Here is a 57,671-nt window from a genome sequence, read left to right as displayed (position 1 = left end):
TTTATATGGAATGCCTACCAACAATTTATCATTGCTATCAAAGATGATAGTGGTGAGACTAAAAAATATCCTCTCGAACTTTCATTCCAAAGCACCCCTAAAGGTTTCGCCTTGAATCAGCCTATATCTAAAGAGATATTTGGTATGGTTGATGTACCTGTTGCTAGCCCTGAGGTATTAGTGGCGTTATGGTGCCTGGCTGTCAGTAAGGGATATTCTAAGTCTTATTACGACGCTCAGATGTTCATCAAGCTACAGTTAGCAGACGTTGATAGATGCGCTGCTGTGATTGACAGTCTTCAGGAGAGTGATGCTGATAAAGTATTACGTTCAATTCTCACAGGTAATGCTATGCATGTCGATAAAATAGATATGGATGAAGTACTTATTATGCCGTCTGAACTAATCCAAACTCATGAAGAGATTGAGCGGGCGAAAGCTCATCGCTATAACGCATCACAAGAGCGTCGGCGTCAATTGCACGAAGGGATAAAACAGGTAAAATAATACTATGGTTTGCGCTTTTATTATACTGACGTTATAAGCTGGTGAAATGGGCGAATAATAAAAGCGCTAGTTTAAAGCTACACGTATTTAAGCAGACTGCTCTAATGCATTCTTACAAGCCTCGGCCAAATAAGGATCAACGGTATCTTGTTTCAATAGCCACTTCAAATATCCAGCACCATCCGAGTGAGTCGCTAAATCTGCAATAGCCTCACCCTTGTGCTTACCAAAACTTAAGTGCGTGGGTACACGCGCTATTTCGCTAAATTCATATAAGCTCTCCACATCACTTATCTCATGGCCTTGGCTATTCGCCAAGTCAATCAGACTACCAAGCACCAGCTCAGTGAAGTAAATATCAGCAATGGCAGCATGAGCATCTCTTGCTTGAGCACGGGCTATATCACGGTGAAAGTGGTAGAGGAGGGATACTAGCTTATGGCTTTCAAGCGTAGGAAGCAGGAAGTTAGCCATCGCATTGGTACATATTAATTTAGGCGTATGAGTTACGCCCGCATTTTTAAGAACGGCCATATCAAAATCAATATTGTGACCAATCAAATACTCAACACTGCTAGGTAATTTGAAGTCTGTATGAGGTGGTTCATCTGCAACATCCTCATCACAGATATGTGATATCGCCATAGAGCCCAAGCTGATTTCTTTAAGTGGGTTAAAACGCTTCGCTCTTGGTGCCTGTAATACAGTCACCTTGCCATTAATGATATCAACAATAGAGTAGGCGGCCTCGGTCATGTGCGGATCAACAAGTCCGGTTGTTTCAGTGTCAAGTATGTATGTGGTCATAACTAGCCTTACTTTTTTGAATTCGTTATAAATGGCGACATTATATCAGTCAAACTCTAATGATCTATTAATGAAAAGTCAGGCTATTTTAAATGCCTGACTTTTCTATGGTTAATCCTTTTACGTATTAACTTTATTTGCCTGCTAAAAAGTTAGCTATGGCGTACCAGCATGACCAACTTTAACCTGAGTAGATAGCATACGACCTCTGGTCTCAGCGGTACGTGATGCTTCATCCCAATCAGGTGCTGCACACATGAACAAGGTTTTGCCATCTTGTCCGCCAAGTGCCACTGCAAAAATACCATCAGGTGCGGTATCAACGACTTCTAAAATTTCCCCGCCTTCTTGAATACGAACAGCACGCTGGTTCAAGGTGTAGTGGTCAACTAATTTAGGACAGCTGATAAGAGATTTTTATTAAAGTAACGTCTCTCTTTTTCTGCTGGCGGCAAATAATCATTAAAACTATGCGGTCTCACGGACTGATAATAGCCCCAAATATAATCAATAATGGCAGTCCGAGCTTCAGCAATATTCTCATAACCGCCCTTTGGCATCCATTCTGTTTTAAAGCTCCTGAAGAAGCGCTCAGTTGGCGCGTTGTCCCAACAGTTACCTTTTCGGCTCATACTTTGCGTCCTGCCCTCACAACTTGCCACGGATTCAGCAAACTTCTTGCTAGTGTAATGGGTTCCTTGGTCAGAATGAAACAACACACTACTAGGTTTGAGCCTAGTGTGATACGCCATCTGCAACGCTTTAGCGGTCAGCACGCTGTCAGGGGAGTCTGATACAGCAAAGCCAACAATACGACGGGCATATAAATCTAAAACAACAGCTAGGTAGCACCAGCCGCCTTTGATACGAATATAGGTGACATCACCCGTCCAGACTTGATTGGGCGCTGATGGGCTAAAATTACGGTTCAGTATGTTGTCATGAGCTTTGTGTTCTTCATCAGCATGCTTATATTTATGCGTCTTCAATTGACAGCTTTTAAGCCCCATCTGCGCCATGAGTTTACCTGCTATATAGCGGGTCAGCTTGATGCCGTGTTCATTCATTAGTATAGCGGCAATGCTGCGAGCGCCTGCTGAGCGCTTTGAGTCGTTAAATATTTGGCGTATTAAGGCTTTGGTTTTGACGGTTTCAAGGCTGATGGGCTTGGGCTGCATGCCATAGTAGTAACTGCTTTTCATCACGCTAAATAGCTTACACAGAAGGCTTTTACTGACCCGTTTGTCTTGCTCTGCCAGCTGACTGATTAGCGATAGCCGTTCAGGCTGTCCAAGGCCAGCAGAGCAGAAGCCTCACTCGAGCATAGCTCTCGTCTTGCGTCGGGACGAAGCAGTGCTTCGTTTTATCCCTCCTCATTTAAGATGTCGCGCTCCATAGTCAGCCGCTTAACCTGTTTACGCAGATCTTGGAGCTCGCGCTGTTCATCCGTTAAAGCGTTGCCGGCTTTAGGTGCTTCGCCACTCATTTCTTGACGGTATTGACTCAGCCATTTCTGCAAGGTGGATTTACCTATCCCTAAGGAATTGGCCACGTCAGGTATGGTGCGGTTGTGATCAACAACTAAGCTAATCGCTTCTAATTTAAATTCTCGGGTATATTGATTGCGTTTATTGGTCATACTATTTTCCTTTTTTGGGTTAGTATAAACCTCTTACGTGCTGTCCTAATTTATTATGCCACTACACTTCCATCTCAGCTTCAAGGGCAGTGTCGATAAAGGATTGCATGAGCTGCTTTTGAAAGTCTTTGATGTCATCGAAGCTTTTCATGCTACCAGCCATTTGCTCGGCCAGTTTTTTAAGGTCAGATTGAGTAGTCATTGCTTATTCTCCGGTTATTGGATTATAAGCAGTTACACAGTTTTTAGGAAAGGCTCCTTTTTATAGCTAATTCATTTAATATCAGCGACTTAAGCTATGTTCTTTAACCCCACAACAGATACTAATTAAAAATCAATGTGTCCATAAACTAAGTTAGCTAGCCTTTACAAGTTTCCCATTTTTTATTTTGTAAGACAGTGTAATTTTATCTGTAGGGCAACAAGATGGATCATTATCTCCATAACCATACGAAGTAACGCTAATAACTCCATTTTTTATATTTTTTATCTCAGCAGATATTCCGAGAAAAGCTGATCCTATTTTAGTAAATTGATTTTTTCCAAGACCCTTGAATACAACTAATTCCGCACTTTTGGTTGTTGTATGACAGTTGGTATCTTCGCAGTAGTAAAGAAGTGCTACAGCATCTTGGATACCATCAGAATTAACATCTTTCATAACAATTTTTTGAGTATTAAAAGCATATGTCATAGCTTCGTCTTCTGGATAGTAAGGATCTCTAACAAAATATTTCTTACTTTCTAAGTTGAGAAGGTTGACGCCGCTCGCAACTTCTTTTTTTATGGCTGTGTTGAGAGATTCAGCATAGGATGTTACAGATAAAATAGTAAGTAGGCATGCAGCTGTAATCTTAATTAAATAATTCATATAAATATTTCCAAAATGATATGATTAAAAATGTTTTCAGACTGATAAAATTAAAATCATCATACGCTTATCAGTAGATGGATTGCTTTCTTTGATCACTTATATTTTTTTATTGACAAACTTGTAAGCTAGAATCTAATCTAAATAAAAGTTATGGAATTTCCAAGCTCGCTCACATAGAAATATTTCTTAATTAAGCGCAGATGATACTCTTACGTTTTTTATCAAACTTTAGAATAGTTTCCCACATACCATCGTCTACTGTATAACCTTCACTATTATTTTCGATAACTTGATAACCTTCACTATCAGCTTCATTAATTTTTGGTAGTTTGAATTTTGGACGTAAAGCTGTGAATTTTGTATCTTTAAAATAGAGCTCTAAGCTGCCCCATTCGTAACCTTGCAAGTACTCAATTTTCAGTAGAGGTTGTCCAAACGCTGTGGCATTTTTTAAAGTGTAAGTCGTGATTGTTTCACCATAGCCATCAATTGCATTAGCTTGATCGACCTTTACCTTTTTATTTGCTATAGAGTCTTTGTAGAGTTTTGGCAAATTTTCAGTGGGGTTAGGATAGTTACAACCTGTCATCATCGGTTTTAAATAAGGTGTCCAATCAGTCTCATCACTAAGTATTTGTCCAGTGATCTCTACAGCGTTAGCACCTGTTCCATTATTGTAGTCCTCGTCATTCACAGTATCAGAAGTAACATCACTTACATCTGATGTAGTATCAGTATCCTGCTGTTCACCTAGATTTTGGAATACATCATCGTAGGTTTCACTTGTATCCTCTTCTTCAGCCCAATCTAAATCAGCGACAGATGATTCTGCGACTTTGTTGTTAGATTTTTTATCCTTTGAGTCTAAAGAAAAATTAATTCTTGTGACTTTCCAGCTTAGCCAATCTCTATGCATGATCACATCTAATGATTCATTCGGATCATCAGCATCAATAATCTGAACTTTGAATCGATTAAAGGACAGGTATCCAGCTTTATAATCAATATCCTCGTTTTTTGCTTTAGGCTTATCTTCAGGCGTGTCATTATTTAAATCGAAATCTAGTTTTTGCCCTTGGAGCATTAATGCAACACCATCTGGCGTTACTAAACCATCAATAAGTGGATCTATCATAGCTGCGGCTAACATGGTGCCTAATGCCTCAAACCCATCTTGTTCATCACTTGCAGCAAGCTCCTCAACCATAGCCGCTTTAACTTGATCCTTCATACTTTGCTTAACGCTAGGGAAATCAATATAGCCTGAAAGTTTATCGGCATCTCCTTGTTGAGCAGCATTTTTAATATTATTTAGAACAAGATAGGGGGATGCATAAAGGTAGATTGCAAATATAACCAATAACCCAACTAACCAAGGTAAAAACTTTTTCAAAATATCTCTCCTGAATCCCTAGTAATATTAGGGCTTGATAAAGCAGCATTGGATTATTAATTGGCTTAGATTCTTATAATTGCCGGTATTACTTACGTCAAATTTTGTACTGATTAATACTTACATAGCAGTAATAATCAGTAATGAATATTAACATTACTAAATATGTAAAACAATTTGATAAACTTTTATTTGCAGATCGGCTCGACTCCATAAATATGATTGTTATCTTCGATGAATTGAATCATGGTCTAGTCAGTGGTCGAGCTCCGTCTGGGCGAAAAAAGCGGTAGCCTTACGTATAATCTCTTTGGTTTGCTTGAGCTGTTTTTTCTCACGTTCAAGCATCTTTGATGTGCTCTTTGTTACTTTGCGCTTATACCGATCCAGGAATGATTTGATCGATGTGCTTTTTATGCCACGATCGTAGGGTTTCAGGTGTGCAGCCAATCTTAGGACGATGGCTTGAATAGCTGACCAGTTGGATGGATAGTCGCATGCCGCTTCAATCAACATGCGAACGGCGTGTTCTTTAATTTCGGGAATGTAGTTTCATGTTTTCATTATCGTATTCTCTCAGTTCAAGCTAGTTACCACCAACACTATCCAAAAATTGACTGACATCTTCTGATACACCCGCAAGAAGATTCTCACTAACATCTACTTGTTCCAATACTTTGAGATTGATAATACTATCAGGCAGACTTTGTAGGCCATTATGATAGAGTCCGAGGCTTTTTAGTTTATTCAGATTGCCTATCGAGCTTGGTAGGGTTTTGAGATCAGAAGCACGTATCTCTAGTTTTTCAAGGTTTGTTAAATTTCCAATACTATCAGGCAAAGCTTTCAACGATTCATTGGCATACAGCTCAATACTAGTAAGCTTGCTTAGATTGCCAATAGAGTCTGGTAACTCCTGAACCTGAGTTCCTCTCATATCAAAATGGGTAAGTGAAGATAGATTGCCAAGCTCATTAGGAAGTCTCTCTAAGCTTTTTGAAAAGATGTTAAGCGCTTTAAGATTCTTTAGTTTACACAGCACCTTTGGAAACTCAGTGAAAGCGCAGTCCATATAAACCAGTGTCTCTAAGTTATCTAGTTGAGCAATCTCTTCTGGTAGTTCATTAAAACCTCTTAGCCTAAGGTACTTTAGATTTTTTAAATGGCCGATAGCGCTAGGTAATGGCTCAGTAGACTCACTTTCGCTTTGTAATACTGACTTATTATCAATATAACTATAACTCGTTGATTTTCCATATCCCAAATCCAGTCGCTCTAACTGGCGCAACGCTTCAGGTTCACGAGGGACGGTGCTGTCAGAGCTGCCTGCTATATTATGGTTGTCAATCCAGTCCCATATCTCTATCATCCAGTCTTCAACGTGCGTATCTTGCTTGCTATTAGTGTTGTCATCTTGGTTGGTTTTATCGCTATATGCTGTCATAAGGTTACCTTTTAATGCCTGTTAAATGAGGTGAATGCATTCAAGTCTTTAGTGGGTTTTATTGCGATGTGTCAAACTTAAGAGCAGTTGGGCACAGTAATAAAACCAAGGTAAGCCATATGCTTAACAAAGCTTGGTATCTCAGTGACTGAGACTGATAAAGGTTTATGAAGCTGTTTAGAGGGCTTGCTTAAAAAAGCGGAATAGCAGAAAGCGCTCATAAGACTCAGTCGCTGAGTATGAGAAGAATATTTTAGAAGTATGAATTTTGGAAGTAATTGACTAGAAGTAGTCATAAAGAAATCTCCTGTTGCTCTGTCTGTGTCAAATTGAAACGACACAGTCACCTTACAGAGCGAAAAGGAGGTGTGCGTTTTACCAGTCTTTGTTTTTCATCGCGCTGGAAGTAGCCGTAAACCCACGATGTTTTTTTATCATAACAAGCTGTTTAGCATTTGTCAAAAGTGACATTGAGCTATGCTGAAGGAATTCTAGAGAAGAATGACAATATCTTAGCGACTGCAAAGCAGTTAGGCATAGCCATGCAAACCTTATCTAACTGGCAGAATAAAGCGAATGAAGGCTATTGTATTGTCTCAGCATACTGAGTCTTTGATAGTATTGGGGCAGTCTGTTATAAGTGTTTCCATTAGAGCAGTCTATTTTAAGTGGTCTATTAACAGGTTTAAAGAGTAAAATGACTGGTTCTGTTGAGATATAGATCGCTAAGACCGGTGTGGTTTGATTTTTATCGTCATGCTGCGTAATCAAAATCTCCCAAGTTAATGTCTACGGGATTGACAGCAGGGGTCATAGAGAGTGGGATGAATTTCATAATAGAAAATACATTTACGATTGAACCTATCCAAAACTTAATTACTGCATCTACTGCAGCATTAGGTTGTGGACTACTCATTGGTCTAGAAAGAGAGCGTAGCAAACAACGTGAAAATCAACACAGCTTTGCAGGTATTAGATCTTTTGCAATTTGCTCTTTATTAGGGGCAATTTGCTTTGCTTTCGGTTTATTTATGGGGCTCATAGGAGCATTGATAGTAGGTGGTATAAGTATCATCTCTACTAATAAACAAATTGAAGATCCAGGTGTAACCACTGAACTTGCTTTTATACTCACCTATTTTATAGGCGGACTATGTTTATGGCATATTCCTTATGCAGCGGCACTTACAGTCGTCCTTACTTTCCTTCTAGTGACAAAGCATTCAATGCATGGAGTAGCGGTTAGATGGATTACTGAGCGTGAATTTAAAGATGGTATCTTTTTACTGGCCTTGCTTTTAATTGCACTTCCTTTAACCCCCAATAGGGATCTTTGGGGTTCAGTACTAAATCCTTATATTATTTTAAAATTATTGATATTGATTTTAACCATTCAAGCACTAGCACATATGGCAAAGAGGCTTTTACCATCACGCCACGCCATGTTTTTATCTGCTTTAGCATCAGGATTTATATCCAGTACAGCCACGATTGCAAGCCTTGGAATAGAAGTTCGTCAGGGTCGTGCAGATGCAAAAGAAAATGCTGGAGCTGCCCTTATATCCTGTGTCGCAACAGTGGTACAACTTCTTATTATTGTTGCAGGTGTAAGTTTTAGTTGGCTTAAAATCTTATTATTCCCCTCTATTATTGCCATTATAATGTTAATTATTCCTGGAATATGGTTGATGAGAAAAGCTCGATCCGAAGAGAAAGCTAAGTTAACGGATACACCGATGTTTAGTTTAAAAGAGGCAGGTATCATTGTAGTGACACTTACTATCATTCAAGTACTTGTTTATGGTTTAAGTTTATGGCTGGGTGACGCCGGTCTTATTGCAGGAACCGTACTGAGTTCTATGTTTGAGGTGCATGCAGCAATGGCTGCTGTAGTCATGCAAGGGAACCCAACTAACCCTATTTTATTGCTCGCCTTATTATTAGGTTTAGCGACACATGCAATTTCTAAATCAATTAATGCGGCAATTACGGGTGGTTTTCAATACGCACTTGCTTTTGTTCCAATCCAAATTATTCATATGATTGTTTTAATTATCTTGATATATACTATGACAAATAATTAAAAAAACTCAATGAGTAAGGCTCATTCACCCGCTTTAGAAACCGATTTTCGGTCTTGTTGATGGTATAAAAGAATTCTCTGCACACGACAAAAAAATCATCCCCACCCGATTTTCATAGGTTTAGGGGTTAAAAAGCTAACTAACTGTCGAAATACAGTCTTATCATTGTTAAAGAACACCAAGTGAAGGCCCTCAATCAACACATCCAGGCCAAGCGCAAACAAACTGGCTTGAGGTCGAGCGTTTGACTTTAACTTGCGCTTTAACGGCTTATCTTTGTCTTTATAAATACCGACATGATAAGCCCAACAAAATGCTAAGGCGTTCACTGCGACTAATTTACTGACCCGATCAAGATGGGTTAAGTGGGTATCTTCAAGATTAAAGCCACGGCCCTTTAGACAAGCAAATAAAGTCTCAATCTCCCAACGCTTAGCATAGCTTGTCATCGCATCCACTGTTTCTAGTTGATTGGTGGCCACAATCACTAAACCATAGTCTTTATCATGCTTGGCAAATACTCGAACCAAACAACCATCGACAGTCAGTATTCGTCCATGTCGATATGTTTCTTGATGGCTAACATGGCGTAATAACTCTTTAATCTGTACCAACTTGCCATGATGATTCTTAACTTTACTGTTCTTCTTAATCCGTATGGCAAAGGGTATGTGATTATTGGTGAGCCAGTTAAACCATTTTTCGCCAACAAACTCTCTGTCTGCTACTATCATCTCAAGGTTATCTTTGCCAAATTGTTTGATAAACCGCTCAATAAGTTCACAGCGTTCAAGATGGTTTGTATTACCTCGCTTATCTAGCATGTGCCAGTATAAGGGGATGGCTATCCCTTTATATACCACCCCTAGCATAAAGATGTTGAGGTTACTTTTACCCCATTTCCAGTTGGTGCGGTCAATGGTTAAGGTGACTTTGCCTAGCCCAAATAGTCGATATATCATTAAAGCCAGTTGATCGTAGTCTATCCTCGCTTCGGCAAAAAATCGCTGTAGTCTGCGATAGTGACTGTCGGTCTTGCCACCCTTAGGAAGGTGTCTTGCTATTTTTTTTAAGATTACTGCTTTGAGCAGTAATCAGGGCTATTATCATTAGGCTCAAACAATTGATTCTTGCCTTGTTCATGCTCAGGTTTTGGGTTAAAGTTTCACTAAGTCTGTTAAAGTTTGGCATGGTCTGATTCGTCTTAAAAATTACTATTATGCCTTTGCTTTAACAGACTTTTTTGTTTTTTTGTCGTGTGCAGAGACATATTATATAAGTTTAAGAGTGCTCTAAGTTTTTATAAGGATAATAGAATGCTTCAAGGCGCTCCAAAAGATTTTTTCGATAATCCTGAGAAAAAGAATGAGTTAATAGGGAAAATTGATCGTTTAATCGGCTTTAATGATGAGATGCACCGATATTTTATTAACTCCCTTAAGCACAGTAGAAATCCCATCTCCTTTTTTGATTGTCTAAATGACTCCGTACAAACTTGGAATGACTTAGACTTAGCTGACGATATTTATAATGCTTTAAAAGAAAGCTTTAGTTTAAGCTTTTTAGATATCTACTTTAACCATCCTATCAATGACTCATTGGATGATCTAATTAGCGATGAGTTTTTAAATGAGACTGTCATAGGTAAATCAGGTTTACATGGCATAGATTCTAGTGAACCTCTAGTGGAGTCTAGGATTTCAAACCGAGCCAGCCGTCCTGTAAAGCTTGAAAATCAGCTTGATTTATTTGCTGATACTGAAGCTGCTAATCAATATCCTAATAATCAGATCGATGATACCGATGAAAGTGTCTTAAGAATAGAGCTTTGTCCTGTAGAGGATGAGCTTGATGGTAATGTAGATACTGAAGTGAGTTTTGATAACTCTGAGATAGATAGTGACTTTCAAGCAATACTAGACAACTTGGGAACACCAGTTACTACTAAAAAAATTGATGGTGTTAATGTCGCTTATAAACAAAGTACTGTTAAAAAAGATGACGGTTCTAACGATAATCAAGCTAGCCTAAGTGACAGCCCTGATACTGAACCTACCAAGGCAGAAACAGTTGAGACAGAGTGTGAGATTGATGAATTACATCTTGAAGTCAATGATGATGTAAAGCCAAATATATTTGACTTTGATAGTGATGAAGAGGCCGATAGTGAGCTTCTTGATTTCATTAGTAAGGACACTGATGACGACGATGATGCTTTTGTTGAAGTAGATTACTTGGATGACAGCAACATTGAAAACGAATATGAGTTTTTAGGCAGCGTCGATAATGATGAAGCAGATAGCTTCGTTGATGCTGAAGAGCTGGGCTACCTCTTTGAAGACGATAGTGATTATGACATCAGTGTTGAGTCAGAGTACTTTAAAGATGTTGTTACCTTAGAAGAAAGAGCGAGGCAAAAAGCTATTGAGTTTGTTCAACAGGTGGATTGGTGTCCTAAACAAGATTTAGAGATGGTTACGAATGTGTTCATAGACTATGGGTGGGGTCCAACCCGGTTAGCTCTGAAGAGGCTGATATCCTATGGTTTAGAGCCAGAAGAATTACGCGTTGTTTATGAGATTAAGAAAGTTTGGCAAAGAAATGATTACTTCTGGGTTTCATTTAATAAAAATTGTGAAGACTTTGCATTGAGTCATCATGTGATGTCTTGGAACGTTGCTTTTCGTATAAGCAGAGCATTCAAAAGTTATCCAGATGCTGAAGAGGTAGAGGGAGTTCTAGAACGTCTTTATGAGTTCTGGATGTCTAAGTTTCATTTAAAACTTTCATACAGAACTTTCTTAAAGTTTATTTGGACATGGGCTTTTGAGCCAAAACGGGTATTATCCTCAGAATACACCTATGTTTTTGAACTTAATGAAATGACACCTGATGAGTGGCACGACTCTACAGATGTCTTAGATATAAGCTTGCAACAAGATGTAGTGCATTATGGTCTTTATGAAGCAGAAGCAGGCAGCCCCTATGAATACTGGACAGAGGAGCGAGCCTGGGAGCGTTTTCAAGAACTTAACGGTGACTAAATCTAAGTATAAATACAATTAATTAAGCAGATTTATGGATGATTGAGCTATGACAGATGATTTGATTCCAGTACCCGGTTGTTTGGTGAAGTATAAATTAAATGACTCTTATCGATTTGGAGGGGTTAGAAGTAATAGAAATAATGAGGTATTAGTAAATTGGCAGGGTAATACACAAACAACGGTTGACCCAAAAACACCTGAACTAAGCTCAGGGTTTAAAGTGGGGCATGTTGTCTTAGATAGGACGCCTGATATAGGTCACCAGCCTTTAGGTCAAGGGACCGTTATCCAACAACGAGTGTTGGCTGGTTTTGAACAGCTCTTAGTAGATTTTAAGTCAATCAATCGTAAGGTATGGATGCCATACCAACACTTGGTCTTGGCAAAAGATGCAAAAACAAGATACAGATTTGGAGATATTAGTCGATCTGATACGGACGCAGAGAAATTAAGGTTAAAAACCTTAGCGCATGCGATTGAGTTATGGAACGAAAATACAGGATCCCTGTCACATCTGGATATAGACCCACTACCACATCAAATTAACTTAGTACATCACATCCTATCTTCAGGCAACTTAAACTGGTTAATTGCTGATGATGTGGGCTTGGGTAAAACAATTGAGACTGGCATGATTATTCATGCTCTCAGACAACGTAATGTGGCAAAAAGAATATTGCTAATCACCCCTGCAGGTCTAGTGAGACAGTGGCAAGAAGAGCTATATCACAAGTTTAATCTAGATGGTTTCGAGATATATGGTGAGGATTTTAAGGTAACCTCAGACCAGCTACGTAAGTGGAAGCTTCATGACTGCGTGATTGGTTCAATAGATAGACTTAAAAGTGAAAATCATATCGACATCCTATTGGCTGCTGAGCCTTGGGATTTAATTATATTCGATGAAGGGCACCGCTTAAGTCGCAAACAAGATGGGCTAAAGTTTAAAGCATCAGAAAGGTTCACATTAGCAAAAAAACTTAGGCACAAAACTAAGTCAATGATTTTGCTCAGTGCGACGCCCCACCAAGGTGAGCAAGACAAGTTTATAGCACTATTAGAGCTGTTAAGACCTGAAAGACGAGCTCAGTTGATGTCATTAAGCATTAACCCTGAGATTATTCGAGATATGGTCTTTAGAAACCACAAGGCTGATGTGACAGACCTTGAAGGCAATTTTATATTCCAAGGTAAAACAGTTAATGCAGTCAGTGTTCCTGGCTCTCCAGCTTTTAAAACCTTTGAAAAGCAGCTAGCAGAGTATTTTAAATTAGGATACTCAGCGAGTACAGAGGGCGAGAATCAGCAGGCAAGAGCCATTGGTTTTGTGATGACGACTTATCGAAAACTTGCTGCTTCAAGTGTCAAAGCGATCCGAGCGGCGCTGCTAAGACGTATTGCAAAAATAGAAAACCGTAGGGATGAGCTACATGCCATAGTGGACTCATTAATGGAGTTAGAGGCTGATGAGCGATTCTCAGGTGAAAACGAAGAGCTGCTGATCACCACGCATAACCCAGATAGAGAATTCTTTGATGGAGAGTTAGCACTACTACAAGAGCTGATCATCTCTAGTAATGAGCTGCTAAATAATGATAAGAAGTTTGAGTACTTTAAATCGGAAGTGATTGACAAGATATTAACCAATAACCCGAAAGAAAAGGTTCTCATATTTAGTGAGTATCGAAACACGCAGGACTATATCAAAGATAATCTTGTGAGAGTATTTGGAGACTCTTCAGTGAGCCTCATCAATGGCTCTATGAAGCATGATGAAAGAAGAAAGGCGATTGAACACTTTGAATCAGAAGGGTCTTTTTTAATCTCTACAGAGGCAGGTGGTGAGGGTATTAACCTTCAACGAGCCTGCCACATTATGGTCAATTATGACCTGCCATGGAACCCAATGCGGCTGGTGCAAAGAATTGGTCGTTTGTATCGCTATGGGCAAAAAAAGAGAGTCGCTATATTTAACTTATTCCAACCTGATAGCTTGGATCAAAAGTTGATTGTCTCGATGTATGACAGAATAGACCAGATCGTAAATGACTTATCGACCTTGCATAAGGGTGAGTTTAATGAAGGTTTGAAAGATGAGATTTTGGGTGAAGTCGCCAATCAAATAGATGTTGAGGATGTCTTATCAAATCTAAACAAACTTGGCATCAGCCGCACAGAGCAACGTGTGAGTGAAGCACTAGATAACGCAAAATCTTCAGTGATAAAGCAGCGAGAAATATTAGACTATGCGGCAACCAGTAGCTCTGATGAACTGCAGTTTGAAGTGACTGTATCACCAAATCATATACATAATTTCTTGATAGGTATGCTCGAAATAAACGGTATTGAATACATCAATCATCCAGAGAAAAAAACAATAAGAATTAAGTTTAACGATGACTATCAGGCTAAGTTCAAATCTATTTTGGGGCAAGCCTCTATTCTTGAAGCGACCACTGATAGAATGGTTGCCAGTAATAGAAGCAGTACACATTTACTAGACTTATCTTCGCCTATTACTCAATATTTTATTGGTCAGGCGACAGACTATGATTTTGGTGGGTTGTCTGCTGTAGTCAATAGTGCCCAAAGCACTGATCATACAGAGATAAATACCTCAATAATGAAGTGGCAGGACCTTCAAGGAAATATTATTAAAAAGCAGCTGTGTATTTGCTGTCGTTCTGAGGATGGTGTAAGGGTTAACCCTAAAGGCGCTTTAGATGTTTTCTTACAAAAGTCGCTAGCCGTAGATCCGTCTTTGCCATCGCCTAATAGAGAGCACTGCAAGCAAGTGGTAGCAGAGATAGACTTAGGGTTGTCAGAGTATATGGCTATCAACTCAAATCGTTATCTTATGCCTTCAGATATAAACTGGGTAAATATAGCAACAGTTACCTAAACAGAAGCTTGATTATAATCGCCCTAAGTTAAAAATAATATACTAATAATATTTTGAAAACTATAATCAAGTTAGTCTAGCAGTACTAGCTGGATAAAATAAGATAGATTCGTCTATAGACCAAGTATTACATAATGAAAGGCTTAGCCGTATAAGTCTGGAATACAGTGAGTTAATTAATCGCATCTCTAAAGGTTTTATAGTGCCAACATCAGAATTCCAGCTTAACTTTCTAAGACGTATCCAATGGTTGCTGGAGTCTAGCTCTTATACCTCGACTTATAAATTTGCTTTATTAATGGCGATTACAAACCTTTCTATAGAATCAGCTATTAATGATAATAGTGAGTGCAGTATGTCCTATGAAGAGTTAGCTGAGCAGTTTTTTCAGCTTTATTGGACACAAACACTACCGTTTTCACATCAAGATGATGACTCTGTATTAAAACAGAGTAATGTAGGGAAACAAGCTAAGGTTGTTACTAACATACTGAAATTGCAACAAGAGACTAAAAATACCAGCATACGTATAGCTCGGACGCGTGATATTAAAAAGTGGCAGTCAACGATTAAAGAGGTTGCTCAGACTATTAAGAACAACCCGGCAAAGTATTTACAAAGTGCACAAGATAAGGTCAGTCGCGAATTTCTATATGTTTATAATCCTAAAGCAAACGCGATAGTACTGATGCCTGGAATCGCATATTGCTTTACCCGTTTCAGTCGGATAATTCATAAGCTTTGCCAACAATACTGGACTGAGTTTGTGCGTAAAAACCGTCACAATCAACCTTACTTTAGCGATGATATTGACCTACAACAATTTCTATTTCATCAATCAAGACAAAGCTTAAAGGTCTTAGAGTCTATATTAATTGATACCCAACAAGGGCAATGCTTCTATTGTCATAAAGCTTTAAAAAATAATATCGAGGTCGATCATTTCATTCCTTGGTCGAAATATCCCATTGATACCACTCACAACTTCGTACTTACTGATCATCGCTGTAACAACAGCAAACGTGACTATCTTGCTGAAGAGCTGTTTTATGAGAAGTGGTTAGAGCGCAATCAGCAATATGGTCATACGATTGAACGGCAAGCAAAAACCATAGGTTTTATAACCAACCAGCAACGCTCAGAGACGATTAGCCAGTGGGCCTATCAAATAGCGGTGGAACATGAGGATTTGGTCTGGTCACCAGAACCAAGTATAAAGCTCCGTACTATTAACCCTAGCTTGCTACCACAGCTTAGAGCCTGATAAATAGATATGTCACCTTATGACCAAACAATCATTCAAAAGCACCCTTAACTATTATGATGAAAATGCCGTTGAGTTTGCTTGTCAAACGTTAAGCATAGATATGCATGATTTATCCGAGCTATTTATTAATCAGCTGAGCTACGCTGACAAAACCGTACAAGTAAACTTGGTAAACTAAGCGTATTAATCGGAGTTTATCATGACCAAGAAAGTAAGAACCTACAGTGACGAATTTAAAGCAGAGGCCGTCAAGAAGATATCAGACAATAATGGCAATATCTCAGCCACTGCAAAGCAGCTTGGCATTTCCATGCAAACGCTATCAAATTGGCATAACAAAGCCAATCAAGGCAAGCTTGTCGGCACAGAGCAATATGATCCTGATCTTATGAGTGCTCTTCAAGAAATAAAGCAGCTCAAGCGGCAGCTTAAAGTGGCTGAAGAGGAACGCGAGATCTTAAAAAAGGCGACGGCGTACTTTGCCAAGCACAGTTAGTCAGGTACGCCTTTATCAAAGACAACAAGCACTTCTTTAGCATCACCACTATGTGCCGTGTGTTAAGGGTTAAGCCATCAAGCTATTACGACTGGCTAAGTCGTGATCTCAGCGACCAACAGATACATCGCAACCAGTCTGAATTACTGGTTAAAGCGGCTCACAATGAAACGAAAGAACGTTATGGCGTAGATCGACTGCATGCTCATCTAAGCGAGCAAGGCCATAACATTAGCCTGTATATGGTAAGAAGCATCAAAGAGTAACACGGCATTAAATGTCGTCGTCATAAGCGCTTTAAAGTGACCACCGACTCTAATCACAACAAGCTTGTCTATCCAAACGTGCTGGATCAGCAGTTTGATGCCAGTTGCCCTAATGAGTCTTGGGTGAGCGATATTACTTATATCTGGACAAATGAGGGCTGGCTGTACTTAGCAGGAGTGAAAGATTTATATACCAAAGAGTTGGTCGGTTACGCTATCAACAAACGCATGACTGCTGACTTAGTTTGCAAAGCACTAAATATGGCAATCAAAAACAAACGACCTAATAAAGGATTAATTGTGCACTCAGACAGAGGTAGTCAATACTGTAGCCATGCGTATCATAAAATCATTAAACAGCACCAGTTTATAGGCTCAATGAGTGGCAAAGGTAATTGCTTTGATAACGCACCCATAGAAAGCTTCTGGAGCATATTAAAGAATGAGCTGGTATATCATAAGGATTATAAAACAAGGTTTGCCGCCATTACCGATATCATTAGATACATCGAGCTATATTACAACCAAACTAGGATTCAAAAGGGCTTGAGCTATAAATCGCCAAGACAGGTGTGGTTTGATTACTATCGTCAGGCTGCGTAATTAAAATCTCCCAAGTTTAACTGTACGGATTTGACGGCAGGGGTCATACCTTTAAATATCTTAGAATTGCACTTAAAGAATCAAACACACTATAGCTATGTACTCTTAGTAGCAGAAAAAATTTAAATCTAATAGGTATATATTAATGATTCCATTAATCAATAAAAGTGCAGGCTACAAAGTAATAAAAATTTCAGAATTTTTATCTAAAAAAGAGTATTCAGATAAAAAATTAGTAATACCAGTTTATCAACGACCTTATCGCTGGACAGCAAAAAACATAGTCGATTTACTATCAGACCTATACTACCAGTGTAAAAGAATTGGTCATAGGTTAGACAGTCCTGATAATCCAGATAATTTTTATCGCTTGGGAACTGTTGTTTTACACCAACATGCTAATAAGGGAGGTCATCAGACTAAGGCTGACTTAGTTGATGGTCAGCAACGTACATTAACGTTGCTGTTAATAATGAAATCAGCTATTGATTCAAACAGGTTCACAGAGCAGTTCGATAGTTTTACACCTTTAGAAATAGAGCTCCCTGACTGTAGTGAAACTCAGAAAAACTTAAGTAAAAACTATGAAATCATTAGAAGATATGTAGACAGTCCAGAATTTACTTCTGAAGTTTTAGATTTTCTACTTAATCATTGTGAAGTAGTTCAAGTGACACTTCATGATTTATCAGAAGCTTTTCAATTCTTCGATTCACAGAATGCACGTGGACTTGATTTAAATCCTCATGACCTGCTAAAAGCATTCCATTTACGCGAGTTCCCTGACTCTGAAAATCTTTTAAAACAGAACGTTGTTGAATCTTGGGAGCAGCAAAACACTAAAAGTTTAGAGGTTTTATTTGCTAACTATCTTTACCCTATTCGCCGCTGGAGTCTTGGAAAGCAAGCTGTGCACTTCTCTAAGTCTGAGGTTAATGTATTCAAAGGTATGAAATTAGATAGCGATAGCTATCCTTTTCAAGAAAATTTGAGAATAGTTCACAATACGGTCGACAGCTATAACCATCATTCACATCGATTACTTGATCAACAAGTAATGGTATACCCATTTCAGTTAAATCAAACCTTAATTAATGGACGCCGTTTTTTTGAGTGGGTTGCACATTATCAGAAGATGATCCAACCATTATTGAATAAAACTATAGATATAGATAGCAATTCTCAGGAATGGCTCTATGCCATAACAAGTAGACACCACACTAAAACAGGCACATCTATTAAGGAAATAGCAAAAAGACCAACAGCATTTAATATTTTTTTAGTACTTAACACCGATTCGCCTGAGTATGCTTACAAAGGACGCTCAAGAAGAGGCGACCAATATGTACGGCGTATGTTTGACGCATTGGTTCTATGCTATTACGACCGTTTTGGAGGTAATGATTTACCGCGAGCCATTGAATATATATTTATTTGGGCTTATTCACTACGTTTAGAAAAGAAAAGTGTCTATTTAGAAAGTATTGAAAAGTATATCGGGACAGATAATCTATTCGAGCGTTTACAGCAAGCATTATCTTCTGTAGATTTCTTGAGTAAACCTTTACCGCAGCCTAAAAAGGTAGAAGCAACGAATGTTGAAGGTATTAAAGAGCTATTTGCAAAGCTTGGCTACCTACCAACTTAATAAATAAGGATAAAAAAATGAGTAGCAACGAAGAACATAGCCTGACAATACAAACACTACTCAACGAAGATAATTACAGAGTTCCTGTTTATCAACGTAACTATGACTGGGAAGAGGCTCAAATTAGGCAGCTCATAAATGATATTCAGGACTTTTCTTTAAAAAATAACTCTCAAACATACTATTTAGGTAGTCTAGTAGTACACAAACGAGCAGATTTTTTTGAAATACTAGATGGGCAGCAACGTTTCACAACTCTAAGCTTAATTGCGTGTTATCTAAAATATCGACTTCCCTTAATCTTCCCTAAATATCAGAGACCTAATTTATGTTTTGAAAGTCGACCAAAATCAGATTTAGCCATAAACAGACTTTTTAAAGTTTTTAATAGTCAAACCAGTACTGATAATATATTTTCGAATTTGATTGAGACTAGCTATAGTAAAGAGTTTAACAGCTCAATATTCAATGGTTTTAAAATTATCGAAAGAGTGATTTCAGAAACATTTAAACAGGAGAATGAGTTAGAGGTTTTTGCGAGTTATCTATTAAATGATGTTCAAATTTTTAGAATAACAGTACCAAAAAATACTGATGTTACTCACTACTTTGAAGTGATGAATAATCGTGGTGAACAGTTAGAGAAACATGAGGTAGTTAAAGCTCACCTACTGTCTATTATCCAAGAAAGTGATTTAGATAACAAAGACATAGCTATGGCTACCCTCCAAAAGGTGTGGCTTGCCTGCGCAGATATGAATAGTTATGTGCAAACAGGTTTTTCAGTTGATGAACGAAAAGCGATATTTGGTTCAAGTGCAGAAGATTTTATAATTGATAGCTTTGATAAGATTGCAATTGCCGTTTTAGGTAAAGATTATAAGAATAGTTCTGACGGAGAGAATACTAAAATTGAACCATTATCGTTAGCTGCCTCTATTGATAAAGGTGCAATACATAAGCCAGATAAACAACAAATAACTGATAATCGAGATATTAAACAAGAGCGTTTTGATAGTGTAATAGATTTTCCTAACTTTTTAATGCATGTACTGCGTATTTATCTTGACCCTACATCGAATTCTATTCAAGAACTTCCTGCATTAGATGATAAAATTTTGCTCTCAGCATTTGATAACTTTAAAGATCCACAAGCTATCAAAGTAAAGGAGTTTATCTTCACTTTGCTCAAAACTCGCTATCTTTTTGATCGTTATATTATTAAAAGAGACAATGCTAGTAATAGAGAAAGTTGGTCTTTGAAGCGCTATAAATTGTATGAGAGCAGCTCAAGCAATTATGTAGATAGTTTTAGTGGTGACGAAGATCATCTGAATGATAGTACGTTATCTTGCTTGATGCTTATATCAGCATTTCATGTTTCTTACCCAACTAACTCTCGCAAAAATTGGTTATCTGCAGTGCTGTATTGGTTAAGCCAAGATGAGCACTTGAACTCATTGACTGCAGAAAGTTATTTGAATTTTTTAGAAAATCTCAGTAGAGATTTTATAGTTAATAGATACTTATTAGCTAAACCTAATGATTATCCTAAATTTATGTATGCTAGTAGTGCAGAGCTGAGCATACTACCTTATAAACTTAGTCATTCAGATTATGATTTTGAATGTCATTTGAGATATGACAAGGTTGCTGTTTTTGTTTTTAATTACTTAGATTACTTATTGTGGAAAGACAGTAAAGTTGCTATATCGAAGAAGAAAGAGTTTAGATTTAGTTTTAAAAACTCTAAAGAGCACTTCTCACCTCAGACTTCTAGAATCAATGAAATATTACCTGAAGATAAGTTACATAGTTTTGGCAACCTATGTTTAATGGGTAGCAGTGAGAATTCATCATTAAGTAACGATACTCCTAAACAGAAGACAGAGATACTAAACAGCCAACGTAATAGAATGGCGCCTCTGAGTCTAAAGTTAGAGTTAATGATGCAAACTGCTCAAGAAAACTGGAACATTAAGACTATCGATTCACATAGATATGATATGGTCAAAATCCTGCAGGAAGATATAGAACAAAAATTAAAAGGTATAGCTTGATATGTTTGTTTCATTATTTTTAAATACTCGAAATTTCTTGCTGTTATATAAAAAGTAAATTAAGGAACAGTAATGCTAAAGCTCGAAAGTATTAAAAAAAATGCTCAGATACGTGGTATTCAATCTGACGAAATTGTTCGTATTGTTCAGGTTGAAAGAGTGGGTGAGCATGCTGTTACTGTCTACTATAAAGATAGCCAGGGTAAATTAGGTGAGCAGATGTTGTTTCGTTCTGATGAAGCCCGCTTAGAATTGGCGACAGTAGGCCGAGCATGGGGATTCGACGCTCCAGGAGCAGATTTCCAGTTGGGGTTAGAGGCGTATCGGATTAGCCAAGCAGCTTTATTTGATCCTATGATGGCAGTACATACTTCTAACGTGGAGCCTTTACCGCATCAGATTTCAGCTGTTTATGAAGTGATGCTGCCTAAGCAACCACTGCGTTTTGTGCTGGCTGATGACCCAGGCGCAGGTAAAACTATTATGGCAGGCTTGTTGATTTGTGAATTGTTGATGAGAGCCGATGCAAGGCGAATTCTTATTGTTTCCCCGGGATCACTGACTGAACAATGGCAAGATGAGCTTCTCGAGAAATTTGGTGTTGTATTTGATATTTTTAGTCGTGAAAAACAAGAGCAATGCGCATCTGGTAATTACTTTGATGAGTCCAATCAGCTGATTTGTAGACTCGATCAATTATCTCGAAGCGAAGAGTTGCAAGACAAACTTAGAAATACTGAATGGGATTTAATTATTGTTGATGAGGCACATAAGTTATCTGCGAATTATTTTGGTAATGAAATTAAGAAAACTAAGCGCTTTCTTCTTGGGGAGCTTCTAGGCTCTATAACACGACACTATCTACTAATGACGGCAACGCCGCACAATGGTAAAGAAGAAGACTTTCAAATTTGGCTGTCATTATTGGATGGTGATCGTTTTTATGGAAAGTTCCGTGAAGGTGCTCATAAAGTAGATGTGTCTGACATAATGCGCCGTATGGTGAAAGAAGAGTTACTTAAGTTTGATGGCACACCATTATTTCCTGAGCGCCGTGCCTATACTGCAAACTACCAGCTGTCTGATATGGAAGCGTTGCTTTATGACGAAGTAACGACATATGTTCGTGAAGAAATGAACCGAGCTGATCGTCTTGGTGGTCAAAAGAAAAATAATATTGGTTTTGCCTTAACGATGTTACAGCGTCGTTTGGCTTCAAGCCCTGAGGCAATATACCAATCTTTAAAACGTCGTCGTAAGCGCTTAGAGTCTCGCTTAGAAGAGACTAAGCATATAGTACGTGGAGGTTCTAAAGGTACAAATACAGTGGCTGAAACGTTCATTGAATACAACGTACAAAAAAGAATAGACATACCAGATAATCTTGATGAACTTGATGAGGATTTAACTGCAGAAGAGTATGAGATGTATACAGAGCAAGTTGTTGATCGAGCATCTGCTGCTGAAACTATCCCTGAGTTTGAGGCGGAAATAGCTAGCCTTAAGAGTCTTGAACATCGAGCATTAGCAATTGTACAATCTGGTAATGATAAAAAATGGGAAGAGTTGTCTTATTTACTTCAGGATACCCCTGAAATGTTTACATCTAAGGGAACTCGTCGCAAGTTAATTATATTCACTGAGCATAAAGACACTTTGAATTATTTAGTGGAACGTATTAAAGATATGCTTGGTAATGACAACGCTGTGAGAACTATTTCTGGTAGCACTAGTCGAGATAAACGGCGTCAGACGCAAGAAGAGTTCCGATTCGATCCAGAAGTCATTGTATTGGTAGCCACTGATGCAGCAGGAGAAGGGGTTAACCTTCAAAACGCCAATTTAATGGTGAATTACGATTTACCATGGAATCCAAACCGACTAGAGCAAAGGTTTGGTCGGATTCACCGAATTGGGCAGACAGAAATATGTCATTTATGGAATATCGTAGCAGATGAAACACGTGAAGGAGCAGTTTTTCAAAAGCTTTTTGAGAAAATAGAAATAGAGAAAAAAGCCTTAGGTGGAAAGGTTTTTGACGTCTTGGGTGAGGCTTTTGATAATATCTCACTTAAAGAGCTGCTGATAGAAGCGATTCGCTATGGTGACGACCCTGAAATAAAAGCTAAGATGCATGAGGTAATCGAGGGTGCACTTGATACAAACCATCTTAAAGAAATTATTAAACGAAATGCTTTAGTAGATCAGCATATGGGTCTTGATGGTTTATACGCCATTAAAGAGGAGATGGAAAAAGCAGAAGCCCGAAAACTACAACCATATTTCATCCGAGCATTTTTTACAGAGGCGTTTAAGTCTTTAGGTGGCGATTTAAGGTCACGCGAATCAGGCCGTTATGAAGTAAGTCATGTACCAGCTGCTATTCGTGAACGTGATCGAATTATTGGTGAAAGCCGTACACCAGTTTTAAAGAAATACGAAAGAATATGCTTTGAAAAACGATATATCAATCAACCTGGCAAGCCAATGTCAGACATGATTCATCCTATTCATCCTTTGATGCACGCTACCACTGATTTAATATTACAAGCGCACCGATCGAAGCTTAAGCAAGGTGCCGTATTGGTCGATCCAAATGACGATAGTACTGAAGTCAAGATACTGTTTATGATAGATCACACTGTACGAGAATCAAGTAATGAAGCACTTATAGCCTCACGACGATTACAGTTCATTGAAGTGAATGAAAAAGGCGAGGCGACTAATGCAGGATGGGCGCCACATTTAGATTTAAAGCCTATAGAAGATTATGATTATCAGCTTATAAGTGATATTCTGCGTGCAGATTGGCTAAGCCACAATCTTGAAGTTTTAGCCGTGGGCTATGCTTCCAATAAGATGGCACCAGAACACTTTGATGTTGTGAAACACCGGCGAGAGCTTCAATCAGATAAAACCCTTGCTGCAGTGAAAGAGCGTCTGGTAAAAGAAATCAACTATTGGTCAGATCGTTATATTACGCTCCAAGATGCTGTAAAAGTTGGAAAACAACCTCAAATGCAACTAGAAATGGCACGTCGTCGCGTAGATGACCTAAGTGCAAGACTGCAGCAGCGTACTAAAGAGCTAATAGAGCTCAAAGAAGTAGTGTCAAGTACGCCAGTAGTGATCGGTGGTGCATTGATCATCCCGCAGGGGTTATTGGCCCAGCGGAAAGGCGATACAGGGTTCGTTGTAGATGCTGCTGCTCGCGCTCGAGTAGAGCGCGTAGCTATGAACGCTGTTATAAAATCTGAACAAGAGATGGGTCATGAAGTGACTGATATGAGTGCAGAGAAATGCGGTTGGGACATTACTGCTCGTCCCAATATTAATCCTGATGGATCTATCTTGCCTGATCGGCATATCGAAGTAAAAGGTCGCTCCAAAGGACAAACTACTATTACTGTTAGTCGTAACGAGATCATCTATGGCTTAAATCAAGCAGATAAATTTATTCTTGCTATTGTGATTGTAGATAATAATGATTATGAAGGACCATACTATATCAAGAACCCATTTACGATAGAGCCAGAATTCGGTGTTGCTAGTATTAACTATGAATTAAGCGAACTAATATCAAAAGCCGTTTCACCAAGTGAAACTATCTAAGATCTATATATAAGAGTATTCAATGTCAAACCCACACGAGTTTAAAATCTATAGTCCGAAAAAGCTGATTGAAGTAGCACTGCCACTAGATGAGATTAATATAGCAGCAGAACGTGAGAAATCGATACGACATGGTCATCCAAGTACGTTACATCTCTGGTGGGCACGTCGACCTCTTGCTGTAGCACGTGCAGTTATTTTCGCGCAAATGGTGAATGATCCAGGCTACCAGCAAGACGATGGTTTTAAGTACGGCGTCAATAAAAAAGAAGCTGAAGTTAAGCGAGAGAAGCTATTTGATATTATTCGTGACCTTGTGAAGTGGGAAAATACTAATAACGAAGAGGTGCTGAACCGCGCACGTGAGGCCATAAGAGAAAGTTGGCGCGAGACTTGTTATTTAAATCGCAAACATCCACAGGCTGCTGAATTGTTTAATCCTGAAGAGTTACCTGCGTTTCATGATCCGTTTGCTGGTGGCGGGGCTATACCTTTGGAAGCGCAACGTCTGGGGCTAGAAAGCCATGCATCAGATTTAAATCCAATAGCAGTAATGATCAACAAAGCAATGATTGAAATCCCACCGAAGTTTGCTGGGCAGGTCCCAGTAGGGCCAATACCTAAGGGTGATAAGCAACAAAATCTGCTTGAAGATTGGCAAGGGTCTAAAGGTTTAGCAGAAGATGTGCGTCGCTACGGGTATTGGATGCGTGAAGAAGCTTTTAAACGTATTGGGGATTTATATCCTAAAGTTAAAATTACAGATGACATGGTAGCTGAGCGACCCGATCTTGAAAAATATAAAGGTGAAGAGCTAACAGTCATTGCTTGGCTATGGGCAAGAACGGTAAAAAGTCCTAACCCAGCATTTGAAGCTAATGAAACACCTTTGGTATCATCATTCGTAGTTTCTGATAAAAAGGGTAAGGAAGCGTATGTAGATTTGCAGATCGAAGGGAATTCATTTAATTTTAAAGTTATGAAAGGTAGAACGTCTGATTGGTTAACAAAAAAAAATGGTACAAAGCTATCCAGAAACTCCTTTCAGTGTATTTATAGCGATAGTCCCGTTACTCTTAAGCATGTTAAAGAGCAAGCAAAAATAGGTACTTTATCCCAGAAGTTAATGTGTGTAGTTGTTGAAGGGCAAAAAGAAAGAATATTTTTATCTCCAAATTCAGATCATGAAGAAACTGCTATGGGAATTCCTCGTACATGGGAATCTTCTTTGGATCTTCCTGCTAAGCTAACAGGGGGAACCTGCTATGCTTATGGACTAGAGACATGGGGTAGTGTTTTTACCAACAGACAGTTGTTAGTACTTAATACAATGATGGAAGTATTAGAAGATTTACCGTCTAAAGAACTAGATATAGAATATGAAAAAGCTATTAAAACATATCTTTCTTTCTTGATAAGTCAAATTGCAAACCATGGTGCCTCTATCTGTGGTTGGAATGCTCCTAATAACCAAATGAGAAGTGTATTCGCAAGACAAGCTATACCTATGGCTTGGGATTTTGCAGAGGTTAATCCATTTTCAAACTCTACGGGAAGCTTTAAGAACCTTTTTGAAAGATTGTGTAAGGCATTTCTAGCTTTAGGATATGGTAGTGAAGGGTATGTCTATCAAGCAGATGCAATAAATCAAGATATCAGTACAAACAAGGTTATTTCTACTGACCCCCCCTATTACGATAATATTGCGTATGCTGATTTATCTGACTTCTTTTACGGTATTCAAAGAAAAGCACTAAAAAAGCTATATCCTGAAGTTTTTAGTACTTTAGCTGTTCCAAAAGCTAATGAACTTACTGCATTAAAATTTCGCCATGAAACAAGAGAAGCGGCTAATACGTTTTTTGAAAATGGTATGACTGATGCTATTAGAAAAATGGTAGAACTTGGCCATCCTGCATTTCCTGTTACTATTTACTATGCTTTTAAACAATCAGAAACTAAAGAAAATAGTACTTCTAGTACTGGTTGGGAAACATTTTTAGAAGCTGTGATCAGAGCTGGATTTTCTATTGATGGCACTTGGCCTGTCAGAACAGAGAAGGTGGGTCGCGTAGTTGGTAATGGAACAAATGCTTTAGCATCATCGGTAATACTAGTCTGTAAAAAACGTAAGATTGAAGCTGAGTCTATCTCTCGACGTGAGTTTCAACGTGAATTACGTGTTCAGATGCCTGAGGCACTAGAGGCGATGGTCGGTGGTGAAACTGGAGCAACTCCTATTGCCCCAGTAGATTTGGCTCAAGCAGCTATTGGTCCTGGCATGGCTATTTACTCCAAGTACGCTGATGTTCTCAATCAAGATGGTAGTAAGCTAAGTGTACATGAAGCGCTAGTACTAATTAACCGTTCTATAACCGATTACTTAAATCCTGATAGCGGTAACTTCGATGCCGACACCTTATTTTGTGATAACTGGTTTAGTCAATATGGCTGGGGAGAGGGTTTATTTGGTGAAGCAGACACACTCGCTCGGGCTAAAGGTACCTCTGTAGATGGCGTACATAGTGCAGGAGTCGTCGAAGCTGCGGGAGGTAAGGTGCGCCTCTTACAATGGAGTGAATATCCAAATGACTGGAATCCCCATACTGATACTCGTACGCCGATTTGGGAAGCATGTCATCAGTTGATTAGAGCTTTGAAGCAAGATAGCGAAAGTGCAGCTGGTGCACTTTTGGCAAATATGCCTGAGCGCGGTGAACCAATTCGCCAGTTAGCCTATCACTTATATACCTTGTGTGAACGAAAAAAATGGGCCGAAGAAGCTCGAGCTTACAACGAACTGATTGGCTCTTGGCATGCCATTGTTGCAGCATCTCATGAAGCAGGTGTAAGACATTATGGTACAACACAAGAGTTAGATTTTTAAAGGTCAAGCAATAAAGAGTTGAGCTGAAATATTTCAGAAAATATGAGCAAACTGAATGGCTGTTCGGCTCAATTATGCTTAACTAAATAAATTCGGCTACATACTTATCAAAGATAATTAAAAAGGGTTTGGTTATGAGTTTAAAGCCTTGGCGTGAGATAGCACGTCCACATAAAGATGTTTTAGAAGGTACGTTCAAGCAATCGGAATTTGCAGCAGATATTACGCAAGTGTCTAATGGGACAGCACCACCTGAATATCAAGATGCCGAAAAGTTTTTTGCACGTACGTTCATCACTGAAGGGATGAGACTACTGCTGATGTCAGTAGCCCAGCGCTTAGTAGGCAAGGGTGGCGATCCAGTTATTCAGTTACAAACCTCATTTGGTGGTGGTAAAACTCATACTATGCTAACGGTTTTGCACTTAGCAAATCGTAAAGTCAGCACTGATAAGCTACAAGGCATTCCACCTTTGCTAGATGAAGCAGGTATTCACGATTTACCTAGAGCTAACATTGCCGTTCTAGACGGTATTGCGTTGTCAGTTAGTCAAGGTAAACAACATGGTGAAATTTGTGCAAACACTCTATGGGGGGAGATGGCTTGGCAACTTTTAGGAGAAGCAGGTTACGCACTAGTCGCAGCTTCTGATCGTGATGGAACAGCACCAGGTAAAGATGTACTGGCTGACTTACTTACTAAAGCCGCTCCTTGTGTCGTACTGATAGATGAGTTACAGAAGTTTTTTAGTGACTTAACACCGGGAAAAACTCTTAATGCTGGCACCTATGAAGCTAACTTGAAGTTCATACAAGCCTTAACAGAGGCATTTAAGACCGTACCCAATGCTGTATTATTAGCATCGCTGCCAGAATCTGAAACTGAAGTTGGCGATACATTTGGTCAAAACACCTTAAATGCTTTAGAAAAGCATTTTGGCCGTGTCGAATCTGTTTGGAAGCCTGTCGCTGCTGAAGAGGCATTTGAAATTGTTCGTCGGCGTTTATTCGAGTCAGCTGGTGAAAGAAATCAAATTGAAAGTACCTGTCATAACTTTAGTAGTTTCTATCAAGTAAATGCACGATACTTCCCAGAAGAAACAATAACTCACCTTTACTACGAACGAATGTGCTCTTCTTATCCTATTCATCCAGAGATTTTTGATCGCTTGTATGAAGACTGGTCTACATTAGATAAGTTTCAACGTACAAGGGGTGTCCTTCAGTATATGGCAGTTATTATTCATCGCTTATGGAATGATAATAATCAGGATGCCATGATTATGCCAGGTTCTATTCCTTTAAGTGATAGTACAGTTCGCCATAAAAGTATCCATTATTTGCCACAAGGATGGGAGCCTGTCATTGAACGTGAGGTAGACGGCGAGCGTTCAGAACCATACCGTATAGATGGAGATGATACTCGTTTTGGTAGTGTGCAAGCAGCTAAACGTACTATGCGCTCTATATTCTTAGGCAGTGCACCAAGTTCACGTAATCAAGTCATAAAAGGTATTCAGTTAGAAAGAATTATATTAGGTTCTGCTCAGCCTGGACAGAATATCGGAGTATTTGATGATGTACTTAAACGCTTACGAGATAGGTTGCATTATCTGTACTCAGATCAAGACCGTTTCTGGTTAGATACTAAGCCTAATTTACGACGGGAAATGGAAAGCCGTAAGCAAAATATAGATGAACTTGTTATAAATAGTGAATTAAAAAGTCATATAACTGCTATGTTTGCTAAGAAAGGTTTTTTTGCAGGTGTTCATGTATTTACGAGTTCAAGTGACGTACCAGATGAATGGGGAATTGGCCCAAGATTGGTGGTTTTGCCTCCCCATGAAAGCTATACAAAAAGGGACGATAGTGATGCTATTGCTGCTGCTGAAAATATTTTATCCTACCGTGGAGACCAACCTCGCCAGAAACGTAATCGTTTAATCTTCTTTGCAGCAGATAAAGATGTTGTTGGTCGTTTGAAAGATGCTGCCCGTACATATTTAGCTTGGCGCGCTATTGTCTCAGATATTAATGAAGGTAAGTTAAATCTTGATTTATTTCAAGTAAAACTTGCAGAGAACAGTGCAAATGAGGCCCAAGTTAGCCTGAAACAAATGGCACGTGAAGCTTATAAATGGTTGCTTTGTCCGGAGCAACCTAAAGCGACTGATAAAAATATAGAGTGGGAAACTGTTTCTGTATCAACTAATTCTTCAAATTTAGTTCAGGAAATCGAAAATCGATTACATGAGGAAGAGTGGATCATTACAGAGTGGTCACCTATACATTTAAAGAAACTGCTAGAACAGCTGTATTTCAAAAAAGGTACACCTGATGCTAAGTCTGATATAAGTGCATTACAGGTCTATCGCGATATTTGCCAGTACCTATATTTGCCAAGGCTTCTTAATGAACAAGTATATAAAGATGCTCTCGTTAATGGTTTAGAAAATGAAGATTTCTTTGGTTTTGCTTCTGGTAAGGACGGAGATCAATATTTAGGTTTTTGTTTTGGTAAAGGTGCCTTACCTTATTTAGATGATACGGCATTATTGATTGAAAAAGATACTGCGCTAAGTTATCGAGAAAAGATAAAGCCTGCACCTGAATTAGAAACTACTAATCAGCCAGATGATAACATTGGCGGCTATACTAATACCGATATTGACTTGGTGCCAACTGCTATACCACAACCGACATTACCTGTATCTGCAGGAGCATTGTCAGAACTGACTACCATAAAAAAGCAGTTTTATGGAAGTATTGACCTTGATCCAGTAAAAGCTAAGATGGACTTTGCTACTATTGTTGATGAAGTTGTTCAGCAATTTACAGCTAAGCTAGGTATTGAAGTAACTATTTCAGTTGAGATACAAGCTAAATCTCAGGATGGTTTCGATGAATCTTTACAGCGTACGATTAAAGAAAATTGTAATGTTTTAGGTTTTAAAAATTCAGAGTTTGAAGAAGAGTAGAGTTTGTGTTAATAAGAATTTCTATCGCTGGAAGAAAATACGTAATGCTCATTTATAAGCCTAGTAAAATTGAACAGTATTTAATATAAGAAATGTTATACATAGAAAAGCCAAACAACGTTAAGCTGTTTGGCTTTTCTTATTATTAATACTTATCTGTCTGCCAAAAATCATGCTCACATACATACTGCGGTAATCCCCCCAATAAATAAGAACACTTAGAAATAGAGATTAACTGCTAAAATATATCAGCAGGAGAATTTTATGAAAAAGACACGCTTTAGCGACAATCAAATTGTTAACTGTAGTGGCATAATTAAATTGGACAGTGTTTAAGAGAAATGCGCGCACGAAAAAGCCAAACAACCTAAGCTGTTTGGCTTCAAATATATCAAGTAACCTATCTACTGTTATTATGCTCACGCCAAGTGGCATGCTCGCATACCTCACAGCACCAACTGTCTTTTGCCCGCATATAAGGAATGTCTGCTGGTATCTGTAAAGGGCACACATAACCACAGTACTCGCATCGCACATCATCTAAATAAGCAAAACACTCACCGATTATCTCGAACAGCACTTGTGGGCTAATCTTATACTCCTCACAGACGGTTTCGATATGAGCGATATAATCACTTTCGTTATCATATGACCAGTAATCCTCACAGATTCTTAGATCTCGTGCGTTCTGCGTCATATTCGGCTGAAGCTTTACACTCATCACATTCTCCTTAGTAGCCGACATAGTCGGAGTGCGGTAATAGCTCATAAAGCTCGCTCTGAAGCTGACAACGCATATCCTCAATCACATAGTCAAGATTCGCATCCAAGCGCTTCTGTACCCACACACGCATCGCCATATCGTTAGTAAAACAGCGCTTTACTCCTAAGAAGCGAGCGAGGTTATGACCCGATGTAACGTACAGCTCACGCATCAATGCATTAGCAATCTTATTCGCATCCTCACTGATTGCACCGTCAGGCTTAAACTCAGCAAACAGCTCTTCATAATTGATGATTGTCATTGTGACGTCTCCTTGTCTGTTTGTGCATTAGAGCTATTTCCTGCGTTGGTTAACTTTTCCTTGCTCGCAAGTAGCAGATTATCCATCGCAGAGCCATCTTGACGGGTAATATCAGGTACGTAGCGGCTATATACCCGAAACAGCATCTCCGTACTACTGTGACCCATCTGCCGAGCTATCCACTCAGGGTTCTCACCAGCAGCCAGCCAAAGCGTCGCTGCCGTGTGCCGAGTCTGATAAGCCCGCCGATGTTTCAAACCGAGGAGGGCAAGTGTGGGTTTCCATACCCGTCTATTCACATTACGGTACTCCATCGGATTACCTTGTGAGTTACAGAATACGAACTCTGACTTGCCAAAGGTGCGAGTCTTTTGCTCTTGTAGTGCGTCATAGACCAACTGCGACATTGCAATATCACGTTGTGAACCTAACGTCTTAGTCGGACCCATCTCACCATTCACTAATGCACCTCTGATACTGATCTCACGACGATCAAAGTTAATGCACTCCCACTTAAGCCCATCAATCTCACTGGTACGCATCCCTGTAAAAAAGCGAATGGTGTAGTAGGGCTTATAGTCAGCGCGTACATGCTTTAAAATCAGCCATACCTCACTCAATGTAAAAGGATTCACATCCGGACGAGCTTGCTTAAGATTCTTAATATTTTTATAAGGCATCTCAAACTCATGGCGATCTGACGCTTCTTCTAGTATCATACGAAGAAGTATCATGATCTGGTTGATTCGTGCTACTGACAGACTTGACTGACCATCTTTACCGTAACGAACTTTGGCGAGAGAGCTACGGAAGGTCAGCAAGTCTGGTTTTTTTATGGCATGTACTGCTTTACCACCAAACTCAGGTAACAAGTACTTATCCAAGATAATCTGCGTCTTTTGCCGATAGCTCGGCCGCCATTCAATCTTCTTCTCCTCATACCAAATATCGACAAACTGCCTAAAGGTTGGGTTACGACTGATACAAGCTTCCGCTCTATCAGCCAGTGCTGTCATCTCCTGTGCCCGTTCACTTTTTGGAAAGTAAGCAGCGTAGTCGAAGATGCCTAGGGTTATTTCTGCTTCCATTTTTTCGATAATTTTAGCCAGCTTCTTTCGATTGGCTAGATTGTCTGTGAGATTTGTTGTCTCACGGCAACGCATATTCATATATCGAAAATCTACAAATAGCTTGCCACGTCTCGATCTTATTGAGGCCATTGGTTTAACTCCTTGTTTATATAAAAATTACTGTAAAGCCATGCCATTGATAGCGCTCATGACAGGTTTGCACATATCTTCTTCGATGCGCTCCCAGACATATAAAATCTTACGACCGCCAAAAGGACGAATGTAATGAATGTTCTCAATCAAAACAGTGTCCTTAAGTTGGTTACGGATAGTACGTGCGTCGTATTTAATACGCTCAGCCAATTCTTGAGTAGTGAGATAGGTCTGTGACATAATAGTTCTCCATGTGAAATAAATTTACTATTAGTGGGTTATTAGTTATCACTAATGAGTACATATTATATGCAAATATTATCACTTGCAAGAACTTTGTTATCACTTTAAGGATTTTATGTATGATTAAGCTCAATTTACCTGTTTTATTTGCACAAAGAGGCATTCGTGTAGCGGATGCTGACAGGATGTCTAAACTAGGAAGATCTACTTTATATCGGATGTACAATAATGAAGTCACTAGAATAGACTTTGATTCATTAAATGAGCTTTGTAAGCTTCTAGATTGCACACCTGGAGATATTATCCTCTATGAAGAAGATGGAGTTTGTGAGGAAGGGGCTTCAGAAGAAAGTTAGAATGCTTACTAGGATGGTTGTTCGAAATGTCTTGAAAATCGTTAAGCTTAGTGCCGATAAGTATTTTACTCGGTCTAATTTTTTTTAATGTTAGGTTGTAGTCATCACTGGTTAAGCGACAATTAATTTTGAATGTTATAAAACTGAAGTGGATTTCGGAAAATTTAGGCCTCTAAAAAATACGTTTTTTGCTGAATTGAGGTTGGGTTCAAAAATCATCATAGTGCCAAATTTACTAGGTTAGGTGTCATGATGGTTTTTTAGCCAAAAAAAGCGAGGTTGTGGTCAGATACGTATTCGTAGTTTTAGGGGAGGGCACGGTTTGGGCACCAAGTGGGCACCGTTCCAAAAACGCTCTTTTTAATTCGTTAGTTTTTCTTAATTATTACCAAGATAGTTTTGTTGAAAAATCGCTACAGGCCTTGAAAATTGGACAAAAAAAAGCCTCACTGTTAAGTGAGGCTTTTTAAGTATTTGGAGCGGGAAAAGAGATTCGAACTCTCGACCCCAACCTTGGCAAGGTTATGCTCTACCACTGAGCTATTCCCGCTGATTATCAATTAACTGTCGTCAGTTGATGAAGGCGTATTATACGCAGTTTTTTGAGGGTGTCAACACATATCACGAAAAAAAGTAAAAGTTAGCAAGACAGTATGTCATCTGGTCATAAATGTATGTTATAACAGTTTCTTATAATATGCATTCCAAAAGCTTTGCATTAAATAAATAAGCAGGGATGCACTTTATAGGTAGTCATAATAAAATTCACAATCAACAATACTTAGAATGATAAGTCAAAGGATAAGAAATGAGTCAACAATATACCATCGCTGATTATTTGTTTGATCGCATCGCTGAAGCGGGTGCAACTGAGATATTTGGTGTGCCGGGTGATTTTAATTTGACGTTTTTGGATAACGTTATCGCTTCCGATAAATTGCGCTGGGTGGGTAATACCAATGAGCTAAATGCTGGCTACGCTGCCGATGGTTACGCACGTGAGCGCGGTTTTGCTGCCATGGTGACGACTTTTGGTGTGGGCGAGCTATCAGCGATTAATGCCACCGCAGGCTCTTTTGCCGAGTACGCGCCAGTACTGCATATCGTTGGTGCACCAAGCACAGCGTTGCAAGATTCCAAACGTCGCATTCACCACACATTAGGAGATGGCGTATTCAACCATTTTATTAAAATGGTTGAACCAGTCACTGTCGCACGTGCCAAAATAACGCCAGAAAACGCTGCTTCAGAGATTGACCGCGTCATTCGCTTGATACTGAAAAAGCATCGCCCAGGCTACTTACTGCTGTCACCGGATGTGGCAAAAATGCCTATTTATCCACCGACGACTAAGCTTGATGACAGTCAAGAAGACATCACCAGCCAAGCTGCTCTAGCAGATTTCAAACAAGCATTGATAGAGTTTTTACCGAACAAGACAACTACGCTGATGGCAGATTTGATGGTACATCGATTGGGATTGCAAAATCAGCTCAAAGCACTCATCGCTGATACTGATATTCCTTATACCACGCTGTCATGGGGTAAGACGCTGCTTGATGAGAACAGCGAGCGCTGGGCTGGTACTTATGCTGGTGTGGCGTCACGTCCAGTCGTCAAAGATGCTGTTGAAAACTGTGAGTGCTTAATTAAGGTTGGTGTACAGTATACCGATACCACCACGGCAGGCTTTAGCCAAGATATCAATGAAGAGGTGGTGGTTGATTTGCATTATGAGCGTGCGTCCATCAGTGGTCGAAACTTTGCACCGATAGCACTAAAGGATTCTCTGCAAGCATTGCATGAAGTGATGACCTCAGGTATCAATATCGTACCCAAGCAGTTCTGTAAAGAGATGAAGCCGCATGAGCAAAAAGGCAAAGACGATGAGCCGATTCGTCAAGATGACCTTTGGCACATCATTGCAGATCACTTAAATCATAATAACGTGGTGTTTTCTGATCAAGGTACGGCTTACTTTGGTATCAGTGATGTGCGTCTGCCAGAAGGGGTGACCTCTTATGGGCAGCCGATGTGGGGTTCAATTGGTTATACGTTGCCGGCAAGTTTGGGCGCTGCCGTTGCTTCGCCGAATAAGCGCAGTGTGTTATTGATTGGGGATGGTTCAGCCTTACTCACGGTACAGGAAGTCGCAGTCATGATTAAAGAGCGTATTAATCCTGTGATTGTATTGGTCAATAATGATGGTTATACAGTTGAGAGAGCCATTCATGGTGAAAACCAACCCTATAATGACATTCCTAAATGTGACTGGCAGATAATGCCAAAAGCCTTCGGTGCCACTGAAGAAAACAGCTTAATTCTCAAAGTAGAGACCGCTGGTGAATTGAAGGCTGCCCTTGAAAAAGCTGCCGCAACTACTGATAAGTTAGTAATGCTAGAGGTTATCGCAGATAAACACGATATTCCGCCGCTGCTCGCCGATATCAGTGCAGCACTTAAGCCATCATAAGTCGTATCATAAATACCTTAGGTTTTAGAACCCAAAAGCCCTATTCAGCAATAAGCTGAGTAGGGCTTTTTTATATTTTATGACAACCATTATTTATTGCTAGCCATTTTGCTCTAGGCGTTGATTATCGTGATAAATTAAGTCATTAACTGCTGACTGGAGATGAGCCATCATGATTTGGCTAAAAATGCTTATTGGCGCCTTGATGGTATTGATTATTCAACTATTCGCGCAGACAAGATTCTTTTATTTGGCAGCGTTGGCACCACTGTTCCCCACATTTACCTTAATCAGCCATTTTATTGTCGGGACAGAGCGTAGTGCCGCAGATTTAAGAGTGGCATTAATCTTTAGTATGTTGGGTGTCATACCGCACCTTATTTATACCTTTGTGGTGTTTTTTAGCATCAATTACATCAGCTTATATAAGGCGCTTTTGTTGGGCGTGGTTGCTTGGACAGTGGCAGCAGCCATCTTAGTCATCACGTGGCAGTACATTCAAGCATAATATTTAAGTATAGTGCGAGTGAAATATAGGTTCTCTAGATTTGCTCATCGATGTTATTCTTAAGGGCGCTTTTATTATTCTGTCTACAATCTCATAAATAACGTACCCGCAGCACAGTAAGGTCAACACTATCGCAATAACGCAACTCGTCATCACTGATAAAAATAGGGCTTAAAAAAGATGGATACCTTAAATATCCTATATCTCGTAGGAGCATTGTTAATTTTCGCCAGTATTATGGCGAGCACCTTGTCGGCACGCTTGGGCGTTCCATTATTATTGCTATTCTTGGTCGTAGGTATGTTGGCGGGCGAGGAAGGTATTTTAGGGATTGAGTTTTCTCAATATGCCATTGCCAATTTTGTGGGTCAGGCAGCGTTGGCCTGTATTTTGTTAGATGGCGGGTTGCGCACCTCTTTTAAGTCGTTCCGAGTTGGTCTTAAACCTGCGATTACCTTGGCTACGTGGGGTGTCCTCGCAACCGTCATGGTACTAGGCGTATTCGTTACTTGGTTGCTCGATGTCGATTGGCGCTTTGGTTTGTTGATGGCGGCGATTGTTGGTTCGACCGATGCGGCAGCGGTATTTTCTCTATTGCGTAATGGCGGGGTCAAGCTGAATGACCGTGTCCAAGCCACACTAGAGTTGGAATCTGGCGCCAACGACCCATTGGCCATTCTGTTAGTGACAGGGTTGATTGCTTTAAATGTTGATCCGGCAGGTCAGACAGCTATCGGCTTTTTAGTCTTGCTGTTACAGCAATTGAGTGTCGGCCTAGGCATGGGTTTACTGTTTGGCTATCTGTTGTCTCGATTGTTGCCCAAAGTACATTTGGCAGAGGGCATGTACGCTATTTTGATACTGTCTGCTGGTTTGGCAGTGTTCGCCGCGACCAACTTGCTTGGTGGTAGTGGATTTTTGGCAGTCTATCTGACAGGTGTGCTCATCGGTAACCATAAAGTACGCTCAACAGAGCATGTCATGCGCGTGATGGATAGCTTTGCTTGGTTGTCTCAAGCAGTGCTGTTCGTGGTTTTGGGTCTACTGGTTACACCGTCTAACGTCATCAACGTCTGGCATTATTCAGTAGCAATTGCCGCCTTTATGATATTGATTGCGCGCCCTATAGCCGTCTATACCAGTGTGAAACCGTTTAAATTTAAAGACAGAGAGATTGGCTTTATTTCTTGGGTTGGCTTGCGCGGGGCAGTGCCTATTACCTTGGCTATTTTGCCAGTCATGGCGGGGATAGAGGGCGCCTTTATGTTGTTCGATATTGCCTTTGGGGTTGTGGTGCTGTCATTGATATTGCAAGGGACGACCATTCCGATCATGGCAAATCTATTCAAGGTTCGTATCCCAACCAATAAAGACCCAAAAGAAGAACATGAAGTTTGGGTGTCAGATAAGGCCAGTATTACTTTGTATGAGTTCGAGGTGCAATCGGGCGCGTTTGCGATTGGTCGCCACCCGATGGGTATCTCTAAACGTATTAGCCCTGATGAGATTAGTGTGTTCGCACTGGTACGAGGGCAACAAGTCGTGGTGGTCGAGGACGACACCAAGCTCAAATTTGGCGACAGTGTTTGGTATGCCATGCGTGGCAACCATGCCAGCAAAATTGCCAAGATTTTCAATGACACCACATTAGATCGTAAAGCTATTGATGATTTCTATGGCGATTGGTTGTTGTCACCCAGCGTCAAGCTTGGCGATTTGCCATTTTTTACCGGCATTATGACCTCTGAATCGCTGGTAGATAAACTAAAGTCAAAGCCTGAAGATGACACAAAAAGCATGTGGGATCAAACGGTTGCTGAGTATGTAAAAAGTAGCTTGGAGATGGCACCAGTCTCGGGTGACACGGTAGCGATAAGCGATGAGTGGTCACTGGTCATCAAAGAAGTCGATGACAAAGGTAAGCTGAGAACTATTGGTTTAAAGCATGAGGAACTGGCAAAAGCGGTGTAATGCTCTGTTACGTACCGGCTTATATTGATGCATAAGCCGGTACGTAACAAAGAGGCGCTAGGCCAAAATGCTCAGGTTGAAAACATGCCCTAGTTGTTTATTGATAGCAGGCTTGTCATTTGGTGTAAAAAATCAGCGACATGCTTATGCAAGTTTTCTCGATAGGCCCAATGATGCTTTACCTCATAACTTGCTTCATTCGGCAATAGTATTTTCATCATCCCTATCTCTTCATAGCGCTTTGCTAAATCATTGGGCAAGTAGCCGACATGATGACCCGCCAAAATTAACTGTGCGGTTGCTTCCATATGATAGGTGGTAGCGCTTAAAGTTTTTGGGCGAATATGGTTGATACTCAAGTCGGTAATATAACCTCTTTTAATCCAAGGATAGTTTTGCTCCAAGTTCTCAAAGGTTAGCCCTTCAGACTCATAGAACAACTGATGCTCGCGCCCACAGCAGACGACTTGCTTTTCGATAAATGCTGGCTGGTAAGTCAATAATGGTGGAAAGCTGCCAAAATAGCCCACACCAATATCACTTTCATTGCTAAGTAATTTGTCGAGCATACCCTCAGGGCTTTGCACATCGATAGAAAAATGTATCAGTGGGTTATTACGATAGCTCGCTGCTAAGCACTGACGTAACGCATCATAAAAAACCGTTGGCATCTGATCGATCAAACACAGTCGAATATGACCACCGCGTACCGAGTCCAATTGCCGAATATAATGCAGTTGATGTTGGAAGCTGGCTGCCGCTTCGGTGAAGCTTAAACAGGCCTCGTACACGGCTGCACCGTCCTCCGTCAGCTTAAAGCCTGCTCGCCCACGATGACAAAGCGTCATATCCAAACGATCTTCCAAATTGGTTAAATGACCGCTAATGACAGACGGCGTTATATTTAAACGAGATTGAGCGGCTGTCACACCTTGGCACTCTACAATAGCCATAAAGCTGCGTAGGGTTTTAATGTCTATTTTTATCAGTTCATCTAGCATTGAGAGTCATGCTCCAATATTTGTTATCTACACTAAGCTGTCTAAAACGAGCTATCTAAAACGAGCTGTGTAAAATAAGTTCCTTAACTAAACTTCTGTGAATAACGAATAAATCACAGTTACTACGAAAAATCAGAAGTTTACTTCTAAATTTTACCATGGTCTCGCTGTTGATATTTAGGTATTGTCAAAGTCATATAGAAATCAGCATATAAAAATTGTCTATTTTGACGAATCAAAACAAGGATGTGATTTATGAAATTCAATCAACCATTAAGCGGCAACGATATGCCAAGATTTGGTGGCTTTGCTTCTATGATGCGCCTGCCAACCCAAGCGGATGCTGAAGGGCTAGATGTAGCATTTGTTGGAGTGCCTTTAGATATCGGTGCGTCAAACCGTAGCGGCGCAAGATTGGGTCCCAGACAAATTCGTGATGAATCACGCATGATTCGCCCTTATAACGTGGCGACGCGCGCAGCTCCTTTTGAATCTTTGCAAGTCGCTGATATTGGCGATGTACCTATCAACACCTTTAACTTGCTGAAAAGCGTCGATATCATCGAAAAGTTTTATACTGATAAAATTGTCAGTCATGGCGCTATCCCATTGACCTTGGGCGGCGATCACACGATTGCATTACCAATTCTACGTGCGCTTGCCAAAAAACACGGCCCTGTTGGTATGGTGCATATCGATGCTCATGCTGATATCAACGATGATATGTTTGGTGAAAAAATTGCTCATGGCACACCGTTCCGCCGTGCTGTTGAAGAGAATTTAATTGATGGTAATCGCGTAGTACAGATTGGCTTACGTGGTACTGGCTATAGTGCTGAAGAGTTCGATTGGTCTACTGAACAGGGCTTTCGCGTTGTGCCTGCTGAAGAGTGCTGGTATAAGTCGCTGACGCCATTGATGGCAGAAGTGCGTGAAAAGTTAGGCGATGGTCCTGTTTATTTGAGTTTCGATATTGATGGCATTGATCCAGCATTTGCGCCTGGTACGGGTACTGCTGAAATTGGCGGCTTGACGTCCACTCAAGGTATCGAGATTATTCGCGGTATGCGTGGCCTTGACGTGGTCGGTGGAGATTTAGTAGAAGTGTCACCGCCATATGACCCTTTTGGCAACACCTCTGTGTTAGCAGCGAACTTGTTATTCGAGATGCTATGTATCTTGCCAGGTGTGCGCTATGACGACAAAGTCAAAGCAGTCTACTAATCGCAGCTCTTATCTTGATGAAACTGTCCTGAAAAAACAGTTTTGACAAAACAGTCTTTATAATAAGCAACCTTTATATATCAATAATATAAAGGTTGCTTGGAGCTGAAGACTTGATAGTTTTGATAATTGCCTGAATATTCAGCGAACTTTTTTAGGATGATCTACTCATGACGCAATCAACGCAAGCGCCTTCTTCATTGCCAACAACCTCACCTCTGACTTGTGGTGAGCTATTGGTGCAATGGTTAGAGTATTACGGTGTGGAGACCGTATTTGGTATACCTGGTGTGCACACGGTAGAGCTGTATCGTGGTCTGCCTAACACCAATATAGACCATGTTACGCCGCGTCACGAGCAAGGCGCAGGTTTTATGGCTGATGGCTATTACCGTGCTTCTGGCAAAGTTGGGGTGTGCTTTATTATCACCGGCCCCGGTATGACCAATATCATGACTGCAATGGCACAAGCGTTAGCAGATTCCATACCGATGCTGGTGATATCGAGTGTCAATAAAGTTAAAGATACGGGTAGCGGTGAAGGGCACTTGCATGAGTTGCACGATCAGCAAGGTATGGTTAGCAAAGTTGCGCTCATGAGTAAAACTATCTGGCAACCTGAGGCGCTACCTAAAGTTATCGCCGAAGCCTTTGCGTTATTTGATGGCGCGCGTCCGGGACCAGTTCATATTCAGCTGCCTATCGATGTGATTACGGCAGATGCCAGTCATGTCGCTAAACCGTCTGATTTAAATGCTGTAGCAAATAGCTTGAGCCTACCACAGGTCACAAGACCACTGCCGAATCCTACGCAATTAGACCTAATCGTACAGTCATTAAAAACAGCGAAAAACCCTGTAGTACTTTACGGTGGCGGCTGTGTCGATGTCGATCAGGATGCGCAAAAACTGGCAGAGCTGGTAGATGCACCAACATTTTTGACCATCAATGCTAAAGGTTTATTGCCACCTGGTCATCCGTTGAGTTTGGGTAGCAATCAGTCATTAGACGCCGGTCGCGCCGTCATTGCTGAGGCTGATTTGGTATTGGCGATTGGTACTGAGCTTGGTGAGACCGATTACGACGTCTTCTTTAATGGCGAGTTCCAAATCAACGGTACACTCATTCGTATTGACTGCGATGCTCAGCAGTTGCAACATCCTTTTAGAGCGGATATCGCGGTACTATCTGATGCACAGATGGCGATTAGCGGCCTCTGTACACGTTTAGAAAGTCATCAGCTTAATCATCAAGCAGCGTCACGAGTAATCGAGGCAAAGCAGGCGTTAATAGAAGTTATGATGCCAGACTTTGCTGGTCAAAATGCACTGCTTCAACTGATTAGAGATGAAGTAAAAGATGTCATCTTCGTTGGTGATTCGACGCAGCCTGTCTATAGCGGCAACCTTGGCTTTGAGGCGTTGGCGACCCGTAAGTGGTTTAACTCATCGACTGGGTTTGGCACCTTAGGTTATGGCTTGCCTGCCGCGATTGGCGCAATGATTGGCTCGAAGTTGCCGGTTGTGAGTCTTATCGGTGACGGTGGTATTCAGTTTACCATTGCAGAACTTATTTGCGCGGCTGAGCTTGAGCTACCATTGATTGTCCTATTATGGAACAACCAAGGTTATGGTGAGATTCGACGCTATATGGAAGAGGGCGGTTTGCCATTGATTGGCGTCAGTATTAAGACACCGAACTTCGAGTCGTTAGCAGCAGGATTTGGCGCTGGTTATCGTAGAATTACCGATAAGCAGCAGCTACTAGATGCATTGCAAACGGACATCAAAGGTAAACAACCGATTATTTATGAAGTTGATGAAGCCGATGAATTTCTTGTTGAAATGGGTAAGAGCTTTACCTGTTTTAGTTAATGAGTCACGTGCGTGAAAAATAAACCATAAAATTGCATCAGGTTATTTGCTCAATTCGCTAAACTAGGGATCGGTCAGACAGCGAAAATAAAAATTGGCGATCGTCGCCTATCAAGGAGGAGTTAAATGACGAACTATATCGATAAGTCGCAGCAGCCGATTTTGGGGAATGACCCTGTCGATCCAGAAACGCCGCAAGGCGATCAGTGGCGAGCATCAATGTGGAAATTCTTACTGTTTTCAGCGCTAGGTATGGCGTTATTTATTATACCTTTTAAGTGGAATGGTAAAGTCACTATCTTATTGGGTGTCCTAACAGATACCTTGCAAGCGTCACTTGGCAGTTATGTTGTTTATGCCGCATTGGCCATTGTGACGACGTCTTTTATTGGCGCGTTGGCAGTCAAGCTATTCAGACCCAATTTTCACGCAGAATCTCTATGGGGGAAACTTTTTGATGTGGATTGGTTTTGGCTCGCCGCGCGCTTTTTAGGTGCACTGTTTGCCTGGATGATTTATTTACAAGTCGGCCCTGAGTTTATTATCAACCGTAATACTGGCGGCGTAATTTTTGAAGACTTGATTCCCATTTTGATTCCTTTGTTCTTTTTTGCCATTTTATCTTTACCATTTCTTACCGATTTTGGTTTGATGGAGTTTTTGGGTACGTTAGCCAGCAAGGTTTTTGTGAAGTTGTTCAAACTGCCAGGGCGCTCTGCTGTCGATGCGATGTCTTCTTGGTTTGGCGCAGCCTCTATTGGCTTGCTTGTGACCATGCAGGAGTACAATAAGAGCTACTATAGCCAACGTGAAGCAGCGATTATCGCCACTACTTTTTCGGTGACATCCATCGCCTTTACCTATGTCGTTGCCAAAACCATCGGCGTCGATAACAATTTTATTTTCTTCTACTTGACCATCGCATTGACTGGTTTTATCGCCGCCATTATTATGCCGCGTATACCGCCGCTATCGTTAAAACCTGATACTTATCATTCTGGTAAAAGCATGCTGGATGAGGGTATTCCTGCGCAGTACTCCACTTACCAATGGGCAGTCAATCGTGCCGTCACACGCGCACACTCTATGCCAAGTTTGGGTAGCGTATTCAAACATAGCTTAAAGAATTTGTTTGATATCTACTTTGGTTTGATTCCGGTGATTTTCGCTATCGGTACTATTGGTCTTGGCTTAGCAGAATATACCCCTGTGTTTAATTGGTTGTCTGCACCGCTTGTGCCATTGCTTGAGCTATTACAAATTCCAGAGGCAGCAGAAGCGGCACCTGCCATGATTATGGGCTTTGCTGATATGTACTTGCCAGCTTTGGTCGGTAAAAGTATTGAGAGCGAGATGACACGCTTTATCGTCGGGGCGGCCTCCATTACCCAGATTATCTATATGTCTGAGGTTGGCGCGCTGATTTTGAAATCAAACATTAAGCTTAACGTGCTAGAGCTGTTTATGATTTTCATCTTACGTACGTTAATCAGTTTGGTGGTCATTACTTCAGTGGCACATCTACTGTACTAAAGCGAGCTGCACCTTCCTACTGATTCAGTCTTTTGATTTAGTCTTTCAAAATGCTTCGTATGATAATAAACCCCTTGTATAGAACTCTATACAAGGGGTTTGGTTTGACGTCTAGCAATACGATTCAGGACTACCACATTAGGTCATCTGGAATCACATACGCGGCATAAGGATCATCCTCTGCCAACTCTTCTGCAGACGTATCATTAGATACCACCATAAAGCCTTCCATCTTAGCGTCTATACGATCTGCTAGTGGGCGAGGTAGTAGCGCATAACTGTCTTCTAAGCGTGCTATTACCACATGACCTGCAACTATTTGATCATAAAGCTTTTGGGTGATATAAATCTTTTTAATTTTAGCATCGTCGACAAACTGATAGGTAATCTCACCCTGCGTTTCTGTAATTTGATGCTGTTTAATCATCTGGATGATATTGGCTCTTAGCGTTTTCTCTTCTAACGCTCGTTGTTTCTCTTGATTGAGCTTTTGGTCTTTTTCCAGCTTTTTGGCTTGGGCTTCTGCCAACGCTTTTTTGGCCTCGACAGTTGACGGGTCGCCAGTGCGCTTGGCATGCTGAGTTTGTTTACTGATTTTTTTGGCTTTTTTGCTATCAACCAAACCAGCTTTTAATAATTGAGCCTGAAGGGCATTTTTTGCCATAATCCAATCACCTAAATAATGATACTGACATCACGAAGTCTAAAAAACCATTGTAGCAAAATTTACTTGGTCATGTTGTTCAACACATTGAACATAATGCTTCTCGGCTGAGAAAGAAAAATTCCGAAAAATAGCCGTTAGGCATGCCAATGACAGCAATTATTTTGCCATAAATAGGAGGTCGATAGCGATATAGGTAGACATCACTGGATGAAGTGGTCTGAATTGGTTATTATCGAGTTAATGGTTAAGTGTTTTTATGATTGATTCTCGAGTGCATATCTGAGAAATAATGAACGTTTTTACATCAGACTTAGCCAAGTAGCAAAAGCTGTATAGGGTTAAATAACTTCATTTAAGGACAGATTATGACAACATCACAGCACATTTTAGCCTGTATCGACGGCTCGGCAGTGACTGAATCGGTTTGTGACTATGCAGCGTGGTATGCCAATACACTAAACTTGCCAGTGGCATTGCTACATGTCAGTGACGTTCCTGCCTCGACCAGACGCGACTTATCGGGTGCGATAGGCGTCAATAGTCGCCAGTTTTTATTAGAGGAGTTGACGCAGCTGGACGAGCAAAGAGCTAAAATCGTCAATAGTTATAGTAATGCACTGGTGCAAGATGCAAAAAGCTATATTCATAGCAGCTTTGAGCAACTACCTATCCATATATACCAGCGCCGCGGTAAGCTACTGCCTGCAATCGAGCACTTCAAATCAGAGAACCGCGCCATCATCATGGGACGACGCGGCGAAGATCACAAAAACAGCCGCATTAATATAGGCAGTCAAATAGAAACGGTTGCCCGTGCATCAGATATTCCTATACTTATTTGTTCAGAAAAATTCAAAGCGCCAAACTCTTATATGATTGCTTTTGATGGCAGTAAAACCGCTATAAAAGCAGCATGGATGGTTGCAAGAAGCCCTGTACTAAAAGGTCTCACAGGTCATATCGTGATGATAGGCAACCATAACGATGCTTCTAAACAAAGCTTAAGCGCGGCAGCAGCGCAGCTAGAAGATGCCGGCTTTATCGTAGAGGCGCATCATTTATCTGCCTCCGATGCGGTGGATGGTTTATTAAAATTTCAATTAGAAAATAACATCGATATTATGGTGGTGGGCGCTTACGGTCATTCAAAATTACAGCAGTTGTTTCTAGGTAGTACCACCACAGAGATTATCGCCAGTACACTGTCGCCAGTTATCTTAGTGCGTTAGGATTTAAATTTTATAATGGATAAAGACGTCTTTTACTTTTGGATGATATTGTATGTTGATTAATGCCGATTTCACGAAACGGGCTTCATTGCTACCTGAATATCACCAGTGGATAAAGTCACCACAAAATGGGGTAGAGCGAGTCATGCTAGACCGTGTGGGCGAAGAAAAAGCCCGTGCGACCAGCTTTGTAAGCTATGCACCCCATTCTTATTTTCCACATCATATGCATCCAGGTGGCGAAGAGATTTTTGTGTTATCAGGCACATTCTCTGCAGATGACAAGCATTATCCTGCAGGTTGGTATCTACGCAATCCACCAGCGTCAGGCCATAAGCCTTATAGTGACGAAGGCGCGGTTATTTTTGTGAAGCTCAGACAGATGCCAGCCGATGAAGCGCAACATGTGGCTATCGATACTAGTAACGATAGCAATTGGCAGCACCAAAACAGTCGTGAGGTTTGTCAGCTGTTCTCGAGTGAGTATGAGCAAGTCAGTTTGCAGCGCTTAGCAGCAGATGAGCGACTATTTATTGAGACGGTCGGTGGCGGCGCAGAAATTATGGTGCTAGAAGGTGAGTTGATAGAGAGTGGCGAGCTTTTTAAGCCCCGCAGTTGGATACGCTTGCCTGTTAATGAGCAGTCACAGTTGACGTCTGGTCCTGAAGGTGCGACTGTTTATCTTAAGACTGGGCACCTAACAAAAATCATTGGTCTAGAAGCCAGTTAAGACGTTATGGAGATGATGGTTTCAATGCGACACTGTCGTATCCAACGCTGAAGGTACGCCACCAGCATCAGCATCAGCATCATAATAATGGTAGCGAGTAGTATCATTGTTATTTAGTAGACGTTAGATTTTCTTAATAAAAAAGTGCCAGTCAGTTTCGACTGGCACTTTTTTTATTAGATATCCCTAATAATAGGAGAAGGGTTACTTAGGAAAAGGTATTACTTAAAGAAGGGGTATTGTTTAGAAAGGAATGTTAATGCTCTTATAGTCGGCAAGTAACGCTGTATTTACGATCGTTTACTGAGCGAATACTCAGGACGCCAACATTAGATTTAGTCTGCCATTCGTAGCTGGCTTTGGAGCTTGACTCCTTAACATAACGGGCACCAGAACCTGACACCGCTTGTTTAAGACTAACTTTTTGATTACTTAAGCCAAGCTTAGGCAGTGTATAGCTTAGGTTAGCAACTTTGCCGTTCGCTGAATAAGCGGCTGTCACTTTAGCATTATCATTACAGGTAAAGGTTTGCGACTTCTGTGCTTGCGTGTTATTACTATTATTCATGGGTGCGTTAGTCGCACATGCCGCTAATAACAACATAATAGGAGTGATGATCAGGAGTTTTCTCATAATATTTCTCAACGGTACTAATGATTCATAAGGGTAATAATGCGAGGCATATCTTACAACAAGCCATGTCTATTTTATCAGCCTTAGCCATTATTTGACGATTCAAAGTCAGTCGCTAATATGGAAGCTGATGATGTACTGACTTGGCGTGCTGCTATTCTATCATTGACTTCTTGCACAACTTTCTCAACCAGTGCATAGTCTGAGTGGCGCGTATCTAACAATGATAAGCAGCAATGAATAAAGCTCTATTTTTAAGTATGAATGAAGTGCAGCTGATAGGCGGTCTGGTTTGCGAAGCTTAAATTGATTGTGCTCTACACAGCTTAGCTTATATAAGGCGTAAACCATGTATAGACGCCTTTGATAGGTAACTAATCAGGTTTAGAGCCATACTTGCTCAAAATGATTTTGTTATCTATTGTGAAGTATGGGCTGATGCTATGTATAATGCAGCATTAGCATAGTTTTCACTCATACGTCCCTAATAAGAAGATTCTATTATGCCAAACAAGCGTCCTTTATATATTCCTGTTGCTGGACCTGCTCTATTAGAAACCCCTTTACTGAACAAAGGTAGTGCTTTTTCATCAGAAGAGCGTGATAGCTTTAATTTAACTGGTTTATTACCTCATAACATTGAAACGATTGAGGAGCAATCTCTGCGTGCTTATCACCAAATGCGCTCATTCACCGATGCAATGGATAAGCATATTTATCTGCGTAATATTCAAGATACCAATGAAACCTTGTTCCATCATTTAATTGAGCAGCATATTGAGGAAGTCATGCCGCTCATCTATACCCCAACGGTTGGTCAAGCGTGTGAAAAATTCTCGCAAATTTATCGCCGTAAACGCGGTTTGTTTATCTCTTATCCTGAGCGTCATAAAATCGATGATATGCTGCAAAACGCCACTAAACAGAAAGTAAAAGTAATCGTCGTCACTGATGGTGAACGTATATTGGGCTTAGGCGACCAAGGTATCGGTGGAATGGGGATTCCAATTGGTAAACTGTCGCTATATACGGCCTGTGGTGGTATTAGTCCGGCTTATTGCCTACCGATCTTATTAGATGTAGGTACCAATAATCAACAGCTGCTTGACGATCCTATGTACATGGGCTGGAGAAATCCACGCATCTCTGGTGATGAATATAATGAGTTTGTCGATTTATTTATTCAAGCGGTCAAACGTCGTTGGCCAGAGGTGCTCTTACAATTTGAAGATTTTGCCCAAGAAAATGCCACGCCGTTATTGAATAAATATCGTGATCAGCTATGTTGCTTTAATGATGATATTCAAGGAACCGCTGCTGTGTCAGTGGGTACATTGATTGCTGCCTGTTTAAATAAAGGACAGAAGCTTAGCCAACAAAAAATAGCGTTCCTAGGTGCAGGGTCAGCAGGTTGCGGTATCGCCGAACATATTATTCGCCAAATGCAGCGTGAAGGGTTGACTGAGGAGCAGGCGCGTAGCCAAGTATTTATGGTGGATCGTTATGGTCTGCTTACTGATAGCATGACAGAACTACAAAAATTCCAAGTACCGTTAGTACAAAAAGAATCAGATATTGCACATTGGGATAAGAGTCAGAAACTTGGTTTAGCGCAAGTGGTTAAGCAAGCAAAAATAACGGTATTGTTCGGTGTAAGCGGGCAAAAAGGTCTATTTACTCAAGAGGTAATCGAAACGTTATGCGCTAATACTGAACATCCAATTGTATTGCCGCTTTCAAACCCAACGTCTCGTGTTGAAGCGACACCGCAAGAAGTAACAAGTTGGAGTAAAGGTAAGGCGATTGTTGCAACCGGTAGTCCTTTTCCTCATACGACTTTTGACGGTCAGACTTTTGAGGTCTCTCAGTGTAATAACAGCTATATATTCCCCGGTATTGGCCTAGGTGTTTTAGCATCACATGCAACGGGCATCAGCGATAATATGCTAATGGCAGCAAGCCAAGCGCTTGCAGATATATCCATGGAGTACGAAAAAGCACCCGGTGCCATACTACCGCCCATTAAAGTTATTAAAGAGATTAGTGAAAAGATTGCCTACGCAGTGGCAAGGCAAGCGGTTGAAGATAAGCTGGCATTACCTATCACCGCGGAGAATCTACAACGCCGATTAAAAGCGAATTTTTGGTTACCTGAATATCGCAACTATCGCCGTACTTCTTTTTAGTTTTATAAGTTAGATATAGACAAGCCCAGTGCTACGCTTACAGTAACTGAACCCCATAAGTTGGACACAACTTATGGGGTATTTTTATGCCGTGGACCGAAAGACATTCACCCCTCCTGTGGTTTCTCAGCATACTTTCTGGTACACCACCTATCATTGAAGTCTCTCTATCTCAGGCTTAGATATTGCCCGCCATAAAATAATAAATAGGGCGTCAAAATCATCATTTATTGGGGTGTTAGTCTGACGCATGATGTGCATTAGACCTAGCCTGCTAAGAAATCCCATAAACACATCGAATAGAATATATAGCGGTACGCTGTCGTTCAATACGCCACGTTTTTGTCCATCTTCTAATACATCCAAAAAGGCACCAATCAGCTCTTTATTTTCATAGATAGCGATGCTGCGAATACGTGATACCGATATCGAGGATAGCACCATCACCGCATCTGGATGGCTATCTACAAAATCAAAACATACCCAAAGCGTCTTTCGCAGGCGATCTTTGACGCTATCAATACCTTGTAAGTGATCCATGATCCGTGCCGCCAATCTACCAAGCACGATATCCATAATGGTATTAAACAAGGTTTGTTTGTCACCAAAGTATTTATAAAGAGTTTGCAATGAGACATTGGCAGACTTGGCAATTTGCACCATCGTTACTTCACTAGGATCGAAACCTGCGAACACTTTACGAACCGCTTTTTCAATCTTATCCAAGGTGGCGGGGCGCATATCCGACAGCGGTGCCAATTGCTGAGGCGTCACCGTTTTATCTTTTGAGCTGACCATTATCATTTACTCCTATATATTTTGATTGAGATAAAGTAAATATATTTATCTGATTGATGAAAGATAGATTAGGTAATGGGTATTACCATTTTATATAAATTTATTGAACAAAGCTTTTGGTTAATCTAGTATATTCGTCATGAGTTATTATTTTTTATATGTTTAGAGCTTCAATATAAAGGGTAATTTATATTACCATAAATTGGTTATTGTACTTTATGAAGCTCTAATTCTAACACCGTCAATTTAATCGTATTCTAATTTATATCAAGGATGAATAGCATGAGTATTGAAGCCTTTACCTCGAACTGGATGACCGAAGAACATAGCATGGTATATGACAGTGCTTTGAAGATGTTTAAAAGCTGGGAAGAGAAAGACGAGCAGTGGCGTGAAAACGGTATGATTGATCGTGAAGCTTGGAAAGAGGCAGGTGATATGGGTTTTTTATGTGCATCAATGCCTGAAGAGTACGGTGGTGGCGGTGGTGATTTCGGCCACGAAGCAGCTATTTTGTTAGCGCAAGCACAGGCTAACCAAGCTGGTTTTGGTGGTATGGTTCACTCAGGTATTGTGGCGCCATATATTTTAAAGCACGGCACTGAAGATCAGAAAAAATCATTGTTGCTTAAACTGTCCACGGGCGAATCTGTTGGTGCTATCGCGATGACTGAGCCAACGACTGGTTCTGACTTACAGGCAATTAAAACCTATGCGGTTAAAGATGGCGATGACTATATTATCAACGGTTCAAAAACATTCATCACCAATGGTCAGCACGCCAATCTGATTGTATTGGCCTGTAAAACGGACCGCGAACAGGGTGCACAGGGTGTTTCTCTTATCATTGTTGAAACGGACGGTCTAGAGGGTTTCTCCCGTGGCCGTAACCTTAAAAAGACGGGTCTATCTGCTCAAGATACCTCAGAGCTATTCTTCAGTAATGTTCGTGTCCCACAGAAAAATGTATTGGGCGGTATAGAGGGTCTTGGTTTTATCCAAATGATGCAAGAGTTGCCACAAGAGCGCTTGATTATTGCGCTAAGCGGTTGTGGCGCTATCAAGCTAGCGTTAGAGCTTACGCTTGAATACGTAAAAGAGCGTGAAGCCTTTGGGAAATCGATTTGGAAGTTCCAAAACACGCGCTTTAAGCTCGCTGAAGTTCAAGCGGATTACCTAGCGGTAAAAGCATTGTGTGACTCTGCTGTTGAAGCGATGATTGCGGGTAAGTTAACCGCACCGCAAGCCTCGCTGATTAAGTACTGGGTGACGGAAAAACAGTGCAAAACGATGGATGAGTGCTTACAGTTATTTGGCGGTTACGGTTATATGTCAGAATATCCAATCGCTCGTATGTATGCTGATGCTCGCGTCCAAAAAATCTACGGTGGCACCAATGAGATCATGAAAGAGCTGGCTTCACGCTTTATGTAATAGCTTATGATTGAGAAGAGTATGCTCTTCTCAAAACTTCATTATTTATCATATGTCCAATTAAATATTAAAGGGATTTATTATGACCCAGACTGCTTATATCTATGATGCTATCCGTACCCCACGTGGTAAAGGAAAAAAGGATGGCGCTTTGCATCAAGCATCGCCGATTTGGTTGACACGCACCCTACTCAAAGAGATGCAGCAGCGCCATAACTTAGATACTAGCCTCATCGACGATGTCGTGCTTGGTTGTGTGACGCCAGTCGGTGAGCAAGGTTCTGATATTGCGCGTATTGCTGTTATTGATGCTGGCTGGGATCAAAGTGTCGCAGGTGTGACCTTATCACGCTACTGCGCCTCTGGTCTTGAGTCTATCAATTTAGCTGCTGCCAAAGTGATGTCCGGTATGGAAGAGATGGTTGTGGCTGGGGGCGTTGAATCGATGAGCCGCGTTCCTATGGGTTCTGATGGCGGTGCTTGGTACATGGATCCACGAGTCAATAATGCGACTAGCTTTGTCCCACAAGGCGTTGGCGCTGATACTATTGCAACCTTAAAAGGCTTTAGTCGTAAAGATGTTGACGAGTTTGCTACAGAGTCACATAGAAGAGCCGCCGTAGCTTGGGAAAAAGGCTACTACGATAAATCAGTGGTGCCTGTCAAAGATTTAAATGGTTTATTGCTATTAGACAAAGATGAAACCATTCGTCCAAACACTTCTGTAGAGACTTTAGCTGGTCTAAAACCATCATTTATGATGCCAGGAAAAATGGGTTTTAATAGCGTGATACTAGACAAATACACCACGATTGAAAAAGTCAACCATGTGCATCACGCTGGTAACTCATCGGGTATCGTTGATGGTGCGGCAATCTGTCTCGTCGGTAGTGCGGATGCCGGTCAAAAATCTGGCCTTAAACCCCGTGCCAAAATTACCATGGCAGCGGTCATCGGCTCCGAGCCTGCCATTATGCTGACCGGTCCGACACCTGCCTGCCAAAAAGCCTTAGATAAAGCGGGTATGACGGCTGCTGATATTGACCTTTGGGAGATCAACGAAGCCTTTGCTGCTGTCCCAATGAACACCGCTAGCGACTTTGGTATTTCATTAGATAAAGTCAATGTCAATGGTGGTGCTATTGCGATGGGTCACCCTCTTGGCGCCACGGGCGCGATGTTGATGACGACTGTGCTTGATGAGCTTGAGCGCCGCGACCTGAAGACTGCGATGATTACATTGTGTGTCGGCGGTGGTATGGGTATTGCGACTATCATCGAACGTGTATAAAAACGTTGATAAAACATTTATAAATAGCGGTGTTCGATGACCAATCGTACAGCATAATAAATTAAGAAGGACTGAATATGAGCACTAAAATCGTAGATACCATCAATGCATTGAATAATTTTTCCGCCGAAACCGATAACGGTATTATCACGGTCACTATCGATCAAGCAAACCGCAAGATGAATGTCATCGGCGATGGTTTTAATGATGCCTTTGCCAAATTGACTGATGCTTTTGTCAACGATGAAGAAGCAAAAGGTCTGATCCTAACGTCTGGCAAATCAACCTTTGTGGTCGGCGCAGATATTGACCAACTGGCCACTATAGAAACGGCCAAAGAAATATTTGATTTGGCTGAAGATTTAAAAGCCAGTCTGCGTAAACTTGAAACTTCAGGTAAACCAGTTGTTGCTGCCATTACAGGTACAGCGCTTGGCGGCGGCCTTGAGCTTACTTTAGCCTGTCATTATCGTATCGCGACTGACTCGCCAAAAACCAAACTTGGTTTGCCTGAAGTAAAAATAGGTCTATTACCTGGCGGCGGTGGTACTCAGCGTCTGCCACGTTTGGTTGGTATTCAACAAGCACTTGAGCTGATGACGCAAGGTAAAGAGCTTCGCCCACAGCAAGCGCTAGAAATTGGTCTTATCGATGACGTTGCTCATAACAATGATGAGCTTATCAGTAAGGCAAAAGCGTGGATCAATGAAAATCCAAAAGCTCAACAGCCTTGGGACAAAAAAGGTTTTAAAATTCCAGGTGGCGACAGCAAGCATCCGAAAGTGGTGCAAGTATTTTCAATTGCCCCAGCGATGGCCAATCAAAAGTCGCACGGTAACTATCCAGCAATCACCCATATCTTGTCTAGTGTGTTTGAGGGCTGCTTAACCGATATCGACAACGGACTTAAAATTGAGTCGCGCTTTTTTGTCGCCTGTGCGCTATCAGATGTGTCCAAAAACATGATCAATACCCTTTGGACGCAGCTAAATAGCATTAAAAAAGGTCAGTCACGCCCAGCAGGGTTTGAGCGCTCCAAGGTGAGCAAAGTCGGTATTCTTGGTGCCGGTATGATGGGCGCTGGTATCGCTTACGTTTCAGCCAAGGCAGGTATGGAAGTGGTATTGCTCGATACGGCTATCGAAGGTGCCGAAAAAGGCAAAAACTATTCCACTAAGCTGCTAGACAAGGCTATCAGCCGTGGTCGTTCAACGGAAGAGAAAAAACAAGCATTATTAAATCTTATTAAAACCACAACGTCTTATGATGACTTAGAAGGCTGTGATTTAATCATCGAAGCCGTCTTTGAAGATGTAGATATTAAAGCAGAATGTACACGTAAATCTGAAGCCGTTATTCAAGAGACTGCCGTTTATGCTTCTAATACCTCAACCTTGCCTATCACTGAGCTTGCCAAAGCCAGCAAGCGTCCAAACCAGTTCATCGGTCTACATTTCTTCTCTCCAGTAGATAAGATGCCGTTGGTTGAGATTATCGTGGGTGAAGAAACGGACGATGCAACGCTAGCCAAAGGCTTTGATTATGTTGGTCAAATTGCTAAAACGCCAATTGTTGTCAATGACAGCCGCGGCTTCTACACCTCTCGCGTCTTTGGTACTTACGTATCAGAAGGTATCGCTATGCTAGGCGAGGGTATTCATCCTCGTAGTATTGAAGTTGCTGGTATGAAGTCTGGTATGCCAATGCCGCCACTCGCACTACAAGATGAAGTGTCATTAAGTCTGTCACTACACGTGATGGAGCAAACTAAAAAGGCATTGGAAACAGAAGGTAAAACCTTTACTCCGCATCCTGCCATGCCAGTGGTCGAGAAAATGGTCAAAGAACTTGGCCGTGAAGGTAAAAAAGTTGCTAAAGGCTTCTATGATTATTTTGAGGTTGGTGAAAAGCATCTATGGCCTGAGCTCACTGAACTGTACCCAACGACAGATGAGCAACCGTCTCAGCAAGACTTGGTAGACCGTTTGCTATATGTGCAAGCCAATGAGACCGCGAAGTGTTTCGAGGAAAACGTGGTTCGTACGGTGGCTGATGCCAACGTCGGCTCTATCTTCGGTTGGGGTTTTGCGCCAAACCAAGGTGGTACATTACAGTTCATCAACTCAGTAGGTGTCGACAAATTTGTAGAGCGTAGTCGAGAGCTTGCGAGCAAATACGGTGAGCGTTTTGCACCTGCTCAAATATTAGTGGAAATGGCCGAGAAAGGCGAGGAGTTTGTAGATGGTTAATCAAGCTGATGCTATGAAAGACTGCCTGCAGGGGTTACGCGTCGTTGATTTGACGCGCAACCTACCAGGGCCTTTTGCCACTAGGCTGCTTGCAGATTTGGGCGCGGATATTATTAAGATTGAACCGCTTAATGGCGATCCAGCCCGCGCTTTTGGCGAGCTGTTTACCGCATTGAACCATGGTAAAGAGACTCAAAAAGTTGATTTCCGTGATCCAGCAGGTATTGAAGCTATCAAAGCGCATCTTAAAGATAGCGATGTGATGCTCGATAGTTTCCGCCCCGGTGTCCTTGAGGGTATGGGACTGGACGCTAAGACTTTGCATGCCATTAATCCAAAGCTGGTCATAGTATCGATTACTGGCTATGGCGTAGCTGATAGCGACGTCATCACTCATGACTGGGCGGATAAAGCGGGTCATGATATCAATTTTATGGCGATGAGTGGCGTGCTTGACCAGCTCAAGACGGCAAATGGCGATCAGGCAGTGCCTAATATCCAGTTTGCAGACTTGGCAGGCGGCAGTGACACAGCTGTGATTGCTCTTTTGGCCGCTGTGTTTTCAGCACAGCGCACGGGAAAAGGTCGCCACGTTGCCGTCAGTATGACTCACAGCTTGTATCAGCATCTGGTCATGCCTAAGGCGACTGGGAAACTGGTGGCGAGCTTTTCTGGCAAAAAACCAAAGCCGCAACATGATTTCTTAGGTGGTTTATTGCCTTGTTATCGGTTGTATAAAACCGCGGATGGTCGTCATATAGCGGTCGGCTCTTTAGAGTTAAAGTTCTGGCAAGGATTATGTGAGGTATTAGAATTGCCTGAGCTTAAGACTAAGCATTGGCAAATGGGGGTCATGCCTAATACCAAGGACAGTCAAGAGGCAGCACAAGTGATAGCTGATAACTTTGCCAGCCATGATCTTGCTCATTGGCAGCAGGTTTTTGAATCCACTGATGTTTGCGTCACACCAGTGCTAACCTTAGATGAGGCAAAAGCACATCCTTTATTTGCTCATCAAGATGACTATAATTCAACGCCTGGGTGGCAATTATTATAGTGGTAATATTTTACAGTCATAAGTTATTTAAAACCAATAGGGGACTGTCCTAGATAACTAGTTCAAACCCTAATTAACCCATTATTTTTATTTCAGACAATAAAAAACCCCTTTAAATCTACAGATTTAAAGGGGTTTGAATTTGGTGGGCCCAGTAGGACTTGAACCTACGACCAAAGGATTATGAGTCCTTGTTTTTACAACAACAATACACAATGGATGGCGATAATTAGCTGCAATTATTGTCTGAAAGCCTTTCCCATTAAAGGATGGGATTAAAAGATAAATATACCTATCAACAAGTAGATATGCGTATCAATAAATTTAGAGTATCAAAATAGTATCAAATTAATAGTATTGATACTCTCTAAAAGTCTAAATAGTTATGGCTGCTATCTACTGATACTTAACAGTAAGGGACAAGTATTCAGTTCAAGGTATCAAAAAAGCTAGCTGCTAGCTGGCTTTATTTATATGTGGTTGAAATAAAGATATTTTAGGGTGTGTTGACATATAGAGAATAATTGATAATCATATTGTTATGACAAGATTAACACTAAGTGATGCCCAGTGGGCAAAGATAGAACCGTATTGTGCAGGTAAAGAGACCGATGTTGGTAGAACAGCCGTAAATAATCGACTATTTATCGAAGCTGTTCTATGGATTGTCCGAACAGGTAGTCCGTGGCGAGATTTACCCCCTGAATTTGGTAACTGGAACAGTGTTTATAAGCGCTACCGTCGATGGGTAAAAAGCGATAGATTCAGCAAGCTATTTAATGCTCTGAATGACTCAGATTTAGAGTATGCCAAGATTGATGGCACTATTGTTAAGGTACATCGTCATGGACAAGGCGCAAAAGGGGGGCTTGTCATCAGGAAATTGACAAATCAAGAGGCGGTATGACCACTAAAATCATGGCAATGGTTGATGCATGAGGCAACCTTGTTGATTTTACTTTATTGAAAGGACAACAGCATGACATGGCTGGCGTTAACCCTTTAATGAAAGACAAAGAGTTTGATGCATTGCTTGCTGATAGAGCCTTTGACACGGATTGGCTACTGCTAGACTGAAAAGAGCGTGGTAGCAAAGCGGTCATACCCCCTAAACGCTCTCGTTTAAAGCAACGAGCGTTTAAAGCAACGAGATTTCGATAAAGAAATGTACAAGTGGCGTCATTTAATCAAGAACTTCTTCTGTAAGCTGAAAGATTTCAAGAAAATGGCCATGCGTGCTGAAAAAACGGATGAGTCGTTTGCTGCTAATATCTATTTAGCAGCGACGATTATCCATTTACGGTAATTGTCAACACACCCTCCCCCTATGGCAGGATAGTTGTCACCCCTAAATATTAATCCAAATGGGGGGCACAAGGACCAATCATGCCAAGATATAGTGACGATCGTAAACAAGCCATACTCAGCAAACTGCAACCCCCATTAAA

The 57,671-nt window shown here is 40.9% G+C and carries 44 protein-coding genes, 1 tRNA gene, 2 pseudogenes and 1 other annotated feature (1 of these 48 running past the window's edge); of the genes and pseudogenes, 28 read left to right on the top strand and 19 right to left on the bottom strand.

What is annotated here, in order from left to right; genetic code table 11:
- On the top strand, positions 1 to 507 hold the 3' portion of the coding sequence (locus tag QL919_RS06770) for a hypothetical protein (protein ID WP_238049402.1). It extends 240 nt beyond the left edge of the window; 507 of the gene's 747 nt are visible here — the last part of the coding sequence; the start codon falls outside the window, past its left edge; its stop codon occupies positions 505 to 507.
- A gap of 87 nt (positions 508 to 594) precedes the next feature.
- Here QL919_RS06770 and QL919_RS06765 read toward each other — a convergent pair whose 3' ends face one another.
- The 9 genes from QL919_RS06765 to QL919_RS06725 all read right to left on the bottom strand — a co-directional run bounded on the left by QL919_RS06765 (position 595) and on the right by QL919_RS06725 (position 6,664).
- Positions 595 to 1,314, bottom strand: a complete 720-nt coding sequence (locus tag QL919_RS06765) for a 3'-5' exonuclease (protein ID WP_238049401.1) — start codon at positions 1,312 to 1,314, stop codon at positions 595 to 597.
- 156 nt (positions 1,315 to 1,470) lie between these two features.
- Positions 1,471 to 1,689 (bottom strand): hypothetical protein, encoded by a 219-nt coding sequence (locus QL919_RS06760; protein WP_226928901.1) that lies wholly within the window; start codon positions 1,687 to 1,689, stop codon positions 1,471 to 1,473.
- A gap of 14 nt (positions 1,690 to 1,703) precedes the next feature.
- Positions 1,704 to 2,573 carry an IS3 family transposase gene (locus QL919_RS06755; RefSeq protein WP_226928903.1) on the bottom strand — a complete coding sequence of 290 codons (870 nt, stop codon included), beginning with the start codon at positions 2,571 to 2,573 and terminating at the stop codon, positions 1,704 to 1,706.
- A 104-nt stretch (positions 2,574 to 2,677) separates the two neighbouring features.
- Entirely contained in the window at positions 2,678 to 2,953 is a 276-nt protein-coding gene (locus QL919_RS06750; protein ID WP_193031798.1) for a transposase, read from the bottom strand.
- 61 nt (positions 2,954 to 3,014) lie between these two features.
- A complete protein-coding gene (locus QL919_RS06745; protein ID WP_226928900.1) occupies positions 3,015 to 3,155 on the bottom strand; it encodes a hypothetical protein in 141 nt (46 codons plus the stop codon).
- A 153-nt stretch (positions 3,156 to 3,308) separates the two neighbouring features.
- Positions 3,309 to 3,824, bottom strand: a complete 516-nt coding sequence (locus QL919_RS06740) for a hypothetical protein (protein WP_193031797.1) — start codon at positions 3,822 to 3,824, stop codon at positions 3,309 to 3,311.
- A 193-nt stretch (positions 3,825 to 4,017) separates the two neighbouring features.
- Positions 4,018 to 5,220, bottom strand: coding sequence for a DUF2939 domain-containing protein (locus QL919_RS06735; protein WP_290188802.1), 1,203 nt, complete (start codon positions 5,218 to 5,220; stop codon positions 4,018 to 4,020).
- Between the two features lie 168 nt (positions 5,221 to 5,388).
- Positions 5,389 to 5,509 (bottom strand) — a sequence feature (AL1L pseudoknot).
- 87 nt (positions 5,510 to 5,596) lie between these two features.
- Positions 5,597 to 5,719: a hypothetical protein gene (locus QL919_RS06730; protein ID WP_290188801.1), complete on the bottom strand. Its 123-nt coding sequence runs from the start codon at positions 5,717 to 5,719 to the stop codon at positions 5,597 to 5,599.
- A gap of 87 nt (positions 5,720 to 5,806) precedes the next feature.
- Positions 5,807 to 6,664 carry a hypothetical protein gene (locus tag QL919_RS06725; protein WP_290188800.1) on the bottom strand — a complete coding sequence of 286 codons (858 nt, stop codon included), beginning with the start codon at positions 6,662 to 6,664 and terminating at the stop codon, positions 5,807 to 5,809.
- Positions 6,665 to 7,119: 455 nt separating this feature from the next.
- Between QL919_RS06725 and QL919_RS06720 the strand changes: the two genes are divergently transcribed.
- Both QL919_RS06720 and QL919_RS06715 read left to right on the top strand, forming a co-directional pair.
- Positions 7,120 to 7,272 (top strand): hypothetical protein, encoded by a 153-nt coding sequence (locus QL919_RS06720; RefSeq protein WP_290188799.1) that lies wholly within the window; start codon positions 7,120 to 7,122, stop codon positions 7,270 to 7,272.
- Between the two features lie 216 nt (positions 7,273 to 7,488).
- On the top strand, positions 7,489 to 8,748 hold the full coding sequence (locus QL919_RS06715; RefSeq protein WP_290188798.1) for an MgtC/SapB family protein: 1,260 nt from the start codon (positions 7,489 to 7,491) through the stop codon (positions 8,746 to 8,748).
- 95 nt (positions 8,749 to 8,843) lie between these two features.
- Here QL919_RS06715 and QL919_RS06710 read toward each other — a convergent pair whose 3' ends face one another.
- The gene (locus QL919_RS06710) at positions 8,844 to 9,812 is read right to left on the bottom strand and encodes an IS4 family transposase (protein ID WP_290188831.1); all 969 of its coding nucleotides are present in this window, start codon (positions 9,810 to 9,812) and stop codon (positions 8,844 to 8,846) included.
- A 252-nt stretch (positions 9,813 to 10,064) separates the two neighbouring features.
- On the opposite strand from QL919_RS06710, the gene QL919_RS06705 reads away from it, so the two are divergent.
- From QL919_RS06705 to QL919_RS06660, 10 genes and pseudogenes are all read left to right on the top strand, one after another.
- Positions 10,065 to 11,792: a hypothetical protein gene (locus tag QL919_RS06705; RefSeq protein ID WP_290188797.1), complete on the top strand. Its 1,728-nt coding sequence runs from the start codon at positions 10,065 to 10,067 to the stop codon at positions 11,790 to 11,792.
- A gap of 49 nt (positions 11,793 to 11,841) precedes the next feature.
- Entirely contained in the window at positions 11,842 to 14,697 is a 2,856-nt protein-coding gene (locus tag QL919_RS06700) for a DEAD/DEAH box helicase (RefSeq protein WP_290188796.1), read from the top strand.
- Between the two features lie 355 nt (positions 14,698 to 15,052).
- Positions 15,053 to 15,961, top strand: a complete 909-nt coding sequence (locus QL919_RS06695) for an HNH endonuclease (RefSeq protein ID WP_290188795.1) — start codon at positions 15,053 to 15,055, stop codon at positions 15,959 to 15,961.
- 19 nt (positions 15,962 to 15,980) lie between these two features.
- Complete coding sequence (locus QL919_RS06690; protein WP_290188794.1) at positions 15,981 to 16,142, top strand: hypothetical protein; 162 nt, start codon at positions 15,981 to 15,983, stop codon at positions 16,140 to 16,142.
- Between the two features lie 21 nt (positions 16,143 to 16,163).
- Positions 16,164 to 17,329 (top strand): annotated as a pseudogene (locus tag QL919_RS06685) (IS3 family transposase).
- A 145-nt stretch (positions 17,330 to 17,474) separates the two neighbouring features.
- Complete coding sequence (locus QL919_RS06680; protein WP_290188793.1) at positions 17,475 to 18,977, top strand: DUF262 domain-containing protein; 1,503 nt, start codon at positions 17,475 to 17,477, stop codon at positions 18,975 to 18,977.
- A 17-nt stretch (positions 18,978 to 18,994) separates the two neighbouring features.
- On the top strand, positions 18,995 to 21,037 hold the full coding sequence (locus tag QL919_RS06675; protein ID WP_290188792.1) for a DUF262 domain-containing protein: 2,043 nt from the start codon (positions 18,995 to 18,997) through the stop codon (positions 21,035 to 21,037).
- Positions 21,038 to 21,109: 72 nt separating this feature from the next.
- Complete coding sequence (locus QL919_RS06670) at positions 21,110 to 24,649, top strand: helicase-related protein (RefSeq protein WP_290188791.1); 3,540 nt, start codon at positions 21,110 to 21,112, stop codon at positions 24,647 to 24,649.
- 22 nt (positions 24,650 to 24,671) lie between these two features.
- Entirely contained in the window at positions 24,672 to 27,536 is a 2,865-nt protein-coding gene (locus QL919_RS06665; RefSeq protein ID WP_290188790.1) for a DUF1156 domain-containing protein, read from the top strand.
- A gap of 134 nt (positions 27,537 to 27,670) precedes the next feature.
- Positions 27,671 to 30,517, top strand: coding sequence for a DUF499 domain-containing protein (locus QL919_RS06660; RefSeq protein ID WP_290188789.1), 2,847 nt, complete (start codon positions 27,671 to 27,673; stop codon positions 30,515 to 30,517).
- A 400-nt stretch (positions 30,518 to 30,917) separates the two neighbouring features.
- On the opposite strand, the gene QL919_RS06655 is transcribed toward QL919_RS06660, so the two are convergent.
- The 4 genes from QL919_RS06655 to QL919_RS06640 are packed head-to-tail and all read right to left on the bottom strand — an operon-like array spanning position 30,918 to position 33,005.
- Positions 30,918 to 31,238 carry a hypothetical protein gene (locus QL919_RS06655; protein ID WP_290188788.1) on the bottom strand — a complete coding sequence of 107 codons (321 nt, stop codon included), beginning with the start codon at positions 31,236 to 31,238 and terminating at the stop codon, positions 30,918 to 30,920.
- A 10-nt stretch (positions 31,239 to 31,248) separates the two neighbouring features.
- A complete protein-coding gene (locus tag QL919_RS06650) occupies positions 31,249 to 31,542 on the bottom strand; it encodes a hypothetical protein (RefSeq protein WP_290188787.1) in 294 nt (97 codons plus the stop codon).
- Entirely contained in the window at positions 31,539 to 32,762 is a 1,224-nt protein-coding gene (locus QL919_RS06645; RefSeq protein WP_290188786.1) for a site-specific integrase, read from the bottom strand. The genes QL919_RS06650 and QL919_RS06645 overlap by 4 nt, the downstream gene beginning before the upstream one ends.
- Before the next feature lie 27 nt (positions 32,763 to 32,789).
- Entirely contained in the window at positions 32,790 to 33,005 is a 216-nt protein-coding gene (locus QL919_RS06640) for a hypothetical protein (protein ID WP_045456309.1), read from the bottom strand.
- A 122-nt stretch (positions 33,006 to 33,127) separates the two neighbouring features.
- On the opposite strand from QL919_RS06640, the gene QL919_RS06635 reads away from it, so the two are divergent.
- Positions 33,128 to 33,364, top strand: coding sequence for a helix-turn-helix transcriptional regulator (locus tag QL919_RS06635; RefSeq protein ID WP_201634354.1), 237 nt, complete (start codon positions 33,128 to 33,130; stop codon positions 33,362 to 33,364).
- A gap of 475 nt (positions 33,365 to 33,839) precedes the next feature.
- Here the strand turns inward: QL919_RS06635 and QL919_RS06630 are convergent.
- A tRNA-Gly gene (locus QL919_RS06630) sits at positions 33,840 to 33,914 on the bottom strand.
- A 258-nt stretch (positions 33,915 to 34,172) separates the two neighbouring features.
- Between QL919_RS06630 and QL919_RS06625 the strand changes: the two genes are divergently transcribed.
- From QL919_RS06625 to QL919_RS06615, 3 genes are all read left to right on the top strand, one after another.
- Positions 34,173 to 35,837: a thiamine pyrophosphate-binding protein gene (locus QL919_RS06625; RefSeq protein WP_290188785.1), complete on the top strand. Its 1,665-nt coding sequence runs from the start codon at positions 34,173 to 34,175 to the stop codon at positions 35,835 to 35,837.
- A gap of 172 nt (positions 35,838 to 36,009) precedes the next feature.
- On the top strand, positions 36,010 to 36,345 hold the full coding sequence (locus tag QL919_RS06620) for a GlpM family protein (RefSeq protein ID WP_290188784.1): 336 nt from the start codon (positions 36,010 to 36,012) through the stop codon (positions 36,343 to 36,345).
- A 180-nt stretch (positions 36,346 to 36,525) separates the two neighbouring features.
- Complete coding sequence (locus QL919_RS06615) at positions 36,526 to 38,316, top strand: potassium/proton antiporter (RefSeq protein WP_290188783.1); 1,791 nt, start codon at positions 36,526 to 36,528, stop codon at positions 38,314 to 38,316.
- A gap of 89 nt (positions 38,317 to 38,405) precedes the next feature.
- Here the strand turns inward: QL919_RS06615 and QL919_RS06610 are convergent, their stop codons facing one another.
- Positions 38,406 to 39,317, bottom strand: coding sequence for a LysR family transcriptional regulator (locus QL919_RS06610; protein ID WP_290188782.1), 912 nt, complete (start codon positions 39,315 to 39,317; stop codon positions 38,406 to 38,408).
- A gap of 255 nt (positions 39,318 to 39,572) precedes the next feature.
- Between QL919_RS06610 and speB the strand changes: the two genes are divergently transcribed.
- From speB to QL919_RS06595, 3 genes are all read left to right on the top strand, one after another.
- A complete protein-coding gene (gene speB, locus QL919_RS06605; RefSeq protein WP_290188781.1) occupies positions 39,573 to 40,541 on the top strand; it encodes an agmatinase in 969 nt (322 codons plus the stop codon).
- A gap of 170 nt (positions 40,542 to 40,711) precedes the next feature.
- Entirely contained in the window at positions 40,712 to 42,415 is a 1,704-nt protein-coding gene (locus QL919_RS06600; RefSeq protein WP_290188780.1) for a 5-guanidino-2-oxopentanoate decarboxylase, read from the top strand.
- 126 nt (positions 42,416 to 42,541) lie between these two features.
- Positions 42,542 to 43,948 (top strand): YjiH family protein, encoded by a 1,407-nt coding sequence (locus QL919_RS06595; protein WP_290188779.1) that lies wholly within the window; start codon positions 42,542 to 42,544, stop codon positions 43,946 to 43,948.
- Between the two features lie 130 nt (positions 43,949 to 44,078).
- On the opposite strand, the gene QL919_RS06590 is transcribed toward QL919_RS06595, so the two are convergent.
- Complete coding sequence (locus tag QL919_RS06590) at positions 44,079 to 44,612, bottom strand: DUF2058 domain-containing protein (protein WP_290188778.1); 534 nt, start codon at positions 44,610 to 44,612, stop codon at positions 44,079 to 44,081.
- A 368-nt stretch (positions 44,613 to 44,980) separates the two neighbouring features.
- On the opposite strand from QL919_RS06590, the gene QL919_RS06585 reads away from it, so the two are divergent.
- The gene (locus tag QL919_RS06585) at positions 44,981 to 45,844 is read left to right on the top strand and encodes a universal stress protein (protein ID WP_290188777.1); all 864 of its coding nucleotides are present in this window, start codon (positions 44,981 to 44,983) and stop codon (positions 45,842 to 45,844) included.
- 52 nt (positions 45,845 to 45,896) lie between these two features.
- Positions 45,897 to 46,574 (top strand): cupin domain-containing protein, encoded by a 678-nt coding sequence (locus tag QL919_RS06580; RefSeq protein WP_290188776.1) that lies wholly within the window; start codon positions 45,897 to 45,899, stop codon positions 46,572 to 46,574.
- 265 nt (positions 46,575 to 46,839) lie between these two features.
- On the opposite strand, the gene QL919_RS06575 is transcribed toward QL919_RS06580, so the two are convergent.
- Positions 46,840 to 47,208 carry an MliC family protein gene (locus QL919_RS06575; RefSeq protein ID WP_290188775.1) on the bottom strand — a complete coding sequence of 123 codons (369 nt, stop codon included), beginning with the start codon at positions 47,206 to 47,208 and terminating at the stop codon, positions 46,840 to 46,842.
- 503 nt (positions 47,209 to 47,711) lie between these two features.
- Here QL919_RS06575 and QL919_RS06570 point away from each other — a divergent pair.
- Positions 47,712 to 49,394: an NAD-dependent malic enzyme gene (locus QL919_RS06570; protein ID WP_290188774.1), complete on the top strand. Its 1,683-nt coding sequence runs from the start codon at positions 47,712 to 47,714 to the stop codon at positions 49,392 to 49,394.
- 153 nt (positions 49,395 to 49,547) lie between these two features.
- Here the strand turns inward: QL919_RS06570 and QL919_RS06565 are convergent, their stop codons facing one another.
- Positions 49,548 to 50,192: a TetR/AcrR family transcriptional regulator gene (locus QL919_RS06565; RefSeq protein WP_290188773.1), complete on the bottom strand. Its 645-nt coding sequence runs from the start codon at positions 50,190 to 50,192 to the stop codon at positions 49,548 to 49,550.
- A 282-nt stretch (positions 50,193 to 50,474) separates the two neighbouring features.
- Here QL919_RS06565 and QL919_RS06560 point away from each other — a divergent pair, with 282 nt between their 5' ends.
- From QL919_RS06560 to QL919_RS06540, 5 genes and pseudogenes are all read left to right on the top strand, one after another.
- Positions 50,475 to 51,626, top strand: a complete 1,152-nt coding sequence (locus QL919_RS06560; RefSeq protein WP_290188772.1) for an acyl-CoA dehydrogenase family protein — start codon at positions 50,475 to 50,477, stop codon at positions 51,624 to 51,626.
- A gap of 82 nt (positions 51,627 to 51,708) precedes the next feature.
- On the top strand, positions 51,709 to 52,917 hold the full coding sequence (locus tag QL919_RS06555) for an acetyl-CoA C-acetyltransferase (RefSeq protein WP_290188771.1): 1,209 nt from the start codon (positions 51,709 to 51,711) through the stop codon (positions 52,915 to 52,917).
- Positions 52,918 to 52,994: 77 nt separating this feature from the next.
- Complete coding sequence (locus QL919_RS06550; protein ID WP_290188770.1) at positions 52,995 to 55,166, top strand: 3-hydroxyacyl-CoA dehydrogenase NAD-binding domain-containing protein; 2,172 nt, start codon at positions 52,995 to 52,997, stop codon at positions 55,164 to 55,166.
- Positions 55,159 to 56,223, top strand: a complete 1,065-nt coding sequence (locus QL919_RS06545; protein ID WP_290188769.1) for a CaiB/BaiF CoA-transferase family protein — start codon at positions 55,159 to 55,161, stop codon at positions 56,221 to 56,223. Before QL919_RS06550 ends, QL919_RS06545 begins: the two co-directional genes overlap by 8 nt.
- A gap of 541 nt (positions 56,224 to 56,764) precedes the next feature.
- Positions 56,765 to 57,529: pseudogene (locus QL919_RS06540) on the top strand (IS5 family transposase).
- Positions 57,530 to 57,671: the final 142 nt, after the last annotated feature.

This window comes from Psychrobacter sp. APC 3426 (assembly GCF_030408035.1).
GTDB lineage: Bacteria > Pseudomonadota > Gammaproteobacteria > Pseudomonadales > Moraxellaceae > Psychrobacter.
Note: the sequence above shows the minus strand (reverse complement) of the source record. Positions and strands in the feature narration are given on the sequence as shown.

Coding starts and splice junctions, on each gene's coding strand:
- QL919_RS06765 (WP_238049401.1), bottom strand. CDS start 1,314: ATGACCACATACATACTTGACACTGAAACAACCGGACTTGTTGATCCG.
- QL919_RS06750 (WP_193031798.1), bottom strand. CDS start 2,953: ATGACCAATAAACGCAATCAATATACCCGAGAATTTAAATTAGAAGCG.
- QL919_RS06745 (WP_226928900.1), bottom strand. CDS start 3,155: ATGACTACTCAATCTGACCTTAAAAAACTGGCCGAGCAAATGGCTGGT.
- QL919_RS06740 (WP_193031797.1), bottom strand. CDS start 3,824: ATGAATTATTTAATTAAGATTACAGCTGCATGCCTACTTACTATTTTA.
- QL919_RS06730 (WP_290188801.1), bottom strand. CDS start 5,719: ATGCGACTATCCATCCAACTGGTCAGCTATTCAAGCCATCGTCCTAAG.
- QL919_RS06725 (WP_290188800.1), bottom strand. CDS start 6,664: ATGACAGCATATAGCGATAAAACCAACCAAGATGACAACACTAATAGC.
- QL919_RS06715 (WP_290188798.1), top strand. CDS start 7,489: ATGAATTTCATAATAGAAAATACATTTACGATTGAACCTATCCAAAAC.
- QL919_RS06705 (WP_290188797.1), top strand. CDS start 10,065: ATGCTTCAAGGCGCTCCAAAAGATTTTTTCGATAATCCTGAGAAAAAG.
- QL919_RS06700 (WP_290188796.1), top strand. CDS start 11,842: ATGACAGATGATTTGATTCCAGTACCCGGTTGTTTGGTGAAGTATAAA.
- QL919_RS06695 (WP_290188795.1), top strand. CDS start 15,053: ATGTCCTATGAAGAGTTAGCTGAGCAGTTTTTTCAGCTTTATTGGACA.
- QL919_RS06690 (WP_290188794.1), top strand. CDS start 15,981: ATGACCAAACAATCATTCAAAAGCACCCTTAACTATTATGATGAAAAT.
- QL919_RS06680 (WP_290188793.1), top strand. CDS start 17,475: ATGATTCCATTAATCAATAAAAGTGCAGGCTACAAAGTAATAAAAATT.
- QL919_RS06675 (WP_290188792.1), top strand. CDS start 18,995: ATGAGTAGCAACGAAGAACATAGCCTGACAATACAAACACTACTCAAC.
- QL919_RS06670 (WP_290188791.1), top strand. CDS start 21,110: ATGCTAAAGCTCGAAAGTATTAAAAAAAATGCTCAGATACGTGGTATT.
- QL919_RS06665 (WP_290188790.1), top strand. CDS start 24,672: ATGTCAAACCCACACGAGTTTAAAATCTATAGTCCGAAAAAGCTGATT.
- QL919_RS06660 (WP_290188789.1), top strand. CDS start 27,671: ATGAGTTTAAAGCCTTGGCGTGAGATAGCACGTCCACATAAAGATGTT.
- QL919_RS06655 (WP_290188788.1), bottom strand. CDS start 31,238: ATGAGTGTAAAGCTTCAGCCGAATATGACGCAGAACGCACGAGATCTA.
- QL919_RS06650 (WP_290188787.1), bottom strand. CDS start 31,542: ATGACAATCATCAATTATGAAGAGCTGTTTGCTGAGTTTAAGCCTGAC.
- QL919_RS06645 (WP_290188786.1), bottom strand. CDS start 32,762: ATGGCCTCAATAAGATCGAGACGTGGCAAGCTATTTGTAGATTTTCGA.
- QL919_RS06640 (WP_045456309.1), bottom strand. CDS start 33,005: ATGTCACAGACCTATCTCACTACTCAAGAATTGGCTGAGCGTATTAAA.
- QL919_RS06635 (WP_201634354.1), top strand. CDS start 33,128: ATGATTAAGCTCAATTTACCTGTTTTATTTGCACAAAGAGGCATTCGT.
- QL919_RS06625 (WP_290188785.1), top strand. CDS start 34,173: ATGAGTCAACAATATACCATCGCTGATTATTTGTTTGATCGCATCGCT.
- QL919_RS06620 (WP_290188784.1), top strand. CDS start 36,010: ATGATTTGGCTAAAAATGCTTATTGGCGCCTTGATGGTATTGATTATT.
- QL919_RS06615 (WP_290188783.1), top strand. CDS start 36,526: ATGGATACCTTAAATATCCTATATCTCGTAGGAGCATTGTTAATTTTC.
- QL919_RS06610 (WP_290188782.1), bottom strand. CDS start 39,317: ATGCTAGATGAACTGATAAAAATAGACATTAAAACCCTACGCAGCTTT.
- speB (WP_290188781.1), top strand. CDS start 39,573: ATGAAATTCAATCAACCATTAAGCGGCAACGATATGCCAAGATTTGGT.
- QL919_RS06600 (WP_290188780.1), top strand. CDS start 40,712: ATGACGCAATCAACGCAAGCGCCTTCTTCATTGCCAACAACCTCACCT.
- QL919_RS06595 (WP_290188779.1), top strand. CDS start 42,542: ATGACGAACTATATCGATAAGTCGCAGCAGCCGATTTTGGGGAATGAC.
- QL919_RS06590 (WP_290188778.1), bottom strand. CDS start 44,612: ATGGCAAAAAATGCCCTTCAGGCTCAATTATTAAAAGCTGGTTTGGTT.
- QL919_RS06585 (WP_290188777.1), top strand. CDS start 44,981: ATGACAACATCACAGCACATTTTAGCCTGTATCGACGGCTCGGCAGTG.
- QL919_RS06580 (WP_290188776.1), top strand. CDS start 45,897: ATGTTGATTAATGCCGATTTCACGAAACGGGCTTCATTGCTACCTGAA.
- QL919_RS06575 (WP_290188775.1), bottom strand. CDS start 47,208: ATGAGAAAACTCCTGATCATCACTCCTATTATGTTGTTATTAGCGGCA.
- QL919_RS06570 (WP_290188774.1), top strand. CDS start 47,712: ATGCCAAACAAGCGTCCTTTATATATTCCTGTTGCTGGACCTGCTCTA.
- QL919_RS06565 (WP_290188773.1), bottom strand. CDS start 50,192: ATGGTCAGCTCAAAAGATAAAACGGTGACGCCTCAGCAATTGGCACCG.
- QL919_RS06560 (WP_290188772.1), top strand. CDS start 50,475: ATGAGTATTGAAGCCTTTACCTCGAACTGGATGACCGAAGAACATAGC.
- QL919_RS06555 (WP_290188771.1), top strand. CDS start 51,709: ATGACCCAGACTGCTTATATCTATGATGCTATCCGTACCCCACGTGGT.
- QL919_RS06550 (WP_290188770.1), top strand. CDS start 52,995: ATGAGCACTAAAATCGTAGATACCATCAATGCATTGAATAATTTTTCC.
- QL919_RS06545 (WP_290188769.1), top strand. CDS start 55,159: ATGGTTAATCAAGCTGATGCTATGAAAGACTGCCTGCAGGGGTTACGC.